This window comes from Stenotrophomonas sp. LMG 10879 (assembly GCF_002750935.1).
Classification (GTDB): Bacteria; Pseudomonadota; Gammaproteobacteria; order Xanthomonadales; family Xanthomonadaceae; genus Stenotrophomonas; species Stenotrophomonas lactitubi_B.
In genome coordinates, this window is record NZ_PEJT01000007.1 from 227,929 (window position 1) to 285,599 (window position 57,671).

The 57,671-nt window shown below is 64.2% G+C and carries 49 protein-coding genes and 1 pseudogene (1 of these 50 running past the window's edge); 25 read left to right on the forward strand and 25 right to left on the reverse strand.

What is annotated here, in order from left to right; translation table 11 throughout:
- The first annotated feature begins 35 nt into the window (after positions 1–35).
- The 4 genes from CR919_RS13075 to CR919_RS13090 are packed head-to-tail and all read left to right on the forward strand — an operon-like array spanning position 36 to position 3,554.
- The gene (locus CR919_RS13075; protein ID WP_205405330.1) at positions 36–1,157 is read left to right on the forward strand and encodes an ABC transporter permease; all 1,122 of its coding nucleotides are present in this window, start codon (positions 36–38) and stop codon (positions 1,155–1,157) included.
- Between the two features lies 1 nt (position 1,158).
- Positions 1,159–1,986 (forward strand): ABC transporter ATP-binding protein, encoded by an 828-nt coding sequence (locus CR919_RS13080; protein ID WP_099820371.1) that lies wholly within the window; start codon positions 1,159–1,161, stop codon positions 1,984–1,986.
- A 3-nt stretch (positions 1,987–1,989) separates the two neighbouring features.
- Positions 1,990–2,916: an MlaD family protein gene (locus CR919_RS13085; protein WP_025878489.1), complete on the forward strand. Its 927-nt coding sequence runs from the start codon at positions 1,990–1,992 to the stop codon at positions 2,914–2,916.
- Positions 2,913–3,554: an ABC-type transport auxiliary lipoprotein family protein gene (locus CR919_RS13090; RefSeq protein WP_099820372.1), complete on the forward strand. Its 642-nt coding sequence runs from the start codon at positions 2,913–2,915 to the stop codon at positions 3,552–3,554. Before CR919_RS13085 ends, CR919_RS13090 begins: the two co-directional genes overlap by 4 nt.
- Before the next feature lie 84 nt (positions 3,555–3,638).
- Here CR919_RS13090 and CR919_RS13095 read toward each other — a convergent pair whose 3' ends face one another.
- Positions 3,639–4,226, reverse strand: coding sequence for an alpha-ketoglutarate-dependent dioxygenase AlkB (locus tag CR919_RS13095; RefSeq protein WP_099820373.1), 588 nt, complete (start codon positions 4,224–4,226; stop codon positions 3,639–3,641).
- 103 nt (positions 4,227–4,329) lie between these two features.
- On the opposite strand from CR919_RS13095, the gene CR919_RS13100 reads away from it, so the two are divergent.
- Positions 4,330–6,399, forward strand: a complete 2,070-nt coding sequence (locus tag CR919_RS13100; RefSeq protein ID WP_243380159.1) for a glycoside hydrolase family 99-like domain-containing protein — start codon at positions 4,330–4,332, stop codon at positions 6,397–6,399.
- A gap of 38 nt (positions 6,400–6,437) precedes the next feature.
- On the opposite strand, the gene CR919_RS13105 is transcribed toward CR919_RS13100, so the two are convergent.
- Together CR919_RS13105 and CR919_RS13110 are read right to left on the reverse strand one after the other, a co-directional pair.
- Positions 6,438–7,070 carry a CoA transferase subunit B gene (locus tag CR919_RS13105; RefSeq protein ID WP_099820375.1) on the reverse strand — a complete coding sequence of 211 codons (633 nt, stop codon included), beginning with the start codon at positions 7,068–7,070 and terminating at the stop codon, positions 6,438–6,440.
- A gap of 1 nt (position 7,071) precedes the next feature.
- A complete protein-coding gene (locus tag CR919_RS13110; RefSeq protein WP_089238633.1) occupies positions 7,072–7,803 on the reverse strand; it encodes a CoA transferase subunit A in 732 nt (243 codons plus the stop codon).
- A 173-nt stretch (positions 7,804–7,976) separates the two neighbouring features.
- Here CR919_RS13110 and CR919_RS13115 point away from each other — a divergent pair, with 173 nt between their 5' ends.
- From CR919_RS13115 to CR919_RS13125, 3 genes are all read left to right on the forward strand, one after another.
- Positions 7,977–10,598, forward strand: a complete 2,622-nt coding sequence (locus CR919_RS13115) for a DEAD/DEAH box helicase (RefSeq protein ID WP_099820376.1) — start codon at positions 7,977–7,979, stop codon at positions 10,596–10,598.
- Positions 10,599–10,694: 96 nt separating this feature from the next.
- Entirely contained in the window at positions 10,695–12,041 is a 1,347-nt protein-coding gene (locus tag CR919_RS13120; RefSeq protein ID WP_099820377.1) for a phosphomannomutase, read from the forward strand.
- Between the two features lie 14 nt (positions 12,042–12,055).
- Positions 12,056–13,459, forward strand: a complete 1,404-nt coding sequence (locus CR919_RS13125; RefSeq protein WP_099820378.1) for a mannose-1-phosphate guanylyltransferase/mannose-6-phosphate isomerase — start codon at positions 12,056–12,058, stop codon at positions 13,457–13,459.
- A 98-nt stretch (positions 13,460–13,557) separates the two neighbouring features.
- On the opposite strand, the gene rfbD is transcribed toward CR919_RS13125, so the two are convergent.
- Genes rfbD through rfbB form a run of 4 tightly spaced genes read right to left on the reverse strand, consistent with a single transcriptional unit; the run spans position 13,558 to position 16,959 of the window.
- Positions 13,558–14,451 (reverse strand): dTDP-4-dehydrorhamnose reductase, encoded by an 894-nt coding sequence (gene rfbD, locus CR919_RS13130; RefSeq protein WP_099820379.1) that lies wholly within the window; start codon positions 14,449–14,451, stop codon positions 13,558–13,560.
- Positions 14,448–15,005 (reverse strand): dTDP-4-dehydrorhamnose 3,5-epimerase, encoded by a 558-nt coding sequence (gene rfbC / locus CR919_RS13135; protein WP_099820380.1) that lies wholly within the window; start codon positions 15,003–15,005, stop codon positions 14,448–14,450. Before rfbC ends, rfbD begins: the two co-directional genes overlap by 4 nt.
- Positions 15,002–15,889 (reverse strand): glucose-1-phosphate thymidylyltransferase RfbA, encoded by an 888-nt coding sequence (gene rfbA / locus CR919_RS13140; protein WP_099820381.1) that lies wholly within the window; start codon positions 15,887–15,889, stop codon positions 15,002–15,004. The genes rfbC and rfbA overlap by 4 nt, the downstream gene beginning before the upstream one ends.
- Positions 15,890–15,903: 14 nt before the next feature.
- Complete coding sequence (gene rfbB, locus CR919_RS13145) at positions 15,904–16,959, reverse strand: dTDP-glucose 4,6-dehydratase (RefSeq protein WP_099820382.1); 1,056 nt, start codon at positions 16,957–16,959, stop codon at positions 15,904–15,906.
- A gap of 287 nt (positions 16,960–17,246) precedes the next feature.
- On the opposite strand from rfbB, the gene CR919_RS13150 reads away from it, so the two are divergent.
- The 13 genes from CR919_RS13150 to CR919_RS13210 all read left to right on the forward strand — a co-directional run bounded on the left by CR919_RS13150 (position 17,247) and on the right by CR919_RS13210 (position 31,132).
- Positions 17,247–17,993: an electron transfer flavoprotein subunit beta/FixA family protein gene (locus CR919_RS13150; RefSeq protein ID WP_099820383.1), complete on the forward strand. Its 747-nt coding sequence runs from the start codon at positions 17,247–17,249 to the stop codon at positions 17,991–17,993.
- Positions 17,993–18,931: an electron transfer flavoprotein subunit alpha/FixB family protein gene (locus CR919_RS13155; protein ID WP_099820384.1), complete on the forward strand. Its 939-nt coding sequence runs from the start codon at positions 17,993–17,995 to the stop codon at positions 18,929–18,931. The genes CR919_RS13150 and CR919_RS13155 overlap by 1 nt, the downstream gene beginning before the upstream one ends.
- A gap of 57 nt (positions 18,932–18,988) precedes the next feature.
- Complete coding sequence (locus tag CR919_RS13160; RefSeq protein ID WP_099820385.1) at positions 18,989–19,372, forward strand: GtrA family protein; 384 nt, start codon at positions 18,989–18,991, stop codon at positions 19,370–19,372.
- Between the two features lie 397 nt (positions 19,373–19,769).
- Positions 19,770–21,548: an LTA synthase family protein gene (locus tag CR919_RS13165; protein WP_243380142.1), complete on the forward strand. Its 1,779-nt coding sequence runs from the start codon at positions 19,770–19,772 to the stop codon at positions 21,546–21,548.
- 226 nt (positions 21,549–21,774) lie between these two features.
- Positions 21,775–22,797 carry a lysylphosphatidylglycerol synthase transmembrane domain-containing protein gene (locus CR919_RS13170; protein WP_243380145.1) on the forward strand — a complete coding sequence of 341 codons (1,023 nt, stop codon included), beginning with the start codon at positions 21,775–21,777 and terminating at the stop codon, positions 22,795–22,797.
- Positions 22,798–22,866: 69 nt separating this feature from the next.
- Complete coding sequence (locus CR919_RS13175) at positions 22,867–24,258, forward strand: UbiA family prenyltransferase (protein ID WP_099820421.1); 1,392 nt, start codon at positions 22,867–22,869, stop codon at positions 24,256–24,258.
- Positions 24,255–25,568 carry an FAD-binding oxidoreductase gene (locus tag CR919_RS13180; protein WP_099820386.1) on the forward strand — a complete coding sequence of 438 codons (1,314 nt, stop codon included), beginning with the start codon at positions 24,255–24,257 and terminating at the stop codon, positions 25,566–25,568. The genes CR919_RS13175 and CR919_RS13180 overlap by 4 nt, the downstream gene beginning before the upstream one ends.
- Positions 25,569–25,570: 2 nt before the next feature.
- Entirely contained in the window at positions 25,571–26,302 is a 732-nt protein-coding gene (locus tag CR919_RS13185; protein ID WP_099820387.1) for an SDR family oxidoreductase, read from the forward strand.
- A 27-nt stretch (positions 26,303–26,329) separates the two neighbouring features.
- Positions 26,330–27,001 carry a class I SAM-dependent methyltransferase gene (locus tag CR919_RS13190; protein WP_099820388.1) on the forward strand — a complete coding sequence of 224 codons (672 nt, stop codon included), beginning with the start codon at positions 26,330–26,332 and terminating at the stop codon, positions 26,999–27,001.
- A gap of 30 nt (positions 27,002–27,031) precedes the next feature.
- Positions 27,032–27,976, forward strand: coding sequence for an NAD-dependent epimerase/dehydratase family protein (locus CR919_RS13195; protein ID WP_099820389.1), 945 nt, complete (start codon positions 27,032–27,034; stop codon positions 27,974–27,976).
- Positions 27,977–28,005: 29 nt separating this feature from the next.
- The gene (locus tag CR919_RS13200; RefSeq protein ID WP_099820390.1) at positions 28,006–29,331 is read left to right on the forward strand and encodes an NAD(P)/FAD-dependent oxidoreductase; all 1,326 of its coding nucleotides are present in this window, start codon (positions 28,006–28,008) and stop codon (positions 29,329–29,331) included.
- A gap of 51 nt (positions 29,332–29,382) precedes the next feature.
- Entirely contained in the window at positions 29,383–30,669 is a 1,287-nt protein-coding gene (locus CR919_RS13205; RefSeq protein WP_133119614.1) for a hypothetical protein, read from the forward strand.
- A 58-nt stretch (positions 30,670–30,727) separates the two neighbouring features.
- A complete protein-coding gene (locus tag CR919_RS13210; RefSeq protein ID WP_099820392.1) occupies positions 30,728–31,132 on the forward strand; it encodes a GtrA family protein in 405 nt (134 codons plus the stop codon).
- Positions 31,133–31,172: 40 nt separating this feature from the next.
- On the opposite strand, the gene CR919_RS13215 is transcribed toward CR919_RS13210, so the two are convergent.
- From CR919_RS13215 to CR919_RS13275, 14 genes and pseudogenes are all read right to left on the reverse strand, one after another.
- A complete protein-coding gene (locus CR919_RS13215) occupies positions 31,173–33,551 on the reverse strand; it encodes a hypothetical protein (RefSeq protein WP_099820393.1) in 2,379 nt (792 codons plus the stop codon).
- A gap of 192 nt (positions 33,552–33,743) precedes the next feature.
- Positions 33,744–34,745 (reverse strand): glycosyltransferase family 2 protein, encoded by a 1,002-nt coding sequence (locus tag CR919_RS13220; RefSeq protein WP_099820422.1) that lies wholly within the window; start codon positions 34,743–34,745, stop codon positions 33,744–33,746.
- Positions 34,746–34,782: 37 nt separating this feature from the next.
- Positions 34,783–37,080: a hypothetical protein gene (locus tag CR919_RS13225; RefSeq protein ID WP_099820394.1), complete on the reverse strand. Its 2,298-nt coding sequence runs from the start codon at positions 37,078–37,080 to the stop codon at positions 34,783–34,785.
- Between the two features lie 16 nt (positions 37,081–37,096).
- Positions 37,097–38,206 carry a hypothetical protein gene (locus CR919_RS13230; protein WP_243380161.1) on the reverse strand — a complete coding sequence of 370 codons (1,110 nt, stop codon included), beginning with the start codon at positions 38,204–38,206 and terminating at the stop codon, positions 37,097–37,099.
- Between the two features lie 140 nt (positions 38,207–38,346).
- The gene (locus CR919_RS13235) at positions 38,347–39,993 is read right to left on the reverse strand and encodes a glycosyltransferase family 2 protein (RefSeq protein WP_099820424.1); all 1,647 of its coding nucleotides are present in this window, start codon (positions 39,991–39,993) and stop codon (positions 38,347–38,349) included.
- A gap of 241 nt (positions 39,994–40,234) precedes the next feature.
- Positions 40,235–41,146, reverse strand: a complete 912-nt coding sequence (locus tag CR919_RS13240) for a wsae (RefSeq protein WP_243380163.1) — start codon at positions 41,144–41,146, stop codon at positions 40,235–40,237.
- Positions 41,147–41,194: 48 nt separating this feature from the next.
- Positions 41,195–41,476 (reverse strand): annotated as a pseudogene (locus CR919_RS21355) (wsae); the annotation flags it as partial.
- Positions 41,442–42,674 (reverse strand): ABC transporter ATP-binding protein, encoded by a 1,233-nt coding sequence (locus tag CR919_RS13245; protein ID WP_343124858.1) that lies wholly within the window; start codon positions 42,672–42,674, stop codon positions 41,442–41,444. The pseudogene CR919_RS21355 and the gene CR919_RS13245, both read right to left, overlap by 35 nt.
- On the reverse strand, positions 42,671–43,453 hold the full coding sequence (locus tag CR919_RS13250) for an ABC transporter permease (RefSeq protein WP_099820396.1): 783 nt from the start codon (positions 43,451–43,453) through the stop codon (positions 42,671–42,673). Before CR919_RS13250 ends, CR919_RS13245 begins: the two co-directional genes overlap by 4 nt.
- Before the next feature lie 3 nt (positions 43,454–43,456).
- A complete protein-coding gene (locus CR919_RS13255; RefSeq protein WP_099820397.1) occupies positions 43,457–44,641 on the reverse strand; it encodes a cystathionine gamma-synthase in 1,185 nt (394 codons plus the stop codon).
- A 123-nt stretch (positions 44,642–44,764) separates the two neighbouring features.
- Positions 44,765–46,135, reverse strand: coding sequence for a pyridoxal-phosphate dependent enzyme (locus tag CR919_RS13260; RefSeq protein ID WP_099820398.1), 1,371 nt, complete (start codon positions 46,133–46,135; stop codon positions 44,765–44,767).
- Positions 46,136–46,487: 352 nt separating this feature from the next.
- A complete protein-coding gene (locus CR919_RS13265) occupies positions 46,488–46,724 on the reverse strand; it encodes a YdcH family protein (RefSeq protein WP_099820399.1) in 237 nt (78 codons plus the stop codon).
- Positions 46,725–47,047: 323 nt separating this feature from the next.
- Positions 47,048–47,932, reverse strand: coding sequence for an OmpA family protein (locus CR919_RS13270; RefSeq protein WP_099820400.1), 885 nt, complete (start codon positions 47,930–47,932; stop codon positions 47,048–47,050).
- A complete protein-coding gene (locus tag CR919_RS13275) occupies positions 47,929–48,294 on the reverse strand; it encodes a DUF4398 domain-containing protein (protein ID WP_099820401.1) in 366 nt (121 codons plus the stop codon). The genes CR919_RS13270 and CR919_RS13275 overlap by 4 nt, the downstream gene beginning before the upstream one ends.
- Before the next feature lie 121 nt (positions 48,295–48,415).
- Here CR919_RS13275 and CR919_RS13280 point away from each other — a divergent pair, with 121 nt between their 5' ends.
- From CR919_RS13280 to CR919_RS13290, 3 genes are all read left to right on the forward strand, one after another.
- Positions 48,416–49,543 carry a PilT/PilU family type 4a pilus ATPase gene (locus tag CR919_RS13280; protein ID WP_099820402.1) on the forward strand — a complete coding sequence of 376 codons (1,128 nt, stop codon included), beginning with the start codon at positions 48,416–48,418 and terminating at the stop codon, positions 49,541–49,543.
- Positions 49,544–49,658: 115 nt separating this feature from the next.
- The gene (locus CR919_RS13285; protein WP_099820403.1) at positions 49,659–50,942 is read left to right on the forward strand and encodes a putative DNA modification/repair radical SAM protein; all 1,284 of its coding nucleotides are present in this window, start codon (positions 49,659–49,661) and stop codon (positions 50,940–50,942) included.
- Complete coding sequence (locus CR919_RS13290) at positions 50,923–52,395, forward strand: UdgX family uracil-DNA binding protein (RefSeq protein WP_099820404.1); 1,473 nt, start codon at positions 50,923–50,925, stop codon at positions 52,393–52,395. The genes CR919_RS13285 and CR919_RS13290 overlap by 20 nt, the downstream gene beginning before the upstream one ends.
- A gap of 33 nt (positions 52,396–52,428) precedes the next feature.
- On the opposite strand, the gene maiA is transcribed toward CR919_RS13290, so the two are convergent.
- Entirely contained in the window at positions 52,429–53,097 is a 669-nt protein-coding gene (gene maiA / locus CR919_RS13295; RefSeq protein ID WP_099820426.1) for a maleylacetoacetate isomerase, read from the reverse strand.
- 14 nt (positions 53,098–53,111) lie between these two features.
- Positions 53,112–54,101: a fumarylacetoacetate hydrolase family protein gene (locus CR919_RS13300; protein ID WP_099820405.1), complete on the reverse strand. Its 990-nt coding sequence runs from the start codon at positions 54,099–54,101 to the stop codon at positions 53,112–53,114.
- 1,030 nt (positions 54,102–55,131) lie between these two features.
- On the opposite strand from CR919_RS13300, the gene CR919_RS13315 reads away from it, so the two are divergent.
- The gene (locus CR919_RS13315) at positions 55,132–56,553 is read left to right on the forward strand and encodes a DEAD/DEAH box helicase (protein WP_099820407.1); all 1,422 of its coding nucleotides are present in this window, start codon (positions 55,132–55,134) and stop codon (positions 56,551–56,553) included.
- A gap of 237 nt (positions 56,554–56,790) precedes the next feature.
- On the opposite strand, the gene CR919_RS13320 is transcribed toward CR919_RS13315, so the two are convergent.
- Together CR919_RS13320 and CR919_RS13325 are read right to left on the reverse strand one after the other, a co-directional pair.
- Positions 56,791–57,036, reverse strand: coding sequence for a hypothetical protein (locus CR919_RS13320; RefSeq protein ID WP_099820408.1), 246 nt, complete (start codon positions 57,034–57,036; stop codon positions 56,791–56,793).
- 96 nt (positions 57,037–57,132) lie between these two features.
- On the reverse strand, positions 57,133–57,671 hold the final stretch of the coding sequence (locus CR919_RS13325) for a M14 family zinc carboxypeptidase (RefSeq protein WP_099820409.1). It continues 2,056 nt past the right edge of the window; only the last 539 of its 2,595 coding nucleotides appear in the window; its start codon lies off the right edge, out of view; it ends in the stop codon at positions 57,133–57,135.

The following is a 57,671-nucleotide window of genomic DNA, read 5'->3' on the forward strand; positions in this document are numbered from 1 at the left end:
GACGTGCAATTCAGAACGGTTATGCTGCGACCCGAATGGCCCCCATGACCCCGACCCACGCCCCCCAGCTCGAACAGGACGCTCAGGATCCGGGACTGATCCGGCTGTCCGGCCACTGGACCCTGAAGACCGCGCTGGCCGCGGCCGAAGTGCTGCGTGGCGTTCCGGACACGCTGACCGGCATCGACGCCACCGGCATCGAGCTGCTCGACTCGGCCGGCGTACTGCAGGTGCTGCGCGTCGCCCATCGCGCTGACCTGAGCGAAGACGCCCTGCGGTTCCGCCCGGACCACCAGGCGCTGGTGTGCACCATCGAAGAAGTGGCGGACGACCGCCCGAAGCCGAAACGCGACTTCGGCGTGCTGGCGGCGCTGGAGCGGCTGGGCGTCAGCGTCCATGCCACGGGCCACAACATCAAGGCGCTGTGCAGCTTCCTCGGTGAGAACCTGGTCAAGGCCGCACGCCTGGTCAAGGAACCCCGACGTTTCCGCTTGACCGCGACCGTGCACCAGATGGAGCAGGTCGGGCTGGACGCCGTGCCACTGGTCGCGCTGCTGTCCTACCTGGTCGGCGCAGTGATCGCCTTCCTCGGCTCGACCATCCTGCGCGATTTCGGCGCGGAGATCTTCGTGGTCGAACTGGTGAACATCGCCTTCCTGCGCGAATTCGCCGTGCTGCTGACCGCGATCGTGCTGGCCGGCCGCACTGCCAGTGCGTTCACCGCGCAGATCGGTGCAATGAAGGCACGCGAGGAAATCGATGCGATGCGCACCCTGGGGCTCGACCCCATCGACCTGCTGGTGCTGCCGCGCCTGGTCGCGCTGCTGGTGACGCTGCCGTTGCTGACCTTCATCGCGATGATTGCCGGCCTGGCCGGTGGTATCACCGTCGGCGCGTTCGACCTCGACATCCCGCCGCAGATGTACATCGCGCGCATGCACGACACGATGGAAGTGCGGCACATGCTGGTCGGCCTGTCCAAGGCACCGGTATTCGCGCTGGTGATCGGCCTGATCGGCTGCCTGGAAGGCCTGAAGGTGGAAGGCACCGCGCAATCGGTCGGCGAGCGCACCACCTCCAGCGTGGTGCAGACGATCTCGCTGGTGATCATCATCGACGCCTTCGCGGCGTTGTGGTTCATGCACATGGACTGGTGACATGAGCACGCATCCGATCCCCGAAGAAGTGCCCATGCAGGACGACGACGGCCACGACCTGGCCATCCGCGTGCGCGGGCTGGTCAACCGCTTTGGCAGCCAGACCGTGCACGAAGGGCTGGACCTGGACGTGCGCCGTGGCGAGATCCTTGGCGTGGTGGGCGGTTCGGGCACCGGCAAATCGGTGCTGATGCGCTCGATCCTGGGCCTGCGTGTGCCCGATGAAGGGCAGATCGAAGTGCTCGGCCGCGACGCGCGTGCCGACGACGCCGAGAGCCGCCTGCACATCGAACGCAACACCGGCGTGCTGTTCCAGGACGGCGCCCTGTTCTCGTCGCTGACCGTCGGCGAGAACGTGCAGGTGCCGCTGAAGGAACATCACCGCGAACTGCCCGAGCGCTGGCATTACGAACTGGCCCTGCTGAAGGTGAAACTGGCCGGACTGCCCGCCGATGCGATCAACAAGCTGCCCTCGCAGCTGTCCGGTGGCATGCGCAAGCGCGCCGGCCTGGCACGTGCACTGGCGCTGGATCCGCCGCTGCTGTTCCTGGACGAACCCACCGCTGGCCTGGACCCGATCGGTGCGGCCGCGTTCGACCGCCTGATCAAGACCCTGCAGGAAGCGCTGGGGCTGACCGTGTTCCTGATCACCCACGACCTGGACACGCTTTATGCCATCTGCGACCGGGTGGCAGTCATCGCCGACCGCAAGGTGGTGGCCAATGCGCCGCTACCGGAAATCGAGAAACTGGATCATCCGTGGATCCAGGAATACTTCCACGGACCCCGCGCGCGCGCCGCGCGTGGCGAACAGATCGAGAGTGCCTGAGCCATGGAAACAAAAGCCAACTACGTGCTGATCGGCGCGTTCACCCTGATCACCGGCCTGGCCCTGCTGGCCTTCGGCCTGTGGGCCGCCAAGTACTCCTCCGACCGCACCTGGCAGGAATACCGAGTGGTGTTCCGCGAAGCGGTGACCGGCCTGTCGGTCGGCAGCCCGGTGCAGTACAACGGCATCGCGGTGGGCTCGATCACCGAACTGAACCTGGTGCCGGACGATCCGCGCCAGGTGGTCGCGCGCATCCGCCTGAACTCGACCACGCCGGTCAAGACCGATACCCGCGCCAAGCTGGCGATCACCAGCCTGACCGGCCCGTCGATCATCCAGCTCAGCGGCGGCACGCCGCAGTCGCCGGCGCTGACCACGGTCAACAAGGATCCGGCGCCGATCATCCCGACCACGCCGTCAGCGCTGCAGAACATCACCGACGTGGCCAACCGCATCGTCGAGCGCATGGACCAGATCCTCAGCGACCGCAACGTCGCCTCGATCAACGCCACGTTGGCCAATCTGGAAACGATCAGTGGCGGCCTGGCCGACCGCGACCAGGGCACGCAGTCGCTGCTGCTCAGCGCGCGCGATGCCGCGCGCAGCCTGGACGCCACCCTGAAGACCACCAACGGCACCATCGAGCGCCTGGACAAGAACCTGGTGCAGCAGCTGCCGGGCATCATCGACAAGCTCGACGCCACCCTGGCCAAGCTTGACTCGGCCGCCGGCAATGCCGATTCGATCCTTGGCGAGAACCGCGCAGCCATCAACAGCTTCGCCAATGACGGCCTGGGCCAGCTCGGCCCGACCCTGGGTGAACTGCGTGGCCTGATCCGCGACCTGCGCCGGGTCAGCGACCGTCTCGAGAACAACCCCGCGCGCTACCTGCTCGGCCGCGACGCCCCGAAGGAGTTCGAACCCAAATGAGCCCGACCACCCTTCCGCGCCTGTTGCTGGCAGCGTCGCTGGCCACCCTGCTGGGTGGCTGCTCGATCCTCGGCAGCGGCGACAAGAACCCCGTCACTCTGTATTCGCCGGCCGTGCAGGTCAAGGTCGACCCCAGCTGGCCGCAGGCCGACTGGCAACTGGTGCTGGCCAAGCCCAGCGCCGCGCGCATGGTCGACAGCCCGCGCATCAACGTGCGGCCGACGCCATCGGAGCTGGAGATCTACAAGGGTGCCAGCTGGGCGCAGCCGGCCACCGACATGATCGAGGACACCCTGCTGCGCGGCTTCGAGGACTCCGGCCGCATCCACGGCGTGGCCCGCGTCGCCGCCGGCATCCGCGCCGACTACAAGCTGTCCACCGATGTCCGTCGCTTCGAATCGGACTACCAGGGGCAGGCAACGCCGACGGTCGTCATCGAGATCAACGCCAAGCTGATCGATGTGACCAACCAGCGCGTGGTCGCCGACCGCACCTTCCGTCAGCTGCAGCCGGTAGGCAGCACCGAGGTGTCGGCCGTCGCCGCCGCCTTCGAGCGTGGCCTGCAGCAGGTGGCGCAGGACGTGGTGGGCTGGACGCTGACCAGCGGGCAGAACGACAAGCAGGCGCTGAAGCGCTGATTGACCACCGCTGCACTCGCCGGGCATGGCCCGGCGCTACCCCGCGCGGTTCCGGTAGCGCCGGGCCATGCCCGGCGGCAGCCCTCAGCGCGGCGTGATCCAGCGGAACGTCAGGTTGATGCGCTCCCCCTGCACCCGCGCCATCTTCGGCAGCGCGTGCTGGTAGTAGCGTTGGGTCTGCCCGCCCATCAGCAGCAGGTCGCCGTGACCGAGCAGGTACTCGGCCTTGCGTGCCGGATCGTCCCGTCGGCGCAGCAGGAACCGTCGTGCTGCTCCCAGACTCAAGGAGGCGATCAGCGGCGCAGGCCCCAGCTCGGGCTCGTCGTCGCTGTGCCAGCCCATGTAGTCGGTGCCGCCGCGATAGCGGTTGAGCAGAACGCTGTTGAATATGCCGACGCCCTCGGCCTGCAGCCGGTCGCGCAGCGCGGACAGCTGTAGTGGCCACGGATGGGGCACGAACTCGGCGCCTGAATAGCGGTAGCGTGCCTGCGGATCACCGATCCAGCAGCTCAAGCGAGGCGAATCCACCCAATTGCCGAACATGCGGATGCGGTGGATTTCCCAAGGCAGTTGCGCCTGCAGGGCTGGCAGCAGGGCATCGGCCGCAGCGGCGGACAGCCAACCCGGCAGGTGGCGCACATCCGCGTCGGGCAGGTCGTGGGGAAACAGCATCGCCACACGCTAGCACGGCCACGTTTGCCGTCGTGGCCGCCAGCACCGAAAATGGCGGCATGACCGTTGCCATGCTACCGCCGCCTGCCGTCCACACCCACTGCTGGGGCGCCCAGCCATGAGCGGCAGCCGCCTGCGCCAAGCCCTGTTTCCACTGCTGCGCGCGGTGTTCCGTGCGTTGCCGATGTCGCAGGCACAGCGCGATCGCCTGCGTACCCGCCTGTTGGCCCGGCATGGCGACTGGGTGCCCCCACCGCCGAAGGGACAGCAGGACACCGGTGGCCCCCGGGCCAGCGCGCAACTGCGCTGGCGCGCCGACGAGCCCGCGATCGGCCACGTCCCTTGGCGCGAAAGCGTATTGCCCTCGCCACTGCCAGCAACGCTGGTGGCGTTCTACCTGCCGCAATTCCACACCTTCCCGGAGAACGACGCCTGGTGGGGCAAGGGCTTCACCGAATGGCGCAACGTCAGCCGCGCCCTGCCGCAGTTCGAAGGCCATGTGCAACCGCGACTGCCTGCCGACCTGGGCTTCTACGACCTGCGCAATCCGCAGGTGATGCGTGACCAGGCGCGTTTGGCTGCGGAGTATGGCATCGGCGCGTTCTGTTTCTACTACTACTGGTTCAGCGGCCGTACGTTGATGGAGGACCCGCTGCGCCAGTGGCTGGACGACGACAGCATCAACCTGCCGTTCTGCCTGTGCTGGGCCAACGAGAACTGGGCACGGCGCTGGGACGGGCGCGACGACGACATCCTGATCAGCCAGCAGCACAGCGCCGAAGACGATCTGGCCTTCATCGCCCACATCGCGCCCTATCTGCGTGACCGCCGCGCGTTGAAGGTCGATGGCCTGCCGATGCTGCTGGTCTACCGGCCACATCTGCTGCCCGATGCCCGGGCGACTGCCGAACGCTGGCGTCGCTGGTGCCGCGACAATGGCGTGGGCGAGATCCATCTGGCCTACGTTCAAGGCTTCGAGCGCCCCGACCCACGTGACATCGGATTCGACGCTGCGGTCGAATTCCCTCCAAACATGAGCAACCCTTCCTCGCTGTCGGCGCGGCAGTGGCTGCTCAATCCCGATTTCAATGGCGACGTGCGCGACTGGCGTGAACTCGCCGCCGAGCTCAGCACACGTCCGCTGCCGGACTATCCGCTCTACCCCGGCGTGAATCCGGGCTGGGACAACGAGGCTCGCCGTTCGGGGCGCGGCCGGGTGTACCTGCATGCCTCGCCGCGCGGCTATCGCGACTGGCTGCGCACCACAGTGCATCAGCGGCTGTCGGCAGTACCGGCAGAACAACGCCTGGTCTTCATCAACGCCTGGAACGAATGGGCCGAGGGCGCCGTGCTGGAACCGGATGCAAGGCTGGGTCATGCATGGCTGCAGGCCACCAGTGATGCGCTGTCACCGGCTCCTGCACCGATCCAGCAGCCGGCGGTGCATCTCCATGCCTGGTACCTGGAGACGCTCCCGGAAGTCCTGTCTGCATTGCACGACGCAGCACTGCCCTGGCGGATCGTGGTGACCACTCCGGCGCAGCACGTGGACGCAGTGCATCAGGCGCTTGCCGCACATGGCCTGCAGGGTGAGGTCATGGCAGTGGACAACCGCGGCCGCGACATCCTGCCGTTCCTTGAAGTGGCTGAACTGCTACAGGACCAGCACGAAGTGATCCTGAAGCTGCATACGAAACGTTCCAGCCATCGTTCCGATGGCGATCAGTGGCGGCAGGAACTGCTGCAGCGCCTGGTACAGGGCGGGCGGGCCGCACGCATCCACGCCGCGTTCCAGGCCGATCCCAGCCTGGGCATGGTGGTCGCCGAGGGTCACCTGCTGCCGGTGGCCGCATACGTTGGCGGCAATGGTCCCGCGCTGCAACGGCTCCAGGCGCGGATCGGCCTGCACGCTGCAGCAGACGGCGGCCAGTTCGGTGCCGGCAGCATGGGTTGGTGGCGGTTGCAGGCCCTGCGCCCGCTACTGGACGCACACCTGTATCGAAGCAACTTCGAGACTGAGCACGGCCAGATAGACGGGACACTCGCCCATGCCATCGAACGCGTGCTCGGTACATGCTGTGAACACGCCGGACTACGTGTAGCGACGGCGGCCGCGTGCGTGGGTGAGCCCGACGCCCACGGCAGCGGATACGCCTACGCCCGACGCAGCTGACCGACAGGAGGCACCGCACACCTCCTGTCACGGATCAATCAGGTGCGCTTGAACGCCACGCCCGTCTTTTCCTTCAACTCATCATCGCCAACGCCCGACGCGGCTTCCACCAGCACCAGACCGTCATCGGTCACATCGAATACCGCCAGGTCGGTGATGATGCGGTCGACCACGCCCACACCGGTCAGCGGCAGCGTGCATTCGGCCAGGATCTTGTGCTCGCCGTTCTTGGCGGTGTGCTCCATCAGCACCACCACGCGCTGCACGCCGGCCACCAGGTCCATCGCACCGCCCATGCCCTTGACCATCTTGCCGGGCACCATCCAATTGGCCAGGTCACCCTTGTCGGTCACCTGCATCGCACCCAGGATTGCGAGGTTCACGTGGCCACCGCGGATCATCGCGAAGCTGTCATGGCTGCCGAAGTAGCTGGCACCGGCGCGCGCGGTCACCGTCTGCTTGCCAGCATTGATCAGGTCGGCGTCCACCTCGGCCTCGGTCGGGAACGGGCCGATGCCCAGCAGGCCGTTTTCCGACTGCAGCCATACGTCCACGCCCTCGGGGATGTGGTTGGCCACCAGGGTCGGCAGGCCGATGCCCAGGTTCACGTAGGCGCCATCGGTCAGTTCACGCGCAGCGCGCGCCGCCATCTCGTCGCGGGTCCATGCCATGTCAGTTGCCCTCCGCACGGATGGTGCGCTGTTCGATACGTTTTTCAGGGGTGGGGTTGTGCACGATGCGGTGCACGTAGATGCCCGGCAGGTGCACCTGGTCCGGGTCGATGCTGCCGACCGGCACCACCTCCTCCACTTCCACGATGCAGACCTTGCCGGCCATCGCGCAGGCCGGGTTGAAGTTGCGCGCGGTCTTACGGAACACCAGGTTGCCGGCCTCGTCGGCCTTCCACGCCTTGACCAGGGCGACGTCGGCGCGCAGCGCGGTTTCCATCACGTAGTGCTTGCCGTCGAACTCTCGGGTTTCCTTGCCTTCGGCCACCACCGTGCCGTAACCGGTGGCGGTGAAGAACGCCGGAATACCCGCACCGCCGGCACGCAGGCGCTCGGCCAGGGTGCCCTGCGGATTGAATTCCAGCTCCAGTTCGCCGGCCAGGAACTGCCGTTCGAACTCCTTGTTCTCGCCCACGTAGGACGAAATCATCTTCTTGATCTGCCGGGTTTCCAGCAGCTGGCCCAGGCCGAAGCCATCCACGCCCGCGTTGTTGGAGATCACGGTCAGGCCCTTGGCGCCACTGTCGCGCAGCGCGGCGATCAGTGCCTCGGGAATACCGCACAGGCCGAAGCCACCCACGGCCAGAACCTGGCCATCAGCGACCACGCCCTGCAGGGCATCCGCCGCAGAGGCGAAACGCTTGCTGCGCGTGCCGCTGGAAGTCGATTGCTGCATCTCTACTGCCCTACCCGGTGAGAATGCCGCCATTCTAGCGGCACACCCGTTGCCGGCTGGGATGCGCCGCAGCATGAACCAGCATGCCGGGCCCTCAGTCCGTAGAATGTCCGCTTCCCCGCTTGCGGTGCCCTTGGCAACGCGTGCTGCAGATGGAGAGGACAGGACGACGCATGGCCGTAGTATTCACCGGAGGGGAACTGTCCCGCTGGCTGGATGCCGGGACACTGGGAAAGGGCAACCACCTCGTTTCGGCAGTGCGTGAACTGCGCTACCAGTCACCGCTGCTGACCGCCCAGCTCGAGGGCTGGGAGGTGTCGATCGACCTGGACGCCAGCGCCCGCACACCGCACAGCCCCCTGCAGAGTCGCTGCACCTGTCCAGCGGGCGGGCACTGCGAGCATGTCGCCGCCGTGCTGCTGGCCGCGCTGCAGAACTCACTGGAGGGTGAACCGGGTTCGCTGCGTGCGGCCGCCGATCCGATACTGCCCGCCCTGCAGACCCAGGCGATGACGCCGATCCTGCATCTGCACAGCATGGAATACCGTCCTGCCTGGCTCACCGAGCGCGATCCTTCGCAGTGGCTCGACGTCGCCACCGTGGCCTTCGAGTACGACGAGCACGTACGTTTTCTCGATGACCCGTCGCTGTTCGTGCATGGCGCCGAAGGCCAGCTCTACCTGCTGCCGCGCGACCTGGCCGGGGAGGCACGGCGCGAAGCTGAACTGAACAGCGTCCACCTGCACCGCGAGCGGCAACCGCGCATCGTGCTGGAGGGCGGCGGTCCGTTGTTCGAGCTGCGCAGTTTCGACTGGACCCGCTTCCTGCTGGAGGATGTGCTGCGGCTGGAAGCGCTGGGCTGGAAGATCGAGACCGACGATGCCTTCCGTCATCGCATCACCCGGGTGGAGGAGATCGACCTGGATGTACGGTCGGTGCCCACCGACAACTCCGCGTTCGACCTGGCCCTGACCATCGACATCGATGGCCGCAGCATTGCGCTGGCTCCGCTGTTGCAGGGCGTACTGCAGTCCGATCCGCGCTGGCTGCGCGGCCAGCTGGACGCGATCGGCGATGACGAGAACGTACTGCTGACGACAGCGGGCAATGAACGTCTTGCCCTGCGGGCAGCCCGGCTGAAACCGGTGATCGCGCTGCTGGCGGATCTGTTCGGCGACCGCGGGCAACCGCTGCGCCTGCAGGCGCACGACCGCGGACGCCTGTTGGCACTGCAGGACGCCGCGCAGCTGCGACTGCACAGCAGCAACGATACCCGCGCACGCGTGCAGCGCCTGCTGGACGCACCGGCGATGACCGCAGTCCCAGCGCCCCAGGGCTTGCGCGCGACGCTGCGCAGCTACCAGCTTGAAGGCCTGTCCTGGCTGCAGTACCTGCGCCAGCAGGGCCTGGGCGGCGTGCTGGCCGATGACATGGGCCTGGGCAAGACACTGCAGACCCTGGCCCATCTCCTGGTTGAAAAGCAGAGCGGCCGCCTGGACAAGCCGGCGCTGGTGGTCGTGCCAACCTCATTGCTGCACAACTGGCAGAGTGAAGCGGCGCGCTTCACTCCGGATCTGCGCGTCCTGACCCTGCACGGGCCTGGACGTGACACGCAGTTCGATGCCATTGCCGCACATGATCTGATACTGACCACCTATCCCCTGCTCTGGCGCGACGAACACGCGCTGCAGGCGCATTCCTACCATCTGCTGATCCTGGACGAGGCACAGCAGGTGAAGAACCCCAGGTCGCGTGCAGCGGCCACGCTGCGCACGCTGCTGGCCCGTCATCGACTGTGCCTGACCGGCACCCCGCTGGAAAACCATCTGGGCGAGCTGTGGACGCAGTTCGACTTCCTGCTGCCCGGGCTGCTCGGCAGCGAAAAGCAGTTCAACCAGCACTGGCGCCACCCCATCGAGCGCGGCAGCGACCGCCGGCGTGCACAGCTGCTGGCCCAGCGCCTGCGCCCTTTCATCCTGCGCCGACGCAAGGACCAGGTCGCTTCCGAGCTTCCGCCGAAGACGGTCATCACCCGCACTGTGGCGATGGAAGGCGGCCAGCGCGAACTGTACGAAACCGTGCGCGCGGCAATGGAAAAGCAGGTCCGCGACGCGATCAACGGCAGTGGGCTGGCGCGCAATCACATCGTGGTGCTGGACGCGCTGCTGAAACTGCGCCAGGTCTGCTGCGATCCGCGTCTGCTGCCAGGCGAGACACCCGCGCGCGCTGCCGGTTCGGCCAAGCTGGACCTGCTGCGCGAGATGCTGCCGTCCATGGTCGAAGAAGGACGCCGCATCCTGCTGTTCTCCCAGTTCACCGGCATGCTGGCCCTGATTGCGCAGGCATTGGATGCCCTGGGTCTGGCCTACGTGACCCTGACCGGCGACACCCAGAACCGGGTCACACCGGTGCAGCGCTTCATGCAGGGCGAGGTTCCCGTGTTCCTGATCAGCCTGAAGGCCGGCGGCGTGGGCTTGAACCTGACCGCCGCCGACACCGTCATCCACTTCGATCCATGGTGGAACCCGGCTGCCGAGAACCAGGCCACCGACCGTGCCCATCGCATCGGCCAGGATCAGCCCGTGTTCGTCTACAAGCTGATCGCCGCGGGCAGCGTCGAGGAACGGATCGCCGAGCTGCAGCAGCGCAAGGCCGACCTGGCCGACGCGATCCTGGAAGGTGGTGGGGGCACGGGGCCGCGCTTCGATGCAGCCGATCTGGAGGCACTGCTGTCTCCCCTGCCCGGCGCGCCGGCCAAGCGCCCCGCGCGCAAACGCCGGTCCGCCCACACGTGACAGCTTCGGCGGTCAGGCAGCGTTGGGGCTATGGAAACGATTCCCATACAAGGCTGGGATTACACTAGCCAACTGATCTGACAAAGGATTCCAGCGATGCCCCTGCCCGCCTTCAAGGCTTATGACATCCGCGGCCGCGTGCCGGAAGAACTGAACGAAGACCTCGCCCGCCGGATCGGTGTGGCCTTGGCCGATCAGTTGTCGCCCGGGCCGGTGGTGGTGGGGCACGACGTGCGCCTGACCAGTCTGGCACTGCAGGACGCGCTGGCGGTGGGCCTGCGCGGCGCGGGCCGGGAAGTGATCGACATCGGCCTGTGCGGCACCGAGGAGGTCTATTTCCAGACCGACCATCGCGGTGCGGCCGGCGGTGTGATGGTCACCGCCAGCCACAACCCGATGGACTACAACGGCATGAAGCTGGTCAAGGAGAACGCGCGCCCGATCAGCTCGGACACCGGCCTGTTCGCAATCTCCGATGCGGTTGCCGCCGATACCGCGCCCGCCGCACCGGCCAAGGCCGGGCAGACCGCCCAGCACGACAAAAGCGCCTACATCCAGCACCTGCTGTCCTATGTCGATGTCAGCAAGCTGAAGCCGCTGAAGCTGGTGGTGAACGCCGGCAACGGCGGCGCCGGCGCCATCGTCGACCTGCTGGCGCCGCATCTGCCGTTCGAGTTCATCCGCATCTGCCACGAACCCGATGGCAACTTCCCCAACGGCATTCCCAATCCACTGCTGCAGGAGAACCGCGCCGCGACTGCCGAGGCGGTTCGCGAGCACGGCGCCGACTTCGGCATTGCCTGGGACGGCGACTTCGACCGCTGCTTCTTCTTTGACCACAGCGGGCGCTTCATCGAGGGCTACTATCTCGTCGGCCTGCTGGCCAAGGCGGCGCTGGACCGCAACCCGGGCGGCAAGATCGTGCATGACCCACGCCTGGTCTGGAACACCGTGGAGATGGTCGAACAGGCCGGCGGCGTGCCGGTGCTGTGCAAGAGCGGCCATGCTTTCATCAAGGAAAAGATGCGCGCAGAGGATGCGGTGTACGGCGGCGAAATGAGCGCCCACCACTACTTCCGCGAATTCGCCTATGCCGACTCGGGCATGATCCCCTGGCTGCTGATCGCCCAGCTGATTTCCGAAAGCGGCCGTTCGCTGGCCGACTGGGTGGAGGACCGCATGGCGGCGTACCCGTGCAGTGGCGAGATCAACTTCAAGGTCAGCGATGCGAAGGCGTCCGTGGCCCGCGTGATGGAACACTTCGCCGCGCAGTCGCCGGCGCTGGATCATACCGATGGCATCAGTGCCGACTTCGGCGACTGGCGTTTCAACCTGCGCAGTTCCAACACCGAACCGCTGCTGCGCCTGAACGTGGAATCGCGCGGGGATGCGGCGCTGATGCAGGCGCGCACCGATGAAATCGCCGCGCTGTTGAAGGCCTGAGCGGAGATGTCGCGATGAACACCGTCCAGCCTGTCATCCTCTCCGGGGGCTCCGGCACCCGCCTATGGCCCCTGTCGCGCGAGGCGTATCCCAAGCAGTTCCTGCCTCTGGCCGGTGAGCTGACGATGCTGCAGGCAACGTGGCAGCGCGTGGCCCCCATCGCCAGCCGCGGCCCGCTGGTCATTGCCAACGAAGAACACCGCTTCGTTGCGGCCGAACAACTGCAGCAGGTCGGCGCCGAGCCGGCCGCGATCATCCTCGAGCCGGTTGGCCGCAACACCGCCCCGGCGATTGCCGTGGCCGCGCTGGAAGCCACCCGTGATGGCGCCGATGCGCTGTTGCTGGTGCTGCCCTCCGATCACGTGATCACCGATGAGGCCGCCTTCCGTGCGGCGGTGCAGGCGGCTTCCAGCGCCGCTGAAGCCGGCAAGCTGGTCACCTTCGGTATCGTGCCGACCGGCCCGGAAACCGGCTACGGCTACATCAAGGCCGCCGATGGCCAGGGCGTGCGCGCAGTCGAACGCTTCGTCGAAAAGCCCGATCTGGACACCGCCACCGGCTACGTGGCCAGTGGCCAGTACTACTGGAACAGCGGCATGTTCCTGTTCAAGGCCTCGCGCTACCTGCAGGAGCTGGAACGCCTGCAGCCGGCCATGTTGTCGGCCTGCCGCACGGCATGGGAGGGCGCGCGCCGCGATGCCGACTTCACCCGGCTGGACAAGGACGCGTTCACTGCGGTGCCGTCCGATTCGATCGATTACGCCGTGATGGAAAAGACCGCCGATGCGGTGGTAGTGCCGTTGGATGCCGGCTGGAACGACGTTGGCTCCTGGACCGCACTGCGCGATGTATCGCAGCAGGACGGCGATGGCAATGCGCACCAGGGTGATGTGATCGCCATCGACTGCCGCAACACCTATGCCTACGGCCAACGCCTGGTGGCGATGGTCGGGCTGGATGATGTGATCGTGGTCGAGACCGACGATGCGGTTCTGGTCGGCAAGGCCGACCGCATGCAGGAGGTCAAGACGGTGGTGGCGAAGCTGAAGGCTGATGGTCGCAGCGAAGCCACCTGGCATCGCAAGGTGTACCGGCCGTGGGGAGCCTACGATTCCATCGACAACGGCGAGCGTTTCCAGGTCAAGCGGATCACGGTCAAGCCCGGCGGTACGCTGAGCCTGCAGATGCATCACCACCGTGCCGAGCACTGGATCGTGGTCAGCGGCACCGCCGAAGTTACCCGCGGCGATGAAGTAATCCTGCTGAGCGAGAACCAGAGCACCTACATCCCGCTGGGCGTGACCCATCGCCTGCGCAACCCCGGCAAGCTGCCGCTGGAGCTGATTGAAGTGCAGTCCGGCAGTTACCTCGGCGAGGATGACATCGTGCGGTTCGAGGATACATACGGGCGCAGTTGAGTCGTCGCCCTGCGGTGCATGCCGACCGTGGGTCGGGGCCGGCGCCCAGCGCTGGTCGGGGTGGGTGCCGACCGTTGGTCGGCACGTCGCCTACCGGGTCAGGCAATCTCCGCCATGACCCGCTTCAACCCCTCCTGCCACGCCGGCAGCACGATGCCGAAATCCTGCTGCAGGCTGCGGTTGTCCAGCACCGACCAGGCCGGGCGCTTGGCCGGGGTCGGGTATTCCGCACTGGAAATCGCCTCTACCGCTGGCACCTTGGCCAGCACGCCGGCGGCAAGTGCCTCGGCAAAGATCGCTTCGGCAAAGCCATGCCAGCTGGTCTGGCCCGATGCCGTCAGATGCCACGTTCCCGACAGCGCGCCCGGATGCTGCAGCGCCTGCACGGTGACATCAGCAATCAATGCCGCCGGCGTCGGCGTACCGATCTGGTCGACCACCACCCGCAGCTGATCGCGTTCGGCACCCACGCGCAGCATCGTGCGCAGGAAGTTCGCACCATGCGAGGCATAGACCCACGCAGTACGGAAGATCAGATGGCGACCACCGGCCGCACGCACCGCATCCTCACCATCACGCTTGCTGGTGCCGTACACGCCGAGCGGCGCGGTCGGTTCGTCTTCGCGGTACGGGGCCGTGCCCTGGCCATCGAACACGTAGTCGGTGGAGTAATGCACGAACGGTACGTCATGCGCTGCACACCAGCGGGCGATCACGCCCGGCGCTTCGGCGTTGGCGGCGAATGCAGCCTCTACCTCCTGCTCGGCACGATCCACGGCCGTGTAGGCGGCCGCGTTGACTACCAACGACGGCTGCAGCCGGTCCAGCAATGCAGGCAAACTGTCGGGCTGGCCGAAGTCGGCCATTTCGCAGGTGCTGCCATCAGGCAACTGGCCGCTGCGGGTGGTGGCAACCACCGTCCCCAGCGGCGCCAGCGCGTGCAGCAGTTCCTGGCCGACCTGACCGTTGCCACCGAATACCAGCACCGTCATGCGACGTAGACCGGCAGGCGGTCTTCAGCAATGTCCTTGAGGAACGGCGCGTTCTCGTCCTTGGCCGACAACGTCGGCGCGCTGATCGGCCAGTCCACGGCGATATCGGCGTCATTCCAGCGCACGCCAGCGTCGAAGTCCTTCAGGTACACCTCGGTGCACAGGTAGCTGAACACCGCACGCTCGGACAACACGGCAAACCCGTGTGCAAAGCCTTCCGGAATCCAGAACTGCTTCTTGTTCTCCGCGCTGAGCAACACCGCTTCCCACTGGCCGAAAGTCGGTGAGCCGCGACGGATGTCGACGGCCACGTCATACACCTCGCCTTCCAGCACGCTGACCAGCTTGCCCTGCGGGCGCGGCCACTGGTAATGCAGGCCGCGCAGAACGCCCTGTGCCGAGGTGGAGACATTGCTCTGCACGAAGCGATCGGGCAGGCCCAGCGCAGCGAAGCGCTCGGCATTCCAGGTCTCGAAGAAATAGCCACGGGCATCGCCGAACACAGCCGGTTCGATCACCACGCAACCGGGCAACTTGGTTTCAATCACTTTCACGGAACGACTCCACGCAGAGCGAGCTTGTGCAGGTACTGGCCGTAGCCATTCTTGATCAGCGGTGCAGCCAGTGCTTCCAGCTGCTCGGCGCTGATCCAGCCCTGGCCGAACGCGATTTCCTCGGGGCAGCACACCTGCAGGCCCTGGCGGGTCTGGATGGTCTCGATGAAGTTGGACGCTTCCAGCAACGACTGGTGGGTACCGGTATCGAGCCAGGCATAACCACGGCCCAGCGGCTCCAGGTGCAGGTTGCCCTCGCGCAGGTAACGCTGGTTCAGATCAGTGATTTCCAGCTCGCCACGCGGCGACGGCTTCAACTCCGCTGCGTGGTGACTGGCGTTGCCATCGTAGAAGTACAGACCGGTCACCGCGTAGTTGGAACGCGGATTTTCGGGCTTCTCGACCAGATCGATGACCTTGCCGTTCTTGTCGAACTCGGCCACACCGTAGCGCTCCGGGTCGTTTACCCAGTAGCCGAATACGGTGGCGCCATGATCACGCTGGTCGGCGTTGCGCAGCACTTCGCGCAGGCCATGGCCGTGGAAGATGTTGTCCCCCAGCACCAGGCAGCTCGGCTTGCCGCCGACGAAGTCCTTGCCGATCAGATAGGCCTGCGCCAGACCATCGGGGCTGGGCTGCACCGCGTACTGGATGTCCATGCCCCACTGCGAACCGTCGCCCAGCAGCTGCTGGAACAAAGCCTGTTCGTGCGGGGTATTGATGATCAGTACTTCACGGATGCCCGCCAGCATCAACACACTGAGCGGGTAGTAGATCATCGGCTTGTCGTACACCGGCAGCAGCTGCTTGCTGACGCCCTTGGTGATCGGATACAGCCGGGTGCCGGAGCCGCCGGCGAGGATGATGCCCTTGCGTTGGGTCATGTCGTGTCCTTGGTTCAGGCCGCGGTGCCGATGCGCTGCAGGCGATAGCTGCCGTCGAGCACGCCGTTCACCCATTCCTGGTTATCCAGGTACCAGTCGACGGTGAAGCCGATGCCCTGTTCAAAGGTGTAGGCCGGTTCCCAGCCCAGGTCGTTCTTCAGCTTCGAGGCATCGATCGCATAGCGGCGGTCATGGCCAGGGCGGTCGGCAACGTAGGTGATCTGGCTGCTGCGCGGCTGGCCGTTCGCACGCGGGCGGCGCTGGTCAAGCAGCGCGCAGATCGCCTGCACCACTTCGATGTTCTGCTTTTCCGAGTTGCCGCCGACGTTGTAGGTCTCGCCCACCTGGCCCTTGGCCAGCACGGTGCGGATCGCTTCGCAGTGGTCGGACACGAACAGCCAGTCGCGCACCTGCTTGCCGTCGCCGTACACCGGCAGCGGTTCGCCGGCCAGGGCCTTGGCGATCACCAGCGGGATCAGCTTCTCGGGGAAGTGGTACGGGCCGTAGTTGTTGGAGCAGTTGGTGGTCAGCACCGGCAGCCCGTAGGTGTGGTGGAACGCACGCACCAGGTGGTCCGAGGCGGCCTTGGACGCCGAATACGGCGAATTGGGCGCGAACGGGGTGGTTTCAGTGAACTTGCCGGTCTCGCCCAAGGTGCCGTACACCTCGTCGGTGGACACGTGCAGGAAGCGGAAGGCCGCGCCCTTGTCGGCCGGCAGCGCCTTCCAGTAGTCGCGCACGGCCTCGAGCAGGGCCAGGGTCCCGACCACGTTGGTCTGGATGAAGGCACCCGGGCCGTCGATGGAACGGTCGACGTGGCTTTCGGCGGCGAAGTTCAGCACGGCATCCGGCTGGTGCTCCGCCAGCAGGCGGGCAACCAGCGCGCTGTCGCCGATGTCACCCTGCACGAACACGTGGTTGGGATTGCCGTCCAGGCTGGACAGGGTCTTCAGGTTGCCGGCGTAGGTCAGCGCATCGAGATTGATGACCTTGACGCCGCGGGCGGCAGCCTCGAGAACGAAGTTACCGCCAATGAATCCGGCGCCGCCGGTGACAAGCCATGTGGGCACTACCTGTTCTCCTGATTATGATTCGCGGGACAGGGCCTTCGTGGCCCCGACAATGCAACGTGAAAGGATACAACGCACTTCCTGTAGCGGGCGATCACACAGGTGAACTGGCGCCCACTGGATTGCTGCATCGCAGCATGGTGCACGTCAACCATACGCATTCGCATGGTTACCCCAAGCCAGCTAGAATCGGGGTCCCACCCCCGAACCGGTTGCTGTTGCAGGACCGGGCGTTCTCCGCAACTGTGAGCCGGCCAGCGGCCGGCACTACAAGGATCGAGTACCAGATGAAAATCCTCGTCGCGTACAAGCGCGTGGTGGACTACAACGTCCGCATTCAGGTCAAGCCGGACGGTTCCGGCGTGGTCACCGACGGCGTCAAGCTGTCGCCCAATCCCTTCGATGAAATCGCCCTGGAAGAAGCGTTGCGCCTGCGCGACAAGGGCATCGCCAGCGAAGTCGTGGTCGCCACCATCGCCCCGGCCGATGCCCAGGCGCACCTGCGCAACGGCCTGGCCATGGGCGCCAATCGCGCCATCCACGTCGTCACCGACCAGGCCATCCAGCCGCTGACCGCCGCCCGTACCCTGCTCAAGCTGGTCGAGAAGGAACAGCCGGACCTGGTGATCCTCGGCAAGCAGGCCATCGACGACGACGCCAACCAGACCGGCCAGATGCTGGCCACGCTCTGGGGCCGTCCGCAGGCGACCTTCGCCAGCAAGCTCGACATTGCCGACGGCAAGGCCACCGTGACCCGTGAAGTCGACGCCGGCCTGGAAACGCTGGAAGTCGACCTGCCGGCCGTGGTTACCACCGACCTGCGCCTGAACGAGCCGCGCTTCATCAAGCTGCCCGACATCATGAAGGCCAAGGCCAAGCCGCTGGAGACCCTGCAGCTGGCCGACCTCGGCGTTGAAGCCGCCGATACCTTCAAGACCACCCAGTACACCGCGCCTTCCAAGCGCAGCAAGGGCGTGATGGTCAAGGACGCCGCCGAACTGGTGGCCGCACTCAAGCAGAAGGGGTTGCTGTAATGAGCAGGATTCTCGTCATCGCCGAGCACCACGACGGCAAGCTCAACGCCGCTACTGCCAAGACCGTCAGCGCTGCTGCAGCCATTTCCGGCGCCAGCATCGATGTGCTGGTGCTGGCCGCCGACCCGACCGCCGTTGCGGCTGAAGCGGCGAAGATCGCCGGCGTCGCCAAGGTCCTGACCGTGGCCAACGCCGCCAACGCCCAGGCCCTGGCCCAGGTGCTAGCCCCGCAGATCGCGCAGCTGGCCAAGGGCTACAGCCACGTGTTCGGCCCGTCGACCACCTTCGGCAAGGACCTGATGCCGTGCGTGGCCGCCCTGCTCGGCGTCAACCAGGTCTCCGACCTGATGGCCGTCGAAGGCAGCCATACCTTCAGGCGTCCGATCTACGCCGGCAACGCGATCATCACCGTGGAAGCGCCAACCGACCAGATCGTGGTCGCCACCGTGCGTGCCGCGTCGTGGCCGGAAGCGGCCCAGGGCGGCAGTGCCGCCATTGAAGCGGCCAGCGTCGACGCCTCCCTGCCGACCCACACCCGTTTCGTCGGCCTGGCCGCCGGTGCCAGCGACCGCCCGGACCTGCAGAGCGCCAAGCGCGTGGTCTCCGGCGGCCGTGGCGTGGGTTCGGAAGAGAACTTCAAGGTCATCTTCCAGCTGGCCGACAAGCTCGGCGCCGCCGTGGGTGCCTCGCGCGCTGCGGTGGATGCCGGCTACGTGCCCAGCGACCTGCAGGTTGGCCAGACCGGCAAGATCATTTCGCCGGAGCTGTATGTGGCCGTGGGTATCAGTGGTGCCATCCAGCACCTGACCGGCATCAAGGATGCCGGCACGATCGTGGCGATCAACAAGGATGCGGATTCGCCGATCTTCGAGATTGCCGATATCGGTCTGGTGGGGGATCTGTTTGCGATCCTGCCGGAGCTGGAAAAGGCGCTCTGAGCCCCAAAGGCTGAAGCCAGGGTATCACTCGATACCCTGGCCCCGCCTGGACACCCCATGAAACAACGACTTCTCCGTTTCCTGATCTCCGGTGGTTCGGCCGCTGCAGTCGAATATGCCGTGTTCATTGCGCTGCAAATGGCATTGGGCGAGAACTGGCTTTTCCTCAACCAGTCGCTCAGCTTCGGCTGCGGGTTTGTAGTCAGCTTCCTGCTTAATCGCCATTGGGTATTCCAAAGCGATGGACACATGGGGAGCGAGCTTTTCAAGTACGGCATTGTTGCGACAATAAATCTCGCTGCCGGCAATTTGGCGATCTTCCTGCTGGTTGGCCCCGCAGATATCCATCCATTGATCGCGAAGTTCCTGGTAATGGGAATGATCGCCGCGTGGAACTATCTTATTTTCTCGCGACTGGTTTTCAGGAAGCCGGTCACGTAGCAGCAGATCGCCGGCACTCTCCTGGAGCAAGGCAGGTTCTGCCATCGGCGACATGTGGAGATGCACCAAACGAGAACACTGTGTTTCAGATATGGGGCCGGCATGTGAATGTGCCGGCCCTTTTTCGTTTCGTCCATGCAGATTCCCGCCCCACCCGAACGCTAAAGCCACGATCGGCAAACCAATGCGCCGCTCCAACGCAAAATATGTCGCCATGTATCCAGATGCACACCAAAGCAGGCGATCCGACTCATTCACCAATGTGCATAAAATGTGAACAACGCCGTATCATTGGACCAGGCATGGAGGCCCATCGCTGTCATTCGGCCTCCGACGCTCATTCCCATTCCAGAGAGGCAACGAGGAAGGATTCCATGGAGATTCTTCCATTTGGCTGATGAGTATTAATATATTGAATATCACGCGGCGTTTCCCTGCATGGGGAACCTGCGTCGCAGGATTGCTCACCGGCGTCCTGCTGCTGCGGATGAACCGCTATTACCCTCCGAGCGAACTGCTGTACCTGTCCATCAGCTTTCTGCTGGAGTTGGTATTGATCGATCTGCTCACCCATCTCGCGCTGGGTCTTCGCAATCGAGTCTTACGGATCATCGTCCTGCTGTTGCCTGCAGCAGCCGGCTTCATCTACGTGGCCCAGCTCTATTCCATCTGGCTCTCCGGCGGATTGATTCCACCCATCGCCTTTGCGAACCAGGAAGTGGCTGGCCTTATCGCCTTCAACGGCGTGTACGCGATGCTAGGCACCTATCTGCTGGCCTTCATCGCCTTTGCTTTGCTCCAACGCCCCTCCCCCCCACGCTTCAACCCCCGCACTTCGATGCTATGCCTTGGTGTAGCTGCTGCTGCTTATGCCGGTTTGATCCACGACCAGCCCATGGCGCGCGGCATCATTGTCGCGCGTGGTGAAGTGCCAGTAGCCTCGTTGGTCCGCGCGTACATGGCGTATATCGGCATGAGTAGCCGGGTGCAGCTCAGCGCAGCACAATTGGTCGAAGCGCGCGCCGAGTTCTCGCGGCGAACGATCTATCAGCAGGGTTTCCCGCCAGAAATGACGCAGACCCTTGGACCACGACCGAATGTCATCGTGATATTCACCGAGGGCATGTCAGCGCGCTGGATGGAAACCTATGGCAGTCTCCATCCAGGACTGACCCCCAATCTTGATCGACTGGCAGGAGGCTCGCTGGTCCTTACCAATTATTACAATCACACTGCTGCAACGTTCCGCGGCCTGCGCGGCCAACTGACTTCAGGTCATCAGGAGATTGATGGGTATAACAAGGAAGGCACAGGAATCGGCCAACGCGACGTATCAGGAGACGTCACAGCGGTATCTCGGATCAGCATTCCGGAAATACTCCGCGCACACGGCTATCACAGCATGTTTTTCCTGTCCCAGCAGGAGTACATCAACAAGATGGTTGAAACTCTCGGCTTCGACCGCACGTTGGGGCGCGACTATCTTTTCGAGTCGCATGTGCGGGGCAGTGCCGACTCGGCAATGCCCAAGTATCTAAGTGACCCTGAATTGTTCGACAGCATGCTTTCCGAACTGGAAGCACAGCCGCGGGACAAGCCATTCTTCGCAGCGGCTTACAACTTCCAGACCCATGCATTCCTGGATGGCGACGAAAGATTTGGCGACGGCAACAACATCGTCCTCAATCGCTTCCATACATATGATCGCGACATCGGTCGCTTTATCGAACGATTCATGGCCAGCCGGTTGCACGAGAACACGATTCTCGTGGTCACTGCGGACCACTCAACGTTCCCGGAGCCCGTGACCGTCGATGCGGATCGTCGCATCAAGGGATACTTTATTGACACCATACCCTTGTTGATTTACTGGAAAGGTGTCCAGCACCAGGTAATCGATGTCGCTGGCAAGAACTCCTTGGACCTTGCTCCTTCGCTCCTGAGCCTTCTGGGTGCCAGAAAGGGCCACAATCTGTTCCTGGGCTGCACGTTCTTCGAAGAGTGCGAACTGGACCGTATTTCCAACGTCGGCGGCGAATACGTATTGACCGACGCACATGGATCCTATCGGGAGTCCGATATCCCGGAAGGGACGCAGGCGCATTACGACCGGGCAAGGCGCACCATCGAACGCTACAAGTCGATGGACCTGATAATCGACACACAGGAGCACTGAACAAGCGCCGTAGCGGACGATCACCATGCGACCGCTGGTCGTCCTGGCTGACACCCGCCTGCAACCAGCAGGCCACCATCGGGGACGGAAGGACAGGCGCCATGTCCCGCCACGCCTGATTGGCGGAACATGGCGCTACTCGAAGGAGTTCGGGCAAATCTTGTCGAAGAATACCGCTAGAATGCCCGGCCAGGCCTTTTGAACCCCCAACCGGAGCCTCGCCAACTTGCGTCCGCTCCTTGACCAGCAGCCCGTGTCAGCCATCGCGCCGCCTCCCCGGTGGCGTGGCCTTGCTTTTCTGCTGGCCATCAGTTCGGTGTACCTGGCACTGCTGCTGTACGTGGACCGTGATACCGGTGTGCTCTCACGGTTGGCTGAACTGCCCGGCTCGCTGGCGTTGTGTGCCGTACTTGTGTCGGGCAGCTTCGCGATGCGCTATCAACGCTGGCACTGCCTCCTCCGCGTCCAAGGATATGAAGTCCATTGGGGTGAGGGCCTGCGCGCGTACGTGGCCGGGTTCGCCTTCACGGCCTCACCGGGCAAAGCCGGCGAACTGCTCCGCATCCGCTACTTCGGCAACCTGAACGTCCCGCCACAGGTGGTGCTGGCGACCTTCATCGTCGAACGAGGCCAGGATCTCCTGGTCATCACCGCGCTGGGGGTTGGGGTATCCGCGTTGATCCCCGCATTTGGCGCCTTGGCCATGTTGGTAGCGGGCAGCTTGAGCGTCCTCTACCTCGCCACTCGCTGGCCTTGGTTGCTACAAAAAATGGGCGCAATTGGAGATCGCCTTCCATTCGCGTGGGGACGGCGCCTGGCATCCTTCCTCATTGCCGGCGTCAGCGGTGTAAGCCCGCTGCTGCGGTGGAGCGTTATGCTGCCGGGGCTTGTACTAGGCGGCTCCGCATGGCTGCTCATTGCGCTTGCCTTCGCCGCACTCTGCTCTGTCCTCGGCATGCATCTGAGCTGGCCGCAAGCACTGGGCATCTATCCGGTGGCAATGCTGGCCGGCGCCGCGTCCTTCGTCCCCGGCGGGGTGGGCACGACCGAAGCCGCCATCGTGTTGATGTTGACCACAGTGGGCGCCAACATGGACGTCGCCGTCACCGCCGCGATCGGCATACGGCTTGCAAGTCTATGGCTGGCAATCGTGATGGGCATGCTGGCCATGGCAAGCCTGGAAATCCGCCCGGCCCGGCAATGTTCCAGGAGCGCCAGCGCTGCCACCGAAAGCGCATTCGATTCTTGAAAGAAGTTCCCATGTCCCGACTGTTTCCTGGAGCCCCCGACCTTGGCCACTGACGTTCGTGCCCTCTGCGTGGACCTTGATGGCACGCTGCTGCGCAGCGACATCCTGTACGAGTCCCTGTTGGCCCTGCTGGCGCACAATCCCCTGTACCTGCTTCTGCTGCCGTTCTGGTTGCTCCGTGGCAAGGCGCATGTGAAGAGGCAACTGGCATCCCGCGTGAAGCTGCCCGCCGACACGCTCCCGTATGACGAACGTGTGCTGGAAATCCTGCGCACCACCACCCAGCGCCCACGCGTATTGTGCACCGCCTCAGACCGCCTGCTCGTACAACCCATCGCAGAACACCTTGACCTGTTCGAGGAGGTCATGGCCAGTGACGGTCAGACCAACCTATCCGGCAGCAACAAGGGGCGAGCCCTGGCTGAGCGATTTGGCGAACGCGGCTTTGACTACATGGGCAACGGCCAGGTTGACCTGAAGGTATGGGCCCATGCCGGTGGCGCGATCGTAGTCAACAACGATGCAGCACTCGCTCGTGCCGCAGCGAAGCAGACCGAGGTTCTGGCCCACCTGCCATCGCAGAACGGCGGCCTGTTCACATGGATCAAGGCCCTTCGCGTTTACCAGTGGTTGAAGAACCTGCTGGTGCTGGTGCCCCTGTTGACCGCACACCGCTTCTTCGATATCGGCTCGATCATTGATGCCGGCGTGGCCTTTCTGGCATTCGGCCTGTGCGCTTCAGGCGTCTATCTGCTCAACGACCTGCTGGACCTGACCCCTGACCGCATGCACCCGCGCAAGCGCAAGCGGCCGTTCGCGGCCGGCACGCTGCCGCTGCTGCATGGCCTGCTGCTTGCGCCACTGATCACCCTTGCCGGTTTCATGCTTGCGCTGGTCTGCAGCCCGGCCTTTGCCGCCGTACTCCTGTGCTACTACGTGATGACCCTGAGCTATTCCCTCAAGCTCAAGCGCATCGTGATGATCGATGTTGTGATGCTGGCAGCGCTCTATACCGTGCGCATCATTGGCGGCGCCGTGGCGATCAACTCCGAACTGTCGTTTTGGCTGCTGGCGTTCTCGATGTTCGTGTTCCTCAGCCTGGCCATGCTCAAGCGCTACACCGAGCTGGCTTCGGCACTGGCCAACGGCAAGGAAATGGCGATCGGTCGCGGCTACTCCGTCGCCGACCTGCCGCTGGTGCAGTCACTGGGTGCAGCTGCCGGCTACATCGGCGTACTGGTGTTCGCGCTGTACATCAACAGCCCCGAGAGTCTGGAGCTCTACAGCAGCCCGAAACTGCTGTGGCTGCTGTGCCCGATCCTGCTGTACTGGATCAGCCGGATGTGGATCGTGTCCCATCGCGGCGACATGCATGATGATCCGATCGTGTTCGCGGCCATGGACCGCAGCAGCCAGATCGTCATCGGGCTGTGCGTGCTGATCGTGCTGCTTGCAATATGAATGCGACGACCGGCCAGTCCTGGGGGCGCTACCCGCGCGTCGAGCAACGGATCATCCCGGTGCTCGACCGCAATGGCGCCCTGCCGCTGCCCTCAGACGGGGGTACGGTATTGGCGCATGGCAATGGCCGCAGCTACGGTGACAGCTGCCTGAACCCAGGTGCCACGCTGCTGACCAGCCGTGGACTGGACCGGTTCATCGATTTCGATCCCTCTACCGGCGTCGTACGCTGCGAGGCAGGCGTCACCTTGGCCGACATCCTGGATATCGCCCTGCCCCGTGGCTGGTTTCTGCCGGTTACCCCCGGTACGCGCTACGCCACGGTTGGCGGCGCCATCGGTAATGACGTGCATGGCAAGAATCATCACCAAGCGGGTACGTTCTGCCACCACGTGCGGTGCATCGAACTGCTGCGCAGCGATGGTTCGCGCCAGCAACTCACGCCGGCCGACAGCAGCGGCCTTTTCGCGGCCACCGCTGGCGGGTTGGGCCTGACCGGATTCATCACTTGGGTCGAACTGCAGCTTCGCCGGGTGCCCGGCCCCTGGATCGAAACCGAGTCGATCCGCTTCGACAATCTCGACGAATTCTTCGAATTGTCGCGCGACTCGGCTGAAGGATTCGAGTACACGGTGGCGTGGATCGACTGCCTTGCAAAGGGCGCCAATCTCGGCCGCGGCCACTTCCTCCGGGGCGACCATGCACCAGGCGATGCGCAGGCCGCCACGCCCAGTTCGGCCCCGCGACGCAGCATGCCACTGGTACCGCCAGTGTCGCTGGTCAACCGGTTGACCCTGCGTCCTTTCAATACGCTGTACTACTGGCGGCAGCCGGCGCGCCACGTCCGCCACATATCGCACTACCAGAGCTATTTCTATCCGTTGGATGGCATCAATCACTGGAACCGGATGTATGGTCCGCGTGGTTTCCTGCAGCACCAATGCGTACTGCCTCCGGCCACCGCCCGAGATGCCACTGCAGCACTGCTGGCGGAAATCGCCCGCAGCGGACGTGGCTCGTTCCTGGCGGTGTTGAAGGAATTTGGCGACCGTCCCTCACCGGGCATGCTGTCGTTCCCGCGTCCGGGTTCGACCTTGGCGCTGGACTTCCCCAATGACGGGCCGGACCTGCTGAAAATGCTCGATCGGCTTGATCGCATCGTCAGCGACGCTGGCGGCGCGGTGTATCCCGCCAAGGATGCGCGGATGTCCGGTGCCCTGTTCCGCCAGGCCTACCCGGCCTGGGAGGCATTCTCCCGCTTCATCGACCCTCGATTCTCATCCGGCTTCTGGCGCCGGGTGATGGAGTAATCATGCAGAAGATCCTGATCATCGGCGCCACCTCGGCCATTGCCGAGTCGGTAGCGCGTCTATACGCCGGCCGTGCCGCGGCGCTCTATCTGGTCGGTCGCAGCGCTGGCAGGCTGGAGACCATCGCCGCAGACCTGCGCGTGCGCGGTGCTCAGCGGGTGGAGAGCGGCGTGCTCGACGTCAATGATGTCGATGCCCACGGCCCCTTGTTGGACACAGCCTGGGCAGCACTGGGTGGTATCGATACCGTACTCATCGCGCATGGCACGTTGCCCGACCAGGCCGCCTGCGATGCGTCGGTGGAGGTGTCGCTGCGCGAGTTTTCGACCAATGGCACCTCCACGATCGCTTTGTCCGCCGCCCTGGCACAGCGCCTGCAGCCGGGCGCCACGCTGGCGGTCATCTCCTCGGTGGCAGGTGATCGCGGTCGTGCCAGCAACTACCTGTATGGCAGCGCCAAGGCGGCCGTTACGGCCTACCTGAGCGGCCTCGGCCAGCGCCTGCGACCGGCCGGGGTGAACGTACTGGTGATCAAGCCCGGTTTCGTCGATACCCCGATGACCGCCGCCTTCAAGAAAGGCGCACTGTGGGCGACACCGGACAAGGTGGCCGCCGGCATCCTGAAGGCCATCGGCAAGCGCAAGCCCGTTGCCTACCTGCCGGGCTTCTGGTGGGCGATCATGATGATCATCAAGAATATCCCCGAGTTTGTGTTCCGCCGCATTTCCCTCTGACCTGAACCACGAACCAGGACGACCCGCATGCCGGATATCGATCGCGATCTCGACGTACTGTACCAGCACCGCTTTCCCAAGGAAGAACTCGCCAACAAGAACCGGATCTGGCAGGTACTGTGTGGCCAGTACTTCAATCGGTTCGTAAATCCGTCCGACACTGTCGTCGATATCGGTGCCGGCTACTGCGAGTTCATCAACAACATTCCGGCGGCCGGCAAGATCGCGGTCGACCTGAACCCCGACGTTCGCCAGTTCGCGGCAGAGGGCGTGCGCATCATCAATGAATCGTGCACGGCCGTGGCCTCGATCCCCGATGCGAGTGTCGATGCTGTATTCATGAGCAATTTCCTGGAACACCTGCCCAGCAAGGACCTGGTACTGCAGACGTTGCGCGAAAGCGCGCGCATGCTCAAGCCCGGCGGCCGCGCCATCATCCTGCAGCCGAACATCCGTTTCCTGTACGACGAGTATTGGGATTACTTCGACCACCACACCGCTCTCAGCGACCGCAGCCTGGTTGAAGGTGTTCTGATGGCCGGACTCGAACCCCGCGTGGTGATCCCCAGGTTCCTGCCCTACACCACCAAGAGCCGCCTGCCACAGGCACCCTGGCTGGTATCGCTGTACCTGAAGATTCCGCTGGCGTGGCACATCCTGGGCAAGCAGGCGCTGGTCGTGGCCTACAAGCCGCGCTGATTCCATTTCCTTTCGTAGTCGAGTTGGTCCATGGCACAGAAAAACGACAAGATCGTCCTCACCGGCGCTGCCGGGCTGGTAGGTCAAAACCTGATCGTGGAGATGAAACAGCAGGGCTATACCCAGCTGGTTGCCATCGACAAGCACGCCCACAACCTGGAAATACTGCGCAAACTGCACCCGGACGTGCAGACGGTGCTGGCAGACCTGGCCGAGCCAGGCGACTGGGCGCGCGCATTTGAAGATGCGCGCCTGGTCGTGCAGCTGCACGCACAGATCACCGGCAAGACCACCGACCTGTTCGTTCGCAACAACCAGACAGCAACGGCGCACGTGCTGGCCGCCAGCAAAGCTGCGGCGGTTCCCTACATGGTCCATATCAGTTCGTCGGTGGTGAACTCGGTGGCCAAGGACGACTACACCAACACCAAGCGCGTGCAGGAAGCCATGGTGGTCGACAGCGGCCAGCGCCACTGCGTGCTGCGACCGACGCTGATGTTCGGCTGGTTCGATCCCAAGCACCTGGGCTGGCTCTCGCGTTTCATGGCCCGCACGCCTGTATTCCCCATTCCCGGCGACGGAAAATTCATGCGTCAGCCACTCTACGAACGCGACTTCTGCCGCTGCATTGCCAAGTGCATCGAGACCGAGCCCGACGGCGAAGTCTTCGACATCGTCGGCGATACCCGCGTGGACTACGTGGACATCATCCGCACCATCAAGCGGGTGAAGAACCTGCACACGCTGATCGTGCACATTCCCATCGGATTCTTCGCATTTCTGCTGAAGGTCTACAGCTTGTTCAGCAGCAAGCCTCCCTTCACCGCCGACCAGTTGAAGGCGCTGAGCGCGGGCGACGACTTCAAGGGCATCGATACTGAAGCCGTATTCGGGGTAAGGCAGACACCGTTCGAGGAAGCGATCCGCGAGAGCTACACCGACCCGCGTTACAGCCATATCGTGCTGCAGCGCTGACCCAACAGAACAGACGGAAGAACATTCGAATGAGCAGTTTCGCCATCATCGGCAGCGGCCCCATGGGCCTCATGGCAGCATTGGAGCTGCTCAAGCAAGGCCACCAGGTTGACGTCTACGAGCGCGACGACCGGATTGGCGGCATGTCGGCGGATTTTGATTTCGATGGCCTGCGCATCGAGCGCTACTACCACTTCATCTGCAAGACCGACTATCCGCTCTTCAAGCTGCTCGATGACATGCAGCTGTCCGATCGCCTGCACTGGACGGACACGAAGATGGGGTATTACTACAAGGGCAAGCTGCACAAGTGGGGGACGCCGTTCGCCCTGCTGGGCTTCCCCCACCTGGGCATCATCGACAAGGTGCGCTACGCCCTCCACGTAATGCACACCAAGGGCATCCAGGACTGGACTGCGCTGGACAAGGAAAACGCACGCGACTGGATCACCCGCTGGATCGGCCCGAAGGCCTACAAGGTGATGTGGGAAAAGGCGTTCGCCTTGAAATTCTTCGAATACCAGGACCGGCTGTCGGCATCGTGGATCGGCACCCGCATCAAGCGCGTGGCACTGTCGCGGCGCAATCTGCTCAATGAAAGCATGGGCTATCTGGAAGGCGGCTCGGCCGTGCTGCTGCAGAAAATGGCGGCGGACGTGCACCGTCGCGGTGGTCGCATCCTGTTGTCGCAGCCGATCGAGGAAGTTACCTCGGTCGAGGGCAAGGTCACCGGCATCCGCACTCAGGAAGGCCATCAGCCGTACAACGCCGTGGTGTCCACCGCCCCCATCCAGTACGTGCCCAGGCTGGTGCCTGGCCTGCCGAAGGCATTCGCGGACCAGGTCGATGCCATCGAGAACATTCCCGTGGCCTGCGTGATCCTGAAGCTCTCGCAGCCGGTGAGCGAGAACTTCTGGATGAACATCAGCGATGAACGCATCAGCATCCCCGGCCTGATCGAGTACAGCAACCTCAATCCGGGCAAGGGCCCCGGCGAGCACATCGTTTACGCGCCGTACTACATGCCCAAGACCCACCCGAAGTGGCAGTGGAGCAACCAGCAGTTGATCGACGAGGTCATCAGCTACCTGCCGATGATCAACCAGGCCTTCAAGCCGGAATGGATCAAGGCGACGCACTGCCACCGCTATGAGTTCGCGCAGACCATCTGCCCCCCCGGTTTCCAGGACATGCTGCCGCCGATGAAGACCCCGTTGCAGGGCTTCTTCATGGCCGACACCGCGTACTACTACCCGGAAGATCGTTCGATCAACGAGAGCATCGCAGTGGGTGCGACGCTGGCAGCTGCTGCTGCCGCCGGTTCACCGCCTACCCATGCAACAGCCGGCGAGTAGTCGCGGGCCGCTGCCTGCCGGGTCCGACCTCCTTCTGCTGATGCCTTCCCCATGACCTCACTATCATTGATCACGCCGGGACGCCGAGAAGGCACGCTGGGAGAGCGGCTGGGAACATTCCTGGTCGTTCTCTTCGTGATGGCCTACAAGAGCAACGACGCGCTGAGTCTCCCGCAGTTCTGGGCGGAAGATGCCACCGTTTTCTTCACCGACCAGTACGGGCTTGCGCTGCCTCAGGTGTTCGAGCCCTATGCCGGCTACCTGCTGGCGATACCCCGCCTGGTTGCCTGGATCGCCGCTTGGCTGCCAGTCGCCAAGGCGCCACTGATCTACAACGCTGCAGCCATCCTGCTTTCGACGATGGCCATCACCTACACCTGCCGACGCCTGCGTGGACTGGTACCAGCGTGGATCGTGGCGCTGTCGATGCTGGCGGTGCCAACCAACGGTGAAATCTTCGGCACACTCACCAATGTCCAGTGGTTTCTGCAATTTGTGATGGCTGTCTGCTGCCTGCTGCCGGTGGAGGCTACGACATCGCGCATCACTCCTTGGCTGCGCGCGGCCATCGTCATGCTCATCGCTCTCACAGGGCCGTTCTCCGCCCTGCTGCTTGCGGTCGTCTGTGCGATCACGGCCGCTTCCTGGCTGGCGGCACGTACGCGCATTGATCCCTTCAATGGCGCTCTGTCTGGTTTTACGACCAACCGCGACTGGCCGGTCATTGCCGCGACCGCTATCGGTGGCATCGTACAGGCCGGGGTCATCCTGTCCTATCCCGAAGCCCAGCGTCTGGCGGGAATGGGGCCGGCCTGGGTATTCGACACAACGTTCACCAAACTGGTGCCGCCTCATATCTTCGGCAGCGACTTCCTTACGGGCACAGCCTGGCTGCTGCTCTACGCCCTGCTGATCGGTACGCTGCTGCTGGCGCGCCGCATCGACGGCCTTGCACGCCTGACGGTGCTCGGTTTCATCGCATTTGCCGTCGTCGAGACGTTTGTGCCAATGCTCAGGATGACCGATCCAGCAGGCCTTGTGCCACTCAATGGCGACCGCTATTTCTACTTGGCGAAGGTGGTCTGGTGGTGGGCTGTGTGGCTTGCGCTGAGTGGCCAGACACGGCGCAGCCGCGTAAATGCCACCGCAACCACCACCGCGTTGATCTGCCTATTCGCCCTGACCAATGCGCAATACCTACGCCGGCCACCCTTCAAGGATTTCGATTGGAAGGGTCAGTCGGCGCAGCTCAGCCAACCGGGCCCGCATACCATCCCCGTCAATCCCTACGACTGGAAGATCGAGGTGGAAACGGCTGTGCCAGACGAGAAGAAATGACAATTGCTCCACCACCCCACGGCACTGTCCGCGGCAATAACCCAATGGCAGAACCGGCATGAAAGTACGCCCCCCCTCCACCCAGTTCATGCGCTTCCTGATGGCCAGCGGCGTTGCCGCCCTGGTCAATGTCGGCTCGCGCATCATACTCAGCCACTGGATGCCCTATGTTCCAGCGATCCTGCTGGCGTTCTGCCTCGGCCTGATCACTGCATTCTCGCTCAACAAAGTATTTGTATTCAGCGAGTCCAGCAACCGGCTGCACCATCAATTCCTGTGGTTCCTGCTGATCAATCTTGCCGCAGTCGCGCAGACAGTTCTGGCCAGCCTGATCACGGCCCACTGGCTGCTGCCGGCGCTGAGGATTGATTTCCACAATGAGACCATCGCCCATGCGATCGGCGTGATGATTCCAGCCATCACCAGCTACATCGGCCACAAGAAGCTTTCGTTTCGCCGCTAAGCAGTGCCTCCACTCAGCGGCAGCGTTCAGGTGCCCGCCATCAATTGCTGGGGGGCGCGGCCAGCGTATCGGTACGGTGAATGGTCAGTAGTGGCGGGTGACAGATCAACCACTGGTCGCCATCGCTTTGCAGCACACGGAAGTGCACATCCGAGGGCAGCTTGCGTACATCTACATAAGCCTCATATCCAGCATACGCGAGCGCGGGCTTCTTGAAATGGTCAGACACATCCAGACGCGGCACATTCCTCGCAGGCAGGATGAGGGTGCGGCCGTCGGGCATCGCGGCAAGCAAGGAGACGCCCTGATTGGCCACGCCCTCCTCCGCGTTCACTGCGGCCCAGCCACGCACCTTGAACAGCCGACCCGGCAGCGCCATTGGTTCGACTGTAACGCTCTGCCCGCTGACTTCCTCGATATTGCAGTTGCCACCCATAGTGTAGGCATCGGAAGGCAGTCCTTCTTTCCACGTGCCGGTCAAGGCACGGTCTGCATCGGCCGTCATCGGAATTTCCAAGGGCGCCAAGGTGGCGCGATAAGAGCCCTTCCACAGGAAACGGGTACCACTTTCACCACGTACGCTCATCGCGACGACCTTCCGTTCCCCCAAGAGGTCATCGCGATAATGCGAGCCCAGCGCGACGAATCCGGTAGCGTCGGTCACCGTCGGTGAAAGCATGAAGCCGGTCGATGCCATACCCGCGATCATGCGGAACGTCGCGACTTCCCCCGTGTCATAGCGTACCGACAGCACCAGCTGGGGAGATTTATACAACGCACCATGCAGTTTCCCGAGCAAGGTCGGCTGGATGTCCAGCGTCGCCCACACCGGTCCTTGCGATCCTGGAACTGCAATCTCCTGGCCGAGCCGGACTTCAATCTCCTTCGCAGGCTGAGGCTGCAGAGGTGTTGCCGATCCAGCGCGACGTTCCAGCACCGCGTATCCGGAATCGACCCGCTGCGGCCTGAAGCTGCCCAGTAGTTCAAGCCAACTCGCACCATCTTCAAGCGCAGGGTATCTGTGATCGATGGTGTCTGCGTTGAAATATATCTGCGCCGGCGGATTGTTGCGCAGGTGATCGGCATTGGTCCTGATCAGTGACGGCACGTAAGCGGTGTAGCTCTGCAGGATGGGTCGCGGCTTCCATTTCAGGCCCTCCGCAACCAGTACCAGCGTGAGGTCATAGGAGTACAGGTCCACCTCCCCCCTCTCCGACGAGAAGGGAGACTCCGCGCGCAACTCTGCGATGCGCTTCTGGAAGTTCCGATCCATGGCGTGGGGGTCGGAAAGACGCTGCCAGAGGCCCCTTGCAGGCGAATTGACCGCCTCGCCCAGATTGGCCACGGCCGCCGCGGGGCTCGGAACATTGTAGGAGAACACGATGAGTGCAGAACCCAGCACTCCGACCGCGAGCGCTGCGACGCCTCGGCCTTGCTCGCTGCCCGGCGCAATGCAAAGCAGCAGGCCAAGCAACAGCAACCCGGTCGATGCAATCATCGCATGCGCTTGGTCGCCTCTGACGAAACCGGCTTTGAAGGTTACAAACAGATAGAGGCCAAATAGAATCGGCGCGTACCATCGGCGCCGTAAATTTCCGAATGCGGAAATGCCCACCAATACAACAGCCGTTGCGAGGAACAGGAAAAGGCTCGTCAATTTCGGATCACCGGAAGCCGACATGCCATTGGTGTAGCCGGAAACGATCGGAGCCTGGGCAATGAAGTAGCCCGGCAGATCCCACAGCGCTTGCCCAGCGACCAGCCATGCCACAACCATGACCAATATTTCGGTCATGGCAATGACGATCGCCAGTCGTGGCGACGTCCGCCAGCACATCAACACGGCGACCAGGCTTGAGCCTGCGGCCAGAAGGCTGAAGCTGCCCTTCACCAAGGGCAGTATCGCAATTGCCGCAGCCAGCAGGCACAGAATGCCGATGTGCTGACGCCCGGTTTCGACGCCGCGCTTGACCGCCAACGGCAGCAGGAGAGGCAGCAGCATCAGGGTTGCGTCCCGCCATCCGCTGCCATAGGGCAGCCAGATCAGGGCAACAACGAATGGAAAAAGCAGCAGCAGAATGCGCCGCTGTGGCAGAGCGACAGCGAACAGGCCAGCCGACATCGCAACTGCAATCAGCAGAGAGCCACCGATCATCAGACCATCAGTGCCGGGATGGTAAACATTGGTATAAACCGATGCCCAAGGGCCGAAGGTAAAGATGATGTCCTTGCCGAAGCGCAGGTGCTCGGCCGTCGCGACATTCATGGCGAAGGACCAGGAGCCATCCAAGCCCGCACTGGGCATTGGCGAAGCAAACGGGGTCAGCAGCAATACCAGCAGCACGCCAGCGATGATCGAAGCGCCCCATCCCCATTTTGTCAGGGTAGAAGTGCGTGCCGATGTGCCCTTGTTATCCATTTTACTTCCAGAAATTGCAGCGTCATTGTGGACATCGATGGGTTTGTCGTATACGCATGCATCGCGATTCTGCACGACAGTACCCGCCCGCATGTCCCCGGAGAATTGAGGGATCGGATGGTAGCAGGCGCCCCTGGCCGCAACCAGCGCAGGGCTCAGCTCCTTCTGTTTACCGAGCCATCGTTGGGGAGCTCAGCGGCGCAGCCCCATCAGCGACCGATGAACCGGCGTCACGGGTTGATTGGCGATGTCGTAGCTGAGGAAGGCGAGCAGAAACTGCAGACCGCTGACGATGGCGATAGCAGGCAGCACGACCGTGCCCACGGGGGCAGACAGGCCGGTACCGGCTGCGGCGATCCAATGCCAGCCACCGTAGAGTGTGCCGCCTGCAAGGAGTGCGAACGCTGCAACCAGTTCAAGCGAAGCGATCGTCAGATCACGCAGGTAATAGCGATAGGCAATTCGCTTGCAGAAGTTCCTGGCATGCTTGAGCGCGAACTCACCGAGCACCTGACTGACCTTCAGATTGCTCACTTCATCGCCGTAGCGCGCATCCATGGGCACGTCCTGGACCACTGCCTGCATCGCGTTGAGCCTGAAAAGCAGGTCCGTCTCGAAGAAATAGCGTGTACTGATCGCTTCCATCGGCAAGCGTTGGGCCACTGCCGCATGGATGGCCGTGTAGCCGTTGGTCGGATCGAACAACCGCCAATAGCCGCTGGATGCCTTGGCCAGGAACGAGAGCCCCAGGTTCCCGAAGCGACGAAGCAGCGGCATCTGGCTGATCTGGGAGAGGTCCCAGAAACGGTTCCCCTTCGTGTAGTCCGCTTCGCCATTGAGGATCGGCGCAACGAACGACGGAAGCAGCGCGGGGTCCATCTGGCCGTCGCCATCGATCTTGACGATGACGGCCATGCCGTCGGCAGCCGCTTGGCGGTAGCCGGTCATGGTCGCGCCGCCTACGCCTTGATTGACCTGGTTGTAGAGCACACGAACGCGTGGATCAGTGTTGTTCTGTTCGATGAAGCGGCCGGACTGCTCCGGACAGGCATCGTCGACACAGTAGATCGCATCCACCTCAGGACCGATGCCAGCAATGACGCCCAAGATATGCCGGGTGACCTTGTAGCTGGGTATGACCACGGCAATTGCCTGCGCTCCCCGCGTCAGCGCGCTGTCGGACTGTCCGAGCATATCCCTCTCCTCTTCTTCGTTGTTGCCCATCACTTCCTCAAGGATCCAGACGATAGAACACCAGGCCGTCTGGACCGGTAGCCACGGGCTTGCCCGTTGCGCCCAACTGCCGGTAGCCGGTCAGGCAGTACTGCCCATCCAGCGCCCTCTCATCCCCCTGCCCTTCCCAGCGATGCACCAGCAGGTGCGTTACGCCAGCGCGACGAAGGATCTCACGGGTCTGCTGTACCTGCGAGCGGCAGAACATCGAGCGCAGATCCTTGGCGAAGAACCCATACCCAGAGCCCAGTCTGACGTTGAACAAATAGTCGCGGTGTGCAAACGGCAGGTAGGGCGTCACGTACATGGAAGGCAGAACCCAGTCCTCACGGCCATTGAGAACAATGGCATAGGCTGGCGCAAGCACAACGGCGTCGTCAGGCAGCGCGCGCTCGGCAGCCTGGAAAGCGCGCACATCGGACTCATTGATCGGGTAGGTCCACCCCTGATCTGCGGGTGTCACCCCCTTGATATCGATGCTGATGAAGCTGGCCACCACCGCGAGTGCCGCCACCGCCATCGCGCACCGGCCCACCAGGTCGGTTGTCCTGCCCTGCAGCAAACGGGGCATACGTGATTGAAGCCCGGCATCAACTGTCATCACCAGTGTCGCCAGCATCAGGATCCATTGCAGGAATACCGCGTACATGGTCAGCAGACCAATGTAGCGCTGGGTGTAAGTGGTGAGCAGGCTCGCTTCCAGCGTGTCGTGCCCAAGAGTCAGAGTAGCGATGTTGGAGACTCGCAGGGCCACGGCCAGCGCTACCGCCAGCGCCAGCTGAGCAATGACCAGCAGTCCGAAGGCCCGACGACTACGTATCGCAGCGGGAGCGATGGTCAGCATCGCCAAGCCCACCAGGAAGGTGAACATGGCGAGCGGGCGGGTCAGCGGGAGGAGCGTGTGGGCTATCACCTGTTGAGAATCAGGCAGGTACTGCCCCCCCATCGAAGGCTGCGGGCCATACCACAGCTCCCAAGGCAGCACCTGGAACAGGCGATCAATGATCTCGGTCGACGACCGCCCCAACTCGGCAGGAGCTACCAGCAGGCGAAGCCCCAACGTCTGTTCGACGAACTGGCGTACCACTGGCAAGGCCTCGGCCAGCAGCTGCAGGTAGTAGGGATCAGTCACCAGCAGCAGCACGCCTGGCACTCCGCCAGCCAGCAGGCCAAGCAACGGCAGGGCAAGTTTGCCGCGCAACCCATCGACCCGGAACCACAACGGAAGCATCAACAGCATCCATGCCGGCACCGCGAAACTGACAAAACCAATAGCGAGCGAAGGATTCAACTTGGCCGCCATCGCCCCGGCCAGCGGCAGACTGAGCCAAGCCAGCATCCAGGGTCGACCGCTCTTCGCTGGTTCCAACCAGCACAGCATCACGCAGAGCACAGGGAACAACAGCGTGGAGATGGCGGCCAGGCGACCGGTGCTGTTGAGGTCATCCACCGGATACAGGAAGCTGGTGCCGCGCAGGATGCAGTACCCCAGAACGACCACCACCATCACAGCCCAGGCGCGGGACATCGGCACTGACAACTGCCGATGACGCATCCAGAGCAGGACGACTTCAGCGATGGCGAAGATTGCCAGCGTGGCCTGCAGCACCGGCTGGATCTTCAGGAAGGGGCCGATGTGCAGGCCGAATCCCGGCCAAGCCCACAAGGCGGCCAGCACGTGCAGCATCTTCGGATACTTTTCCAGCCACAGCGTATGCCCGGCCGACAGCTTCGGATAGCCGGCGGTGAACTGGTCCAGTGCAAAGGCGATGTGCTGGTGTGTATCCAGGCCAAGCGCTCCCGCACGCAGCGAGTAGTGCGTACCTGCCTTCAGCAGGACCATCGCGGCGAGGAGGGCGATGAGCAGCCACACTCCATCAACGCGGGAGATCCTATGCTTCCAAGCAGTCAGCTGCGCACGACGCCACCACAATGTCCCCACCATCAGCCCCATGATGGCCAGCGGGAGGCCATGGGACAGGCCCAGCCCACGCGACCACAACAAGGTCAACGGCGAAAGCGCCAACCACAGCACGACCAACGTCACCTGACCCAGCAGGATTCGCGTGAACAGGGCCGGAGATGCAATCAATACCTCAAGCCTGAACAGACGGGCACTCATCCCGCCCAGCCAGCCCATGCCTGCAAGGGAAATCCCCAGCAGCACCAGGAATCTTGCCTGATCGAAGCTATGGATAAAGGGCAGGGCCAGCAGCAACACCGCCAACGCGGCAAGCACAGGGGCTGACCGCAGCAACCGGCCGCTCCCCGGCCTGGCAAAACTATTATTCAGCATTACAGGTCCATTGCTTTTATATCGACAACCCCAGCGCAGATGCCGCGTCATCCGCCACGCGGTCGAAGCTGCCAACCTGCAGCAGCGCATCATCCTCGCCAGCGATCATACCCGGGTGCATGCCGCGGGCCTCGCAGAGGTCAACCTGCCCCACCAGTGCGTCGCAGATTGCTTCGGGCGTCATTGCGTCCAGCGACACCACATTCGCCATGGTTTCATCCAGGCGCTTGTTGTCATAGCGATTGGTCACCACGCCCATACCGAACGCTGCCATTTCCAGCGGGGGGTAACTCGGGTGTGGGGAGACCATCAGTGACAGGCCGATGGCAGAGCTGGAAAGCAGCTCCGCGTAGGCGTCGATACCCAGCTTGCCCAGCGCCTTGAGCGCGAAAGGCCCCAGGTCGAGGTCCGCCTGCAGTTCGCCGGGCGCCGCCACCTCCCACTGCGAAGCGCGCGGGTCCTTCCAACCCCACAGGCGCAGGCCCTCGCAGATCAGCTCGAACGCGTTGCGCGGCGTACCCGGGCGCGCATAGACAACAATGCGGCGATTGCGCGGAGCCGGAGCCTGCCGCGCCTCCTTCAGTGCCGGGCGCAGGCCGTCATGCAGCACAGGCTCGAACACGGAACGCTGCGTATAGCGCAGGCCATGCTGTTCAAAGAAGTCTGCAAGCAGGCCGGTATTGAAGATTCCGATGTCCCGATCGCGGCGATAGGTGCTCAATGCCAGTGCGTACTGACTCGACCAGGCATAGAAGCCCGGCTCGAAATCCTGGATCAGATAGACCATCGGGCGATCAACGCCACCATTTTCCCCCTGCCATTGCGACAGCCGCTGGGCCGCGTACGCAGTCCACCAGGCGGTGGCTACCCAGATGTCCTCGCCGGCAACCGGCAACGTCTTCTGGTAGCGATCACTGAACGGGACGATCTGGCGCAGCGCCGATGAGGTCTGATCCGCGGGCACCAACACGTGGTCGGAGAACCGCGAAAGCGCCTCTTCATCCGGCGAGCTGTCCACCAGGATGATCCGCGATGCCGGAAAGTGCCGGCACAGTTCGCGGTAGATCAGCACTGCTGTGTGGATACCACCGAAATAGTGCTGCTTGTTGATCGACGGCAGCACCAGATTCAGCCGCTGGCCAACCCACGGGTCAGAGCGCGGTGTGCACGGCGTGATCTCGGCAACATGCGTGTTGGGCGTAGCTACCCCCGGTGCACTGGCGTCAAGGCGTGCGGCGATGCGTCGCAACAGGTGGCCGATACGACTCATTGCACGCCCCCTCGCAGGCGCGGGGACGAAGCCATGTAATCCAGGTTCGGGCTGAAGAACGGATCGCCCTCTTCGCGATAGGGCGAATACGCCTGCGCCGAGCGCACGAAATCACTTTCAGGAATCGCACGCGGATCGCGGGTCTTGGATTCGTGGTGGATCATCACCGACCGCGCTACGTAGACCGTCGCAAGGCCACGCGCATGCGCGCGCAGGCACAACTCGACGTCACTGCCACAGACGATGAAGCTCTCATCGAAACCGCCGAGCAACTCGAAGGTTTCGCGCGCCACCACCATGCACGCGCCCGTGACGGCGAGTACCTGCCGCTGCAGCACCGGTGACACGAACAGATTCTGGAAATGGATCGGGGACTCGCCCTTGAACACGTGGTCGGCCCAGCCGCCCATGCCGATCACCACGCCGGCATGCTGGATGGTGCGGTCCCCGTACAACAGTAGCGGACCACACACCCCAACGTCCGGTCGCAACGCGTTCTCGGCCAGGCGCTGCAGCCATTCACCGTCGATCACTTCGGTATCGTTGTTGAGGAAGACCAGGACCTCACCACGCGCCTCACGCGCGGCCAGGTTGTTCAGCGCCGACCAGTTGAACGGCACGTCGGCATCGATCACCCGGAAGTTGCGCCGCCGCGACATGGCCTGCAGCCACTGCAGGGTCTCGGGCTGGGTCGATCCGTTGTCGACGACGATGATCTCGAAATCGCGGTACTGGGTCTTGGCATACAGTGATTCGACACAGGTCCGCAGCAGGTCAAGCCCGTCGCGTGTGGGAATGATGATGCTGGCCAGCGGGCCCTCATCGGCATAGGAGTAGCGCACGTCATAGCAGAACAGCTGCTCGCCCTCATCCACACGGGCGCCGGGGTGGCCAGCCTGCACGTGCTCCTGCAACGCCAACTGGCCGGCGTGGTGCGCATAGGGCTTGGAGGCGGCGTTGGCCGCGGTGGAACCGGCGTGCGCGCGCCAGTGGTAGAGCACCCGTGGCACATGGGCCACGCGCGCACCTGCCGCCACGCACCGCAGCACCAGATCGTAGTCCTGGGCACCGTCGCAATCACTGCGCAGGCCTCCCATGCGGCGAACGAGGCCTGACTCGAAGCTCACCAGATGGCCCAGATACATCTGCGAAAGGAACAGGTCAAGATTCCAGTCGGGCTTGAAATACGGGTTGCGCAAGCGCCCGTCTTCGCCCAGCACGTCGTGGTCGGTGTAGACCACGTCGGCGGCCGTTTCCACGTGGCAGGCGACCACGGCCGCAAGCGCATCGGGCTCAAGCAGGTCATCGTGATCCAGGAAGGTTATCCAGCGCCCCTGGGCCACCGACACTGCCGCATTGGTGGTCGCAGCGATCCCCTGCCGCGTGGCCGAGCGCGAGACGCGCAGGTTCGGCAAGCGCTTGGCGAGCTCGTCCAGCACAAGCGAGACGTGCGGCTTGTCGGAGGCATCGTCGTGGATGCAGAGCTCCCAGTTGCGATAGGTCTGTGCCTCAACACTGGCCACTGCTTCACGCAGGAACGTCTCCGGCGTGTTGCAGACCGGCATCACGATGCTGATCAGACCGGCGTCGGCTGGCAGCGGCAACGTCGGCTGCGCTTTGAGCCACTGCTCATAGGCATCGATCGTGGTGACCGTACCCACCACCGGGTGGCTACCGTTGGCATAGGCCAGGATGGAATGCACCAGATGGCGTGGCCCCTTGCGCGATGCACGCACCAAGGCAGAAAAGATCGAACGCAGGGGAATGCCTTGGCCCTTCGCTCGGCGCAGGCCCCAGTAGATCCCTCTGGTCAAGTTGCGCAGCTTGGACATCAAGTGTTTCCTCTCTTGTTCAGCACGTACACGCTGCAAAATTCATAGTGGTTCAAAGGACCGCCCAGCCCAGCAGGCCCCCTGCAGCGGCGCCACCGATGCCTACCAGCAGCATTGCGACCTTCCACTTCCTGCGCGAACGCGCGTAGGCAGCTGCCTGGTGTTCGAACTCATCAGCGCTCTTCTGACGGGCCTGTTCGGCGCGCTGTTCGATGAGGGATGCCTCTGTGATCAGCTGCTCGTTGCGCTCATTGGCCAGTGCCAGTTCCTGCCGGCATTGCTGGTCGCGGTATTCCCATTGCTGCTGCTGAGTCAGCCAATGAGCATCGCCAGCTTCCTTGGCCGCCTGCAGTTCCAGCGCGTAACGGGCCGTATCGCCCCATTCGCGCTTGGCCGAGTCCAGGTCCACGATGTAGGCATCGAGTGCACGCGCGGTCGCTTCCCATTCGGCTTCCGAATTGCGCGTACGCACGGCAAGGTCGCGCAGGCCACGGGCCAGGCCCTTCAGCAGCGCGGTGGCTTCTTCGTCCTGCCCAGCCTGGAAGGGCGGCTCCGCCCGCAACCGGTAGACATCGCTGTCAAGGCGCAGCGCCACGCAGTATTCGCGATAGGGCTGGTCGCTGTGGTCGCCGGCGAACACGCGGCTGTTGTACAGACGATCAGCTGCGCTCACCAGCGGTTCCAGCTCGGGGAACTTCACCTTGATGAAATGTGCCCCCATCAAGCTGGCCCACAGCTCGGCATTGCCCTGACCGAAACGCAGCACGGTCAGGCCTGCGGCCTCGAACGTGGCGACGATCTCGGCAGTATCGACCAGGCCGAATTCCTTGTGCTCCTGCAACCAGACGTAATCCTCGCCGAACAGCTCGAACCAGCGGTTGTTCGCGTCCACCTCGGCTGCCTTGACCCACTCCTGCTCCGGCGGGAAACCGACAATGACCGCACGGCCAGCAACGCGCGCCATTTCCGCAGCCGCGCGCGCCCGCAGGGGTGCCGGAATGTGCTCCAGCACGTCCAGCGAGACCACCGCGTCAAAACCCTGGTCAGGGAATGGCAGGGCCGTCGCGTCGGCAACGATGAAATCCTTTTCGTCACCTTCGGCGTGCAGATCGGTGTACAGGAACGAAGCATCCGGCAGGAACTGACCCAGCAATCGCTGGCGGTTGGCACCGACCTCCAGAACGCGTGGCGCGGCCAGGTCCAGTGCGTTCAACAGGTACGCGGCCGCACCGTAACGCTGGTAGTGGTCGAACGGGATATCAAGAAGCGTCGACGTCATGGACCTTCCACTCATGGGGGATATAGACCACGCCTTCACTGAAGTACGGCGCGGCCACGGTGAACACGCTGGCTTCGGACAGATAGTCCAGACAGACAAGACCCTTGTCGGTGAACAGGCCAACATCGATACGGTAGGTGCCGGTAAGCAGGGTCATCGACGGGATGTGGTAGGTGACCCTGTGCGACCCGCGTGAGGTTGGGATCTGCACGCGTTCCAGATAGGTGTTGGGGCCGAATATATGCAGGCCATCCATGCCCTTGATGGCCACACCAAGCAACAGCCCCTGCACAGTGTCATCGACCACGGTGTAGCTGATATCCACGCTCAGCGGCTCGAACGGCGCAAGCATGTCGGTACTCAGCGCAACGGTCTCCAGGTGCGCGGGGATGCTGTCCGGACGGGGCGCACGGCACGACTCGGTCGCCGTCTCGCTGGCCTGTTCGCGCCCCAACTCATAATCGCGGAAGCGGTCGGCGACAAAACTTGCCTCACCGTGCAGCTTGACCTTGCCCCCCTCAAGCCACAAGGCGGTCTGGCAGAAGCGCTTTACCTGCTCCAGCGAATGGGAGACGAACAGGATGGTGGCGCCGCGCGCGCGGATCTGCTCGATCCTTGCCAGGCACTTCATCTGGAAGCGGATGTCGCCTACCGACAGGGCTTCATCGATGATCAGTACGTCCGGCTCGGTGTGGATGGCCACGGAGAACGCGAGGCGTACATACATGCCGCTGGAGTACGTCTTTACCGGACGGTCGAAGAAATCACCAATATCAGCGAATTCGATGATCGACTGCAGCTTGTCATCCACTTCCCTGCGACTCAGGCCGAGCAGCGATGCACTCAGGTAGACGTTGTCACGCCCGGAGAAATCAGGATTGAATCCCGCTCCCAGTTCCAGCAGAGCTGCAAAGCGGCCGTGGATGGCAACCGAACCGGAGGTGGGTCGCACGGTGCCGCACAATATCTGCAGCAGCGTGGACTTGCCGGCGCCATTGCGACCGATGATGCCAACGGTTTCCCCTCGGGGTACAACCAGATTGACACCATCCAGGGCACGGAAGGTGCGGCTGGTACGATCACCGGAGGGCTTGAGCAATGACAGCAAACGATCGCGTGGGCTGGCATAGACCGGATAGTCTTTGGTCACACCCAGCACTTCGATCGCCGAATCGGCGTTGCCCTGCATCGGGGCGGGCTGTGTGTTGGTCATAGGACGTCCGAGAAACCGCGCGACAGGCGACGGAAAAGAGCATAGGCAATCATGGCCGCCACAATCGACAGCAGGAAATGCGGCAGCAGCACGGCCAGGTCAGGTGCCGTGTTCTGCAGCGTTACCGCCCGCAGCTGTTCAATTGGAGTCACCAGAGGGTTGAAGTACACCAGCCCCTTGGCCGCCGCCGGCATCGCATGTGCCGGGAAGAAGATCGGACTGAGGAACAGCAGCACGCTGCTGAGGATGCCGACAAACTGGCCGATGTCGCGCAGGTATACGCCCAATGCCGACAGCGACCAGGCGATGGCCAGCAGCATGGGGGTCATTTCCAGCAGGATCAGCGGCGAGACCAGTGCCCAAGGCGAAGGCGGACCGGACTGCCAGGTCAACACGATCAACAGGATGGCCAAGCCGATTGCCGACGTGGTCAGTGCGGCCGCAACCTTGACAATAGACAGCATTGGGAGCGGGAACACCACCTTCTTAACGAAGTTGGGTTGACCAGCGATGATGCCCGGCGCGGTGATCAGCACCTCCGACAGCAAGGTAAACGGCACAAGGCCTGCGAACAGCATCAGCGCGAAATCACCAGTGGATTCGGCGCCCGCCCAGCGCGCCTTGAAGACGCCACTGAATACCAGCGTATAGACGCTGAGCATCAGCAATGGCTGCAGCACCAACCACAACACACCGAGCACGGTGGTGCGATAACGGGCTGCCAGCTCACGACCTAGCAACTGCCGGAACAGGAACAGGAGATTTGCATGCTTCTGCATGGATCAGCGATTCCCTGCCGCCAACGCCCGTTCCAGATCCACCTGCAGATCCCCCAGGTCCTCAACCCCCACGCTCAGCCGCACCAGCGCATCACTGATGCCCAACTGCTCGCGACGCGCCACCGGAATCGACGCATGGGTCATCACCGCCGGATGGTTCACCAGGCTTTCCACGCCGCCCAGCGACTCGGCCAGGGTGAACAGTTCGGTCTTCTCGCAGAAGCGCTTGGCCGCGTCGAAACCGCCCTTCAGCACGATCGAGACGATGCCGCCGTAGCCGGCCATCTGCTTGCCCGCAAGCTCATGCTGCGGGTGCGAGGCCAGGCCCGGGTAGATCACCTTCTCCACCGCCGGGTGCTTTTCCAGCCACTGTGCCAGTGCCATCGCGTTGGCGCAGTGCGCCTTCATGCGCAGCGGCAGGGTCTTCAGGCCACGCAGCGCCAGGAAGCTGTCGAACGGACCCTGCACGCCACCCACCGAGTTCTGCAGGAAGGCCATCTGCTCGGCCAGTTCGGCGTTGTCGCCGACCACGACCATGCCACCGACCATGTCCGAGTGGCCATTGAGGTACTTGGTGGCCGAGTGCAGCACCAGGTCCGCGCCCAGCTCAAGCGGACGCTGCAGCATCGGCGAGGCGAAGGTGTTGTCGACCACCACGATCAGGCCATGGCGCTTGGCGATGGCGGCGACCGCGGCGATGTCGACGATCTTCAGCATCGGGTTGGTGGGGGTCTCGATCCACACCATCTTGGTCTTCGGCGTGATGGACGCTTCGAACGCCGCCAGATCAGTCAGGTCGACAAAGCTGAAGTCCAGTGCGGCGGTGCGGCGGCGCACACGCTCGAACAGGCGGAAGCTGCCGCCGTAGATGTCGTCCATCGCCACCACGTGGCTGCCGGCATCCAGCAGTTCGATCACGGTCGAGCTGGCCGCCATGCCCGAGGCGAAGGCAAAGCCGCGGGTGCCGCCTTCCAGGGATGCCACGCAACGCTCGTAGGCGAAGCGGGTCGGGTTGTGGGTACGCGAGTACTCAAAGCCCTGATGCTCGCCCGGGCTGGACTGCGCATAGGTCGAGGTGGCGTAGATCGGCGGCATCACCGCGCCGGTGCTCGGGTCGGGCGACTGGCCGCCATGGATGGCCAGGGTGGCCAGCGCCAGCGCGCGGTCCGGGGAAGAAGCGTGGGACATGTCGTTTCCTGATTGGCGCCGATGACCGGCGCCGTCGAAGGAGCGGGAGTCTATCAGCGCGGCCTTAACGAGCTTTGACGCGGATAAACCGGGATTCAGCAGCGATCTGCGGCGATAAACGCCTTACTGAACGCGCCGACGCAGGTAATTGAGCAGGTCGATGCGGGTGATCAGGCCCAGGAACGCGTCACCATCCATCACGATGGCCACCTGGCCGCGGTCGAACACCGGCAGCAGGGCCTCGATGGGCGACTTCACATCCAGGCGGTCCAGCTTGCTGACCATGGCGGTGGCCACCGGGTCGCGGAAGCGTGCTTCATCGCCATAGACATGCAGCAGCACGTCGCTTTCATCGACGATGCCGACCAGCTGGTCGCCGTCCATCACCGGCAGCTGCGACACGTCGTACAGCTTCATGCGCTGGTAGGCGGTGGTCAGCAGGTCGTTCGGACCGATCACGACCGTGTCGCGCTGGCCGTACGGGCGCAGGATCAGGTCGCGCAGGTCGCCGTGCTGCGGGCGCTCAAGGAAGCCGTTGTCCAGCATCCAGTAGTCGTTGTACATCTTCGACAGGTACTTGTTGCCGGTATCGCAGACCAGCACCAGCACCTTCTTCGGCGTGGTCTGCGCCTTGCAGTACTTCAGCGCCGCCGCCAGTAGGGTGCCGGTGGAGGAACCGCCGAGGATGCCCTCCTTGGCCAGCAGCTCGCGCGCAGTGTGGAAGCTCTCCGCGTCGGTGATGGCATAGGCCTGCTTCACTCGGCTGAAGTCGGAGATCGAGGGCAGGAAGTCCTCGCCGATGCCTTCCACCAGCCAGCTGCCCGACTTGTCGTTGAGCACGCCGTCATTGATGTATTCGGCCAGGATCGAGCCGACCGGATCGGCCAGCACCAGTTCGGTCTTCGGCGACAGCGTGGCGAAGGCGCGCGACAGGCCGGTCATGGTGCCGGAGCTGCCGCAGCCGAACACGATGGCATCCAGATCGCCATCCATCTGCTCGAGGATCTCCGGGCCGGTGCCGAATTCATGGGCGGCCGGGTTGTCCGGGTTGCCGAACTGGTTGATGAAGTACGCGCCCGGGGTCTGCTCGGCGATGGTCTTGGCCAGGTCCTGGTAGTACTCCGGGTGGCCCTTGGCCACGTCCGAGCGGGTCAGGCGCACTTCGGCACCCATCGCCTTCAGGTTGAAGATCTTCTCCCGGCTCATCTTGTCCGGAACCACCAGGATCAGCTTGTAGCCCTTCTGCTGGGCCACCAGTGCCAGGCCCAGGCCGGTATTGCCGGCGGTGCCTTCGACCAAGGTGGCGCCGGGCTTCAGGTCGCCGCGCTTTTCTGCCGCCTCGATCATCGACAGGCCGATGCGATCCTTGATCGATCCGCCCGGATTGGCGCTTTCGAGCTTCAGGTAGAGCTCGCAGACACCGGTGTCCAGGCGCTGGGCCTTGACGATCGGGGTCTGGCCGATGAGTTCGAGGACGGAAGAATGGATAGGCATTCGGGGGACTTCGGTTCGCGCCACGCAGGGCCGGACCGGTGATTATCCGACGGATGGCGACGAAAGTCAGGAGCCGTTTCTGTAGCGCCGGGCCATGCCCGGCGGGAGGCGTGCCGACCAACGGTCGGCACCCACCCGCTCGGCGCGCGGAAAAAGGGATGCGGACGGCCCCGGATCGACGAGGAGACCGGTACCGCCCGCATCGGGGGACGTGCCTGCAGGGCCAAGGCACCACCGCGTGTGGTGCCTTGGCGCGACGCCTGCGTTCAGCGGCGCCGCGTTGCCAGGTCAGGAGTGCCTGGCGGGGCCATCGATGGCCGGGTCATGCCATTCCGGGCACGACCGGGGTGCGTCAATGCGTGGGGGACGAGTTTGCGAGCGGTGTTTCGTACATTCGCAGAAGGCGTTGCTTGGCCAGCAGCTTCTCGCGCTTCATTCGACCCAGGGTGACATCATCGATCGGGAGTACACCCAACTCCGCATCCATGCACTTCTTGTTCAACTTGCGGTGCTGGTCATGGAGTGCCCGGAACTCCGGATCGCGCGCGCGACGGGCGTCGATCTCGCTCTGGGGCTGATCTTCAAACATGATGGACCTCCTTCGACAGATACACGAACGCCCCGGCCGCAAGGCACGGGGCGTTGTTCATGGAGGAGTGCCGGTCGATGCCCACATGGGTGCCCACAACGCCGTGCGGCACTGGCCTGCGCACGTCGATCTGCTGCGGTTCGCGCCCTGCTTGCATCGGCCCGGCCCTCCCATCGTCCGGTCTGCGTTATTGCGTCCCGGACAATTGACCCTACGCTTGCTCTGGACGGGGTTCAAGCCCCTGCGGCAAAAAGACCGAACCCCGCCGAGGCGGGGTTCAGGCTGAATACTCAACACAACGAAAAACAAACAATATCAAGCAATTACGGGGCGATGATGACCTCGGCCGAGCGGGCCCGGGTGGATGCCGCCTTCTTGCCCGCGACCTGGATCCGGCTGCTGGCGACGCCGGCGGAGACCAGCGCATCGCGCAGTGCCTCGGCCCGCTTCTGGCCGACGCCATTGGCACTGTCATAGGCCTCGATGCGGATCCTGCCCTTCTTGCCGATGTTCACGTACTCGGCCAGCGCCTTGGCCTGGTTGCGGGCGCCACCGGACAGGCTCGAGGCCCCGGCAGCGAACGCGTCACCGGCGAAGGTGAAGACCTCGCCACGGCCATCGAACTTCGAGCCCGGCAGCTTCTGCCCGGACACCAGCTCGGCTTCCTCACGAGCCAGTTTGGCCGCGTTCTGCTGGGCCGAGCTGAGGCGCTGCTGCTGCTTGCCGGCCACGCTGGTCAAGGCGTTCTCGGCATCCTGGCGGGCCAGGGTCTCGGCCTCGGCCGCCTGGCGCAGGCGTTCGGCCTCTTCCGCCTGCATCTGCGCCTGCATCCGCAGTTGCTCGGCTTCCTGGCGGGCGCGGGCAGCGTCGCGGCGGCTGGCTTCGATCAGCAGGTCGCTGCGGGTGCGCTCCAGGCGGTCGACCTCACGCGCGGCCAGCGCAGCCCGCACGGCAGTCTCGGCGATCTCGACCCGGCGCTCGGCCAGATAGGTAGCCAGTTCCTGGTCGCGGCGCTTGGCCTTCTCCAGGGTCGCAATGGCCTGCTGCGCCTGCATGCGCTCGAAGGCGCCCAGCTCGGCGGTGTCCGGATTGGCCTGGATCGCCATCAGCCGCTGGCTCAGCTGGCCGACCATCGGGTTGTCAGCGGCCAGGGCCAGCGCCGGCAGGGCCAGCAGCGTGGCCAGGGTCAGGGCGGAGATCGTCTTCATCGGCGGTCCTCCCCGGTCGACAACTGGCGTTGCAGCTGGTTGACCTCGTTGCGGCGCAGCTGCAGCTGTGCGGTCGCCGTGGCTTCCTCGCTGCGGGCACGGGCCAGATCGGCGTCAACGGCAGCGCGCAGGGCCAGGGCCGGTGCGTTCTTGCGCTCGCGGCGGTCGCCCGCGGCACGCTGGGCCTGCTCCAGTCCCTGACGGGCCAGCCCGATCAGGTCCGGGGCGTACTGGTCGGCATCGGCCTGGGTGGCTTTGTCCACCGCCTGCCGGGCCTGGGCCAGTTCCAACGCGCCGTCCTGCGCCCAGGCGGGGGCAGAGAGTGCGAATGCAAACGCCATCACATACAGGCTGTGGCGCATTCGTGCGAAGCTAAGTCGTTTCATTGGGGAGGCCGTACCGGTTGTCGGTTCGCGGCCATTGTCGTCAAGCCGGTACCGTGCTTGCAACGGGCACCGGCAGTTTCGTTGGGGAAAATTCGCAATGGATATCGGCTACTTCCTGAAGCTGATGACCGAAAAGAACGCTTCGGACATGTTCTTGACCACCGGCGCGCCGGTGTACATCAAGATCGAGGGCAAGCTGTATCCGCTCGGCAATACCGGCCTGCCGCCGGGCATGGTGAAGAAGATCGCCTACTCGCTGATGGACGAGGGCCAGGTGCCCCAGTTCGAGCGCGAGCTGGAGCTCAACATGGCCATCGCCCTGGCCGATGCCGGGCGTTTCCGCGTCAACGTGTTCAAGCAGCGCGGTGAAGTGGGCATGGTCATCCGCGCCATCCGCAGCCGGATTCCGAGCATCGAAGAGCTCAACCTGCCGCAGGTGCTGAAGGACGTCATCATGACCCCGCGCGGGCTGGTGCTGGTGGTGGGGTCCACCGGCTCCGGCAAGTCCACCTCGCTGGCATCGATGATCGATCACCGCAACAGCACCACCACCGGCCACATCCTCACCATCGAGGACCCGATCGAGTACCTGCACAAGCACAAGATGTCGATCGTCAACCAGCGCGAGGTCGGGCTCGATACCCACACCTTCCACGACGCGCTGAAGAATGCGATGCGTGAAGCACCCGACGTGATCCTGATCGGTGAGATCCTGGATGCGGAAACGATGGAGGCGGCGATCGCCTTCGCCGAAACCGGTCACCTGTGCCTGGCCACCCTGCACTCCAACAACGCCGACCAGACCATCGAGCGCATCCTCAACTTCTTCCCGGAAAGCGCCCACAAGAACGTGCTGATGAACCTGGCGCTGAACCTGCGTGCGGTGGTCAGCCAGCGCCTGGTGAAGAACAAGGAGGGGCGCCGCCTGCCGGCCACCGAAGTACTGATCAACACGCCGATGATCCGCGACCTGCTGCGACGTGGCCAGGTGCACGAGATCAAGGCGGCGATGGAAGCCTCGCTGGAAGAAGGCATGGAGAGCTTCGACCAGTGCCTGTTCCGCCTGGCCAAGGCCGGCACCATCGATCAGGAAGAGGCCCTGCGTGCGGCCGACTCCCGCGATGGCCTGGCGTTGAAGTTCCGCCTGTCCGAAGGCGGCAGCGGCGAGCATGATCCGTACGCGGACTTCTCGGCGGCAGCACCGTCGATCACCCACGGGTTCTGAGCCGCCCGAACGCCGCGCATGGACCCATCGGTAGCGCCGGGCCATGCCCGGCGGAATCCTGAAGGATTAAGGAGCGGTCTCATCCAATGAGACCCCTCGTGCGTAGGTTTCTTCAATGGAAACCATACGCAAGCTGGCCATTCTTGCCGACGCCGCAAAATACGACGCCTCCTGCGCCTCCAGCGGTGCGGGCAAGCGCGATTCGCGCGCCTCCGGCGGCATCGGCAGTACCGAAGGCATGGGCATCTGCCACAGCTACACGCCCGATGGCCGCTGCGTGTCGTTGCTGAAGATCCTGCTGACCAACTTCTGCGTCTACGACTGCGCTTACTGCGTGAACCGGGTGTCCAGCAACGTGCAGCGCGCGCGTTTCAGCGTGGACGAGGTGGTCACCCTCACCCTGGACTTCTACAAGCGCAACTACATCGAGGGCCTGTTCCTTTCCAGCGGCATCATCCGCAATGCGGACTACACGATGGAACGCATGGTGGAGGTGGCTCGACGGCTGCGCGAGGAGCATCGGTACGCCGGCTACATCCACCTGAAGACCATCCCCGAGGCATCGCCAGAGCTTCTGGCCGCTGCGGGTCGTTACGCCGATCGCCTGTCGATCAATGTCGAACTGCCCACCGAGGCGGGCCTGGCCACCCTCGCCCCGGAAAAGACCAGCACATCGATCCGCGGCGCGATGGGGGAGCTGCGCTGGCGCATCGAAGAAGCCAAGGAGGCCCGCAAGGCACCGGCAGTGACCGCGCCGGTTGCCAGCCGCAGCGCGCGCCCTCGCCCGCCCCGCTTCGCACCGGCCGGGCAGAGCACGCAGATGATCGTCGGCGCCGACGGTGCCAGTGACCAGCAGATCCTGACCAGCGCCGACAGCCTTTACGGCAACTACCGCATGCGCCGGGTGTACTACTCCGCCTTCAGCCCGATTCCCGATGCGAGCCGCCAGCTGCCGCTGCAACCGCCGCCGCTGCAGCGCGAGCACCGGCTGTACCAGGCCGACTGGCTGCTGCGCTTCTATGGCTATGGCGTGGAGGAGATCACCGACACCACCCAGGGCGGCATGCTGGACCTGGACATCGACCCGAAGATGGCCTGGGCGATCCGCCATCCCGAGCGCTTCCCGGTGGACCTGAACCGTGCACCGAAGGAGCTGCTGCTGCGGGTGCCCGGGCTGGGCGTGCGCAACGTCAAGCGCGTGCTGATGGCACGCCGCCACGGTCGTCTGCGCGTGGCCGACCTGGCCCGGCTGAAGGCACCGATGAGCAAGCTGCTGCCGTTCGTACAACTGGCCGACCACCATCCCCGCAGCGCGCTGGATGATCCGGCAGCACTGCGCGCGAAGCTGGCCCCACCACCCCGCCAGGGCTCGCTGTTCGATGCCGCGCCCGCTGCCTGAGATGCAACGCTGGTCTTTGCGGGTGGACCCGCCGTGGTCACTGGACGCCTGGCGCAACGCGGCGCGGGAGGCGTTGCTGCGCGGCGTGCGCCCTGAACAGCTGGACTGGCGGGTGGATTCCGAGCCGTCATTGCTGGATGCGCCGGCGGTGCAACAGGCGCCGTTGCCCGACGGTGCCATCGCACCGAACGTGCCGCGCGACTTCGTGGAACTGGCCGCGACCTGCCTGTGCCATCGCGATCCGCAGCGCCTGCCGCTGCTGTACCGCCTGCTGTGGCGCATCGCCCACGGCGAACGCACGGTGCTGTCCAATCCGGCCGATGCCGATGTGCTGCGTTTGATGGCGCTGGCGCAGGCGGTGCGCCGCGATACGCACAAGATGAAGGCCTTCGTGCGCTTCCGCGAGGTGCCCGGCGAGACCGACGCGTTCATCGCCTGGTTCGAGCCCGATCACAACATCGTCGACCGCGTTGCACCGTTCTTCGCCCGCCGTTTCGCCGGCATGCGCTGGGCGATCCTGACGCCCACGCGCAGCGTGCAGTGGGATGGCAGCGCGCTATGGTTCGGCGATGGCGGCACCCGTCAGGATGCCCCCGCCGAAGACGCACGCGAAACGCTGTGGCAGACCTATTACGCCAGCATCTTCAATCCGGCGCGGCTCAACACGCGGATGATGCAGCAGGAAATGCCCACGCGGTACTGGAAGCACCTTCCCGAAGCACAGTTGTTGCCTGGCCTTGTCCGCGATGCAGCCAGCCGCGTGCAGGAGATGCACGATCGGCCGGCACAGGCGCCGCAACGGCGTATTCCAGCGCGGCAGAACGGTGCAGCCGATGCCACTGCCGACGATGGCAGCCTGCAGGCGCTGCGCCAGCAGGCGACCGTCTGCCGGCAGTGTCCGTTGTGGGAGGCATCCACCCAGACCGTGTTCGGCGAAGGTCGTGCCGATGCACGCATCATGCTGGTGGGCGAACAGCCCGGCGATGTCGAGGACCTGAGTGGCCGTCCCTTCGCGGGCCCGGCCGGCAAGCTGCTGGACCGCGCGCTGCAGGAACTGGGCGTCGAACGCAGCACGCTGTACCTGACCAACGCGGTGAAGCATTTCCACCACGAACGGCGCGGCAAGCTTCGCCTGCACAAGCGCCCTGAGAGTCGCCATGTACACGCCTGCCGGCCGTGGCTGCAGGGCGAGATCGCACGGGTGAAACCGCAGGTGATCGTCTGCCTGGGTGCCACCGCAGCGACCGCGTTGTTCGGCAGCGGCTTCAACCTGATGCACGACCGTGGTCGCTGGCACGTGCTGGACGATGGCACCCGTGGTTACGCCACGGTGCATCCGGCCTGGGTGCTGCGGCAGAAGGATGAAGCGCGGCGCGAGGACGCCTACAGGCTGTTCCGCGATGACCTGCGGCAGCTGCTGGTGGCCGATTCCGCGCGCGCCGGAGACCGGTAGCGCCGGGCCATGCCCGGCGAGCACAGCGGCACGTCAGGCGGCGTCGACCTGGTTTTCCGGGCGTGCACCGGTGAATGCGTCCAGCTGCTGGCAGGCGGTCTCGATCCGGCGGAGGATCGGGTACGGCGCCAGATCCAGGCCGAAGCGGTGCGCGTTGTACAGCTGCGGCAGCAGGCAGATGTCAGCCAGACCCGGGCGGTCACCGTGGCAGAACGTGCCTGTCTCCGCGCTGGCGGCCAGCATCGCCTCCATCGCCGCGAAGCCCTCGGCCATCCAGTGCAGCGTCCATTGCGTGCGTGCATCGGCCGGCAACTGCAGATCGCGCTCCAGGTACTGCATCACCCGCAGGTTGTTGATCGGGTGGATGTCGCAGGCCACCAGTTGCGCAAGCGCCCGCACCCGTGCACGGCCCGCGGCATCGGCCGGCAGCAGCGGCACCTGCGGGAAGCGTTCTTCCAGATACTCCAGGATCGCCAGTGACTGGGTCAGCACGTGACCGTCGTGCAGCAGCGTGGGCACGAGCTGCTGCGGGTTGAGCCTGCGGTAGCCGTCATGGTGCTGCTCACCGCCCTCACGCACCAGATGCACCGGTCGTGCTTCGAAGGCCAGGCCTTTCAATGCCAGGCCGATGCGCACGCGGTAGGCGGCGCTGGATCGCCAGTAGGTGTACAGCACGATGCCGTCGTCGACCGGGATCTCCATCGCCGCCTCCATGCTCAGGGCTTGGCCGCCTGTTCGATGCGCTGCTCGATCGCACCGAAGATGCTGTTGCCGGCGGCATCGAGCATTTCGATGCGCACCACGTCGCCGAAGGACATGAACGGCGTACTCGGCTTGCCGTCGCGCAGGGTTTCCACCACGCGCTGTTCGGCGAAGCAGGACGCGCCCTTGCTTGTGTCTTCGTTGGCGATGGTGCCCGAGCCGACGATGGTGCCGGCGCTGAGCGGGCGCGTCTTTGCCGCGTGCGCGACCAGCTGGGCGAAGTTGAACTGCATGTCGATACCGGCTTCCGGCGCGCCGAACCACTTATCGTTGATGTGGGTCAGCAGCGGCAGGTGCACCTTGCTGTCCTGCCAGGCAGCGCCCAGCTCATCGGGGGTGACGAACACCGGCGACAACGCCGATCGCGGCTTGGACTGCAGGAAGCCGAAGCCCTTGGCCAGCTCGCCCGGGATCAGGTTGCGCAGCGAGACGTCGTTGACCAGGCCGATCAGCTGGATGTGGCCGGCGGCCTGCTCCGGGGTGGCCGCCATCGGCACGTCGTCGGTGATCACCACGATCTCTGCTTCCAGGTCGATGCCGTAGTCCTCGCTGACCACCTTGACCGCGTCGCGCGGGCCATAGAAGCCGGCACTGGTGGCCTGGTACATCAGCGGATCGCTGTAGAAGCTCTCCGGCACCTCGGCGCCGCGGGCGCGACGGACGCGCTCGACGTGCGGCAGGTAGGCGCTGCCATCAACGAATTCATAGGCGCGCGGCATCGGCGCGGCCAGGGCCTGCGGGTCCAGGTCGAACACGCCATCGGCGTCACCGGCATTGAGCGAGTCATACAGGGCGTTCAGGCGCGGAGCCAGATGGCTCCAGTCCTCCAGGGCCAACTGCAGGGTGGCGGCGATGCCGGTGGCGCGCACGCCGTGGCGCAGGTCACGCGAGACGACGATCAGGGTGCCGTCGCGGCCGCCTTCCTTCAAGGAACCAAGCTTCATGGTGGGTGTCCGGAGTCGTGGGCAAACAAGTTTCAAGTGTAATCAAATATCCGGTGCAGCCAAGCTGCAGCGCGGCATCGGCCCACCCTACCGTAGTGGGGGTTCGGCAGGGTTGCACCCTGCACCTGCAGAGGCCGGAGCCAAGCCAAAGCAACGGCGGGAGCAACGGCAACAGCCGGCTCTGGGTTTTCTGTGGGTTGGGCGGGGCGGTGTGGGCCTGCAGGACACGCCGTGAACCCATCCATGGGGGCTCGATGGCGCCATCCATGGCGCCAACGGTCCTGCAGGCCCACACCACCCCACCCTCGACAGTTTTCCGGTGACGGTTGGTAGATCCACGCCATGCGTGGATGAATCTCCATCGAAATCGAATATTTCGACAATTCATCGAAGAGCATCCACGCATGGCGTGGATCTACGTGTCGACCAAGGTCGACACCCACCCAGAGCAGGCCATGCAATTCCGACAGATCGCGGAAATCTGTCGAAGGCGGGGTGGGTCCGGTTGCGGGGGCGTGAGCCGCATGGGCCCGAGGCATGCCTCGGGCGGGTTGAGCAGGACGCCCAACCCCGGTCTTGCCGTGTGCGCAGGACAGCGCACACGAGCAAGCGGCGACCGAGCTTACATGGACGTACTTGCAGCGGCCCCCGCAACCGGACCCACCCCGCCATCCCACGGAATGCCCGCTGTTGACGTTGCCGTTGCCTTGGCCTCGGCGGGTGCAGGGCGCAGCCCTGCCGGAAACCCCAACCTGAACAGCCTGTTTTGCGTCAGGTCTCATCCTTCCGCTAGACTATCCGGGTCTGCAGCGGCCGTCCGTTTCCCTCCGGGATCGCCGGCGACAGGGGTCCGCCCCATCGCCCGCCCCCACTCCGACGCCGTTCGTCACGCATTCCAGCCTGCGCTTCGCGTTGGCTGCACCCAATTCTCGCAGCGCGGTTCACGGGAACGCTCCGAGTCAGCCGATCAGTTTGATCTGCCCCCGTCTGTCCGTTCGGACAGGCGTTAACTGTACTTGGAGCAATCTCGATGTCTTTTGAATCCCTGGGCCTTGCGCCCTTCCTGCTGCGTGCGCTCGCCGAGCAGGGCTACGAAACCCCGACCCCGATCCAGCAGCAGGCGATCCCGCTGGTGCTGGCCGGTCGCGACCTGCTGGCCGGCGCGCAGACCGGCACCGGCAAGACCGCCGCGTTCGGCCTGCCGCTGCTGCAGCATCTGGGCACCGCCTCGCAGGAAGTGCGTACCGGCCCGCGCAAGCCGCGCGCGCTGATCCTCGCACCGACCCGCGAGCTGGCCACCCAGGTGCATGACAGCCTGCGCGGTTACAGCAAGTACCTGCGCATCCCCAGCGCCTGCATCTACGGCGGCGTCGGCATGGGCAACCAGCTCGACATCCTGCGTCGCGGCGTGGACCTGCTGGTGGCCTGCCCGGGCCGCCTGATCGACCACCTGGAGCGTCGCAGCATCGACCTGTCCGGCATTGAAGTGCTGGTGCTGGACGAAGCCGACCGCATGCTGGACATGGGCTTCCTGCCCTCGATCAAGCGCATCCTGGCCAAGCTGCCCAAGCAGAACCGCCAGACCCTGCTGTTCTCGGCCACCTTCGAGGACAACATCCGCCAGTTGGCGCTGGAGTTCATGCGCAACCCGGAACAGATCCAGGTGACGCCGAAGAACACCGTGGCCGAGACCATCACCCACAAGGTGCATCCGGTCGATGCCAGCCGCAAGCGCGATCTGCTGCTGCACCTGTTGGCGCAGGACAGCCGCGAGCAGACCCTGGTGTTTGCCCGCACCAAGCACGGCAGCGACAAGCTGGCCGCGTTCCTGGAAAAGTCCGGAATCAAGACCGCGGCGATCCACGGCAACAAGAGCCAGGGCCAGCGCCTGCGTGCGCTGGGCGACTTCAAGGCCGGCCGTGTCACCGTGCTGGTGGCCACCGACATCGCCGCGCGCGGTATCGACATCAACGAGCTGCCGAAGGTGATCAACTTCGATCTGCCGATGGTGGCCGAAGACTACGTGCACCGCATTGGCCGTACCGGCCGCAACGGTGCGACCGGTGAAGCGATTTCGCTGGTGGCGCAGGATGAAGTGAAGCTGCTGCGCGCGATCGTGCGCCTGCTCGGCCGCGACATGGACATCCGCGATGTGCCGGGCTTCGAGCTGCAGACGCCGATCCGCTGGGGCAACAGTGCTCCGGGCAAGGCCGAGGCCGATACCGGCGAGCGCGTGCCGCGCAAGACCCACGCGCGCCGTCCGCACGGCGATGCGCCGCGTCATGCACATGCAGGCCCGAAGAAGGCCGGCGGTGGCCGTCGCGAGGGCGCTGGCAACGGCCAGCAGCGCGCGGGCGCAGGTGCCGGTCAGGGCCAGCGTCGCGGTGGCGGTGCCAATACGGGTGGCGGCCGTGGCCGCGGCCAGGGTGGTGGCGGCGGTCGCGCCAGCTGATCCCAGCTGACAGGGATGGCGTCTCCCGCTGCGCGGGGGCTGCTTATCGAGGGACGACGCTAACGCGTCGTCCCTTTTTTGTTGCTGGCTGCCGGGTGGTTTGAGAGCTGGCGGTTGGTTTTGTGTGGGCGTTGGGGAGCGGGGTCGGCGCAAAACACGCCGTAAACCCATCCATGGGGGCTCGTAGGCGCCATCCATGGCGCCTGCGGTTTTGCGCCGACCCCGCTCCCCAGCGCTTCAGACATTTCCAGCGCCTACTTGTCCCGCCGGGTAGCCGGGAGAAGAAGGATCAAAATCAAAATCAAAATCAAAATCAAAATCAAAATCAAAATCAAATTCAAATTCAAAGACAAAAGCAAAAGCCGGAATTCCAGCTTTTGCTTTTGCTTTTGCCCTTGCCCCCGCCTTGGGTTTGATGCGTCCGCGCCCGCTGGAAACTGTCGAGGGGAGGCCGGGCGGGGTGCGCAGGACCGTTGGCGCCATGGATGGCGCCATCGAGCCCCCACGGACGGGTTTACGGCGTGTCCTGCGCAGCCCGCCCGGCCTCCCCCACACGCATCAATCGAAGCGCGTAATGCCTCAACCCCGCGCTTTCGTCGGATTCACCAGATTCCCGAAGAAGATCGCATTGATCAGCAACCGGTCAGTGCCATGCCAGTACTTGCGATGCGCCGGATCATCGGCAAACAGGATCACGTTGCCCTGCCCCTGCGCCGACACCAGCAGCCACGCACTGCCGGCCACGCGACTGCGGTTGCGCTCGGACAGATACCCGTTCACCCGCGGCGTGTCGTCGATCCGCACCACCGTGGAAAACCCGTTCGCGCTCGGCTGCAGGATGACCGTGTTCTCCTTGTTGATCGCCAGTTGCCGGCGCGGCACGCCGAACGCCAAAGGATGGCTGGGGTCGACGTCGGCACTGAGGATGTTGCCGCTGACACGCTCGATCGCGGCGATATCGCGCTGGTCACCGAAGGCGCGGCGCGCGCTGTCTCCCGCGTCCTCTTCCTTGCCCAGCTTCTCGCCGTCGGCAAGTTTCTGTTCGATCGCCCACTTTGAAGCGCTGCCATAGGTGACCAGTGATCCACCGGCCTGGATCCAGCGCTTCAATGCCGCTA

Bases quoted from the DNA above. Each gene is read 5' to 3' on its own strand.
- CR919_RS13075 (WP_205405330.1), top strand. From the start codon at position 36: ATGGCCCCCATGACCCCGACCCACGCCCCCCAGCTCGAACAGGACGCT.
- CR919_RS13080 (WP_099820371.1), top strand. From the start codon at position 1,159: ATGAGCACGCATCCGATCCCCGAAGAAGTGCCCATGCAGGACGACGAC.
- CR919_RS13085 (WP_025878489.1), top strand. From the start codon at position 1,990: ATGGAAACAAAAGCCAACTACGTGCTGATCGGCGCGTTCACCCTGATC.
- CR919_RS13090 (WP_099820372.1), top strand. From the start codon at position 2,913: ATGAGCCCGACCACCCTTCCGCGCCTGTTGCTGGCAGCGTCGCTGGCC.
- CR919_RS13095 (WP_099820373.1), bottom strand. From the start codon at position 4,226: ATGCTGTTTCCCCACGACCTGCCCGACGCGGATGTGCGCCACCTGCCG.
- CR919_RS13105 (WP_099820375.1), bottom strand. From the start codon at position 7,070: ATGGCATGGACCCGCGACGAGATGGCGGCGCGCGCTGCGCGTGAACTG.
- CR919_RS13110 (WP_089238633.1), bottom strand. From the start codon at position 7,803: ATGCAGCAATCGACTTCCAGCGGCACGCGCAGCAAGCGTTTCGCCTCT.
- CR919_RS13115 (WP_099820376.1), top strand. From the start codon at position 7,977: ATGGCCGTAGTATTCACCGGAGGGGAACTGTCCCGCTGGCTGGATGCC.
- CR919_RS13120 (WP_099820377.1), top strand. From the start codon at position 10,695: ATGCCCCTGCCCGCCTTCAAGGCTTATGACATCCGCGGCCGCGTGCCG.
- CR919_RS13125 (WP_099820378.1), top strand. From the start codon at position 12,056: ATGAACACCGTCCAGCCTGTCATCCTCTCCGGGGGCTCCGGCACCCGC.
- rfbD (WP_099820379.1), bottom strand. From the start codon at position 14,451: ATGACGGTGCTGGTATTCGGTGGCAACGGTCAGGTCGGCCAGGAACTG.
- rfbA (WP_099820381.1), bottom strand. From the start codon at position 15,889: ATGACCCAACGCAAGGGCATCATCCTCGCCGGCGGCTCCGGCACCCGG.
- CR919_RS13150 (WP_099820383.1), top strand. From the start codon at position 17,247: ATGAAAATCCTCGTCGCGTACAAGCGCGTGGTGGACTACAACGTCCGC.
- CR919_RS13155 (WP_099820384.1), top strand. From the start codon at position 17,993: ATGAGCAGGATTCTCGTCATCGCCGAGCACCACGACGGCAAGCTCAAC.
- CR919_RS13160 (WP_099820385.1), top strand. From the start codon at position 18,989: ATGAAACAACGACTTCTCCGTTTCCTGATCTCCGGTGGTTCGGCCGCT.
- CR919_RS13165 (WP_243380142.1), top strand. From the start codon at position 19,770: ATGAGTATTAATATATTGAATATCACGCGGCGTTTCCCTGCATGGGGA.
- CR919_RS13180 (WP_099820386.1), top strand. From the start codon at position 24,255: ATGAATGCGACGACCGGCCAGTCCTGGGGGCGCTACCCGCGCGTCGAG.
- CR919_RS13185 (WP_099820387.1), top strand. From the start codon at position 25,571: ATGCAGAAGATCCTGATCATCGGCGCCACCTCGGCCATTGCCGAGTCG.
- CR919_RS13190 (WP_099820388.1), top strand. From the start codon at position 26,330: ATGCCGGATATCGATCGCGATCTCGACGTACTGTACCAGCACCGCTTT.
- CR919_RS13195 (WP_099820389.1), top strand. From the start codon at position 27,032: ATGGCACAGAAAAACGACAAGATCGTCCTCACCGGCGCTGCCGGGCTG.
- CR919_RS13200 (WP_099820390.1), top strand. From the start codon at position 28,006: ATGAGCAGTTTCGCCATCATCGGCAGCGGCCCCATGGGCCTCATGGCA.
- CR919_RS13205 (WP_133119614.1), top strand. From the start codon at position 29,383: ATGACCTCACTATCATTGATCACGCCGGGACGCCGAGAAGGCACGCTG.
- CR919_RS13210 (WP_099820392.1), top strand. From the start codon at position 30,728: ATGAAAGTACGCCCCCCCTCCACCCAGTTCATGCGCTTCCTGATGGCC.
- CR919_RS13215 (WP_099820393.1), bottom strand. From the start codon at position 33,551: ATGGATAACAAGGGCACATCGGCACGCACTTCTACCCTGACAAAATGG.
- CR919_RS13220 (WP_099820422.1), bottom strand. From the start codon at position 34,745: ATGCTCGGACAGTCCGACAGCGCGCTGACGCGGGGAGCGCAGGCAATT.
- CR919_RS13225 (WP_099820394.1), bottom strand. From the start codon at position 37,080: ATGCTGAATAATAGTTTTGCCAGGCCGGGGAGCGGCCGGTTGCTGCGG.
- CR919_RS13240 (WP_243380163.1), bottom strand. From the start codon at position 41,146: ATGGCGCGCGTTGCTGGCCGTGCGGTCATTGTCGGTTTCCCGCCGGAG.
- CR919_RS13245 (WP_343124858.1), bottom strand. From the start codon at position 42,674: ATGACCAACACACAGCCCGCCCCGATGCAGGGCAACGCCGATTCGGCG.
- CR919_RS13250 (WP_099820396.1), bottom strand. From the start codon at position 43,453: ATGCAGAAGCATGCAAATCTCCTGTTCCTGTTCCGGCAGTTGCTAGGT.
- CR919_RS13255 (WP_099820397.1), bottom strand. From the start codon at position 44,641: ATGTCCCACGCTTCTTCCCCGGACCGCGCGCTGGCGCTGGCCACCCTG.
- CR919_RS13260 (WP_099820398.1), bottom strand. From the start codon at position 46,135: ATGCCTATCCATTCTTCCGTCCTCGAACTCATCGGCCAGACCCCGATC.
- CR919_RS13265 (WP_099820399.1), bottom strand. From the start codon at position 46,724: ATGTTTGAAGATCAGCCCCAGAGCGAGATCGACGCCCGTCGCGCGCGC.
- CR919_RS13270 (WP_099820400.1), bottom strand. From the start codon at position 47,932: ATGAAGACGATCTCCGCCCTGACCCTGGCCACGCTGCTGGCCCTGCCG.
- CR919_RS13275 (WP_099820401.1), bottom strand. From the start codon at position 48,294: ATGCGCCACAGCCTGTATGTGATGGCGTTTGCATTCGCACTCTCTGCC.
- CR919_RS13280 (WP_099820402.1), top strand. From the start codon at position 48,416: ATGGATATCGGCTACTTCCTGAAGCTGATGACCGAAAAGAACGCTTCG.
- CR919_RS13285 (WP_099820403.1), top strand. From the start codon at position 49,659: ATGGAAACCATACGCAAGCTGGCCATTCTTGCCGACGCCGCAAAATAC.
- CR919_RS13290 (WP_099820404.1), top strand. From the start codon at position 50,923: ATGCCGCGCCCGCTGCCTGAGATGCAACGCTGGTCTTTGCGGGTGGAC.
- maiA (WP_099820426.1), bottom strand. From the start codon at position 53,097: ATGGAGATCCCGGTCGACGACGGCATCGTGCTGTACACCTACTGGCGA.
- CR919_RS13300 (WP_099820405.1), bottom strand. From the start codon at position 54,101: ATGAAGCTTGGTTCCTTGAAGGAAGGCGGCCGCGACGGCACCCTGATC.
- CR919_RS13315 (WP_099820407.1), top strand. From the start codon at position 55,132: ATGTCTTTTGAATCCCTGGGCCTTGCGCCCTTCCTGCTGCGTGCGCTC.
- CR919_RS13320 (WP_099820408.1), bottom strand. From the start codon at position 57,036: ATGGCGCCAACGGTCCTGCGCACCCCGCCCGGCCTCCCCTCGACAGTT.